We start from the raw sequence: 57,671 nt of genomic DNA on the forward strand, positions 1-57,671 counted from the left end.
AAATAAGGATTCCGGCATGAAGATGGCTAAATATGGTGATTTATGGGAAAACTCCATTCTAAATCCTCTAGCCCTGCCACACCGAAGGACCCAAGCATCTGACTCGGCAGCCTGCTCTACAATAGAGCTTTGGACGCACTTTGAGTCAAAAGGCCTAAAACCCCCTGACCTGGCATCCCGATTAATCCGCTGTTACATATAGCCTATAGACATAAAAGGTAGAGAAAATGTCGATGTCCGACCGCGATGGCTTTATTTGGTCCGATGGGAAGCTAATTCCTTGGCGTGAGGCCAATATTCACGTTCTAACCCATAGCCTACATTACGGCATGGGCGTATTTGAAGGTATTCGTGCCTATAAAACCCCCCAAGGTACCGCGATTTTCCGCCTCCCAGAGCACGTTAAACGTCTCTTTAATGGCACCAAGATCTTCCAAATGAACATGCCTTATAGCCAGGAAGAGATCACTAAAGGCATTATTGACGTAGTGAACAGCAATAAGCTGGAATCCTGCTATATCCGCCCCATCATCTTTATTGGCTCCCAAAAACTGGGCATCTCCCCTAAAGGCAATAGTATTCATACTGCCATCGCCGCATGGGAATGGGGTGCTTATTTAGGCGAAGATGGCCTCAATAAAGGCATTCGCGTTAAAACCTCTTCCTTTACCCGCCACTTCGTGAATTCTTCACTTGTGCGCGCCAAAGCATCTGGCTATTACATCAACTCCATTCTGGCTAATCAAGAAGTCACCGCCAATGGATACGACGAAGCGTTATTGCTTGATACCGAGGGTTATGTTTCTGAAGGCTCTGGCGAGAATATTTTTATGATCAGTAATGGCATTATTTACACGCCTGACTTAGCCTCCTGTCTTGACGGCATCACCCGTGGCTCGATCATTCAGATTGTGAAAGACATGGGACTTGAGTTGCGTGAAAAACGTATCACTCGCGATGAGATCTACTCTGCTGATGAAGCCTTCTTTACTGGCACCGCCGCAGAAGTGACACCAATTCGTGAACTTGATGACCGGACGATTGGTGACGGTAAGCGCGGCCCTATCACTGAAAAAATTCAGAAGATCTATTTCGATGCGGTCTATGGCAGAAGCGACAATTACAAATCCTGGCTTACTTACGTTAAATAAGTTAAATCAAATTTAGCTAATAGGAAGTAGAACATGACTCAAGCTCAAGCAATGATGGTGGATGGTAAAGATCTACCATTACATTGCCCTACCAATAAAACGCCTGCATGGAACTCTCATCCACGGGTATTTTTGGATATCACTAAAACCGGGGAAGCAAAGTGTCCGTATTGCGGCGCTGAGTACAAACTCATTCCTGGCACAGAGCCACACGGGCACTAAGCCTTATCAGCACCTCCGACTAACTCGGGGTGCTGAGTCGGGATACATCACATGCAAGGTATTCTGATCATCGCTCCCAACTGGATTGGGGATGCTGTCATGACACAGCCTTTATTGACAAGGCTTAAGGCGCAATATCCAGAATCAAAAATAGATGTACTTGCTAGCACCTGGGTTGCGCCTATTTATCGGGCCTGTCATGCAGTGAACGAAGTCATTGAAGCAAAGTTTGAGCATCAGCAATTACAGTGGAGATTGCGCAAGCAGCTAGCAAAAGATCTTCAATCTAAAAACTATCAAGCCTGCTTTGTTTTACCCAATAGCTTTAAATCTGCTCTCATTCCCTGGCTGGCGAACATTCCATTCCGTATTGGGTATCGCGGTGAACTTCGTTATGGCTTAATTAATTTATCACTGGATAACCCAAGCAAAATCAATCGCCCACCGATGGTAGAGCACTACCTCGCCCTTAGTCAGCTCTTACAAGATGACGAAGAAAATTCATCATCCACATTAAGACCAACACTTAATATTTCATCTCTTGCAAAGCGGTCCGTAGAGCAAAAATTGGCGGGGGCCAACATCAACCCCAAGTCTCTTTTTGTATTCTGCCCAGGTGCTGAATACGGTCCCACAAAGCGCTGGCCTACCAAGCATTTCGCTCAGCTTGCAAAAAATATTCTTGAAGAAGATGCAAACGCCCAAATTATTCTTTTGGGTGGTAAAGGTGATCAAGAAATTGCACAAAACATTCAAGCAGAAACCGGCCTTCACTCGAACATACATAACTGGTGTGGCAGCACTTCGTTGGATGAAGCGATTGCTCTGATTGGCATAGCTAAGGCAGTAGTGAGTAATGACTCTGGATTAATGCATATTGCAGCGGCGCTGAAAACTCCTCAGGTAGCCATTTTTGGGTCGAGCGACCCCGCGCACACTCCGCCCTTATCTGATAAGGCTAAAGTGCTTTGGCTTAATCTTCCCTGCAGCCCTTGTCACCAAAAGATCTGTCCATTAGGTCACTTACGGTGCCTCAATAACATCCTGCCGCAGCAAGTTTTGGCTACACTGAATACCTTGCAATAAATTCTCAGGAAACATGAGCCATGACCAAACTAGCCAGACTCTTTCACAATGCAGATGAGGTGGTTGAGGCTTGGCGTGATGCTCTGCGTCATCGAGACGTTAAAGGTGCATTAGACATTTGGTTGGATGATGACTCCATCACTTGCGTACTTCCTGAGGGACATCGTCTCAGTGGTCACGCAGAAATTCGTGAAGGTTTAGAAAGACTGTTATCTAAACAAGCCTTATTTTTAGAGCCAATTGCTTGTATTAGCCACTCTATTCTTGGAGCGGCGGTGTATGACACTACAGAAGCCGTTCACCTAAGAGCAGATCAAGTCGAGGCTGAATTTTTTCTCAACATCACTTTAGTACTGTTACAAGATAGTCAAGGTTGGCGTATTGCTCACCTGCATGCTAGTCGTTCAACGGATGACACGTTTGATGCACCCTCTACTCCACACGGCTTGCATTAATTAATATGGACGAGCAAGTACTGCGCTCGCTCATTAAATGGCCCAATGTGCCAGATTGTTTTGGCTGGTTAGACTTAGATCGCCGTGGTCAATGGCGGATGATTGACGAATTTTCACAACAAAATAAATTACCAGGTCAGGTCATTCAACATACTGCTTTAAATGAATTCATCTCCCGCAATTACGCGAGCGACCAATTAGGAAGATTCTTTTTCCAGAATGGTCCGCAACGGGTTTTCATTAGCCTAGTAGCAACGCCTTGGATTGTCCGGATCATCCCTAGCGAACAAGGCCAGCAACTCATAACCCAATGTCAAACGCAAATGAAACCAAGCGCTGCGCTTAGTGATGAGAATGGCAGTATCTATATTCTTGGATCGATTAAGCAAGCAATTTATCAAGACCTTAAGACCCAACAGTTTGAAGTCGAAGAACACGCTAGCATTGCCCTTTTGCATGATCATGATTTAGATCAATTTTCCGAGCTAGCCCAGCTTCGCGAAGAGGCCTGTAGTTTCGGTGGATCTTGGAATTGGCATGGCGAACAATTACCTCTAGACCCAATATATTCCGAAGAGCTAGCTAAGCGATTTGGTTTCGTGAAACAACCAAAGCCTTAACTCCAAAAACCTAAACCTACCCAGGAAGTTGTTTACCCTGCTCTTTGAGCTCATCTTGGTATTGCCTTTGCATTTCACGAAGACGCGCATCAATGCTCGAACCTTGGTAAAAATCTGAGCCACCGGCACTGCGAGCAATTTTGAGTTGCTCAATTGCAGATGGCCAAGCACCCTCAAGCGCATATTTCTCACCCAAAGCATAGTGACGCATAGGCACATTATTTGCCTGATCATACGCATTTGATAGCATGCTCCACCAAACAATTTCATTTGGCTGGGATCTGGTGCGAGACTTTAGCCAAGCAATCGCATCATTAGTGCGACCCGTCTTGAGCTCGGCATTCACCATGGCTGCTCCAGCAGCGTAAGACTGAGGATAAGCACGCAATGCAGCCTGTGCAATCTGTAAAGCTTCTTCTTTTTTACCCTTAGCCAAAGCAAGCTCTGAGGCGGTAATCTCAAGGGATAGACTTTGACGCTGAATCGGCGAGCCCGGTGCACTAGCCTTTTGCGCTAAATTGCGAGCCTGTTGTAAATCGACTTCTGCCTGATCCCATTTACCCTGACGCTGAGCGATGAGTGAAAGCCCATAAAAGCCTTCCATCTGTTTACTAATTGGTTGCTGCTTACTGAGACTATCAAAAGTATTTTTTAAGTCGTAGAGCCCACTCGAGCTACCAGCCTGCTCCATTCGAGCGCGCGCCTTAATAAAATAAAACTCAACAGCAGTTGGTACATTACGAGAAGGAACAGTACGTGCGCGATCCTGCATATCAGCGATACGATCAGTAGTTAAAGGGTGAGTGCGCACATATGCTGGTACGCCCTTATCCATAATGCCAGTCGCTTTTTGCAAACGCTGAAAAAAACCGGGGGCACCATTCACATCATATCCACTGGCATCCAAAATCTGAAAGCCAATACGATCCGCCTCACGCTCTGCATCTCTTGAATAAGACAGTTGATTATTGATTGCTGCGGCTTGACCACCCTGCATTAAGCCAGCAGCGGCCTGAGGATTGCGTGACATCGCCAATGCACCTAATACCATGCCAGCAATCGCAATCATGGTATTTGTTGTCTGCTTATCCATTTGTCTGGCTAGGTGGCGCTGCAAGACGTGACCTGTTTCATGACCCATGACTGAAGCAACTTCAGAGTCCGACTCTGCACTGACTATCAAACCAGTATGAAAACCAATAAAGCCGCCCGGTAAGGCAAACGCATTAATGCTGCTATCTTTAACCGCAAATACTTCAAAGTTATAGGCGCCGCTACCTTGTTCGTTCGCACCACCAAGTTGTAATTTTTTAGCGGCCTGTAATAAGCGGCGCTCCATTTGATTGAGGTAGTCATATATAGGCAAATCATTTGAATAATCTGCGTCAGGCCTAATTTGGCGCATGATCAACTCACCGTATCTTCGCTCGTCTACCCGACTTAAAGCATCACCGCCTGGATCACCCATGTCAGGCAAAATAATCGTTGGCTGACTTTGAAGAGTATTGCGTGTTGGAGCATTAGCAGGACGGGCATCTGGAGACTGCATCGCCCGACCAATATTTTGGATGGCGGCAGAATTTCCCTCTACAGAAACATCTCCAGTAGCAGGTGCGGCATACAGAGGAGTAGTCCCAGTACAAGCCAGCCCCAGAACGAGGTGCATCGCTAAAAGACGCTGCCAAACCGAAATATTTTTAACAGACTTTATATCTTGCATCCCTATATGGTAAAACTTATCCCATGAACAAACTAACTCATTTTGATGCCAGTGGCCAAGCCCACATGGTAAATGTTGGCAATAAGCCCAATACTCATCGCATAGCAATTGCTACCGGGACTATTACGATGCTTCCGGAGACCTTTAAAATGGTTGAGGCTGGCACCCATAAAAAGGGTGATGTTTTAGGAATTGCTCGTATTGCAGGTATTCAAGCTTCCAAAAGAACTTCGGATCTGATTCCTCTGTGTCATCCACTGGCACTCACTCACGTTAACCTCGAATTTCAACCAGATCAAAAAACGAGCAGCATCGCTTGCCAAGTTAGGGCCGAAACTACGGGGCCAACGGGCGTAGAAATGGAAGCCCTCACCGCAGTCCAAGTTGCCCTTCTCACAATCTATGACATGTGCAAAGCAGTAGACCGTGGCATGGTGATGAGTGATGTCAAGCTGTTGGAAAAAAGTGGCGGTAAATCTGGGGAATGGAAGGCTGAATAATAACAGCTCATTAAAAAGCCACCCGAAGGTGGCTTACCCATCAATAGTTACAGAAGAAATCTTTATTTACTAATTCTGCACTCAGAAGGTAGTAACTGAGAAATTAGATTGGTCTCAGTCGATCTGCATGACCAACCTCCAGCCCAAGTTGAGCCCTCAGGTTTTGACAAATCAATTGGCTTAGGCGAGTTTACATCTGGCTCGTTGGTGGGAACAAGGTGCAATGTATTTTTACCTTCAGGCGCCACACTAATTTGGTAATCAATCGCAATTGCCCCTGATGGGGTAACTTCAATCAATTTAACGCTTCGTGTTGGCGTAAAGGTGAAAGATCCGCTTGTAGCTTCATCCATAGGCACGGTTCCACGACTAGCAAATGCTTCTGTTACGGCAAGCTTGGCGCTGGAGGAGAGATTCATGCCTTCAATAACTCGGCTACGAGCAATATAGTCTTGATACTGGGGGACTGCTACCGCAACTAAAATACCGATGATCGCCACTACCACCATGACTTCTATCAGCGTAAAGCCAGACTCTTGATGAGTCTCTTGTTGTCCCTGCTTGTCCTGATTTTTACTTTGCATATCTTCTAGCTCCTGAGGTGAAATACCTCATCATCCAGTCTATACCTCTTGAACTCAATGAGGCTAAGAAGTAAAAAGGCCGGCTTTCAAGGCCGGCTTTTCTGATTACCTGGAAAGAAATTTACGCTTCTTTGTGAGCATTCTTTTTCTTTAAATAGGTTCCAACCAAAATAACAATTGCGACACCAATCACCTCAAAGGCGAGCTTTGCATCACCTAATGCCTCTTGGATACTATCTTTAATAGCTGGATCATCAACCAACATACCACCAGCTAGAAGGCCTAATAAACCAGCACCCAAAGTAATAATGATTGGGAAACGCTCCATCACCTTTAACAACATAGCGCTGCCAAAAATGATTAATGGGATAGACATTCCAAGTCCAATAATCAGAAGCAATAAACGAGTTTCTTCTGGACCCTTTTGTGCGGCCGCGGCTACAGCTAAAACGTTATCCAAACTCATGACTAAGTCTGCAATCAAGATTGTACGTATGGCCGCCCAAATACTTGTCTTAGCCTCCATATGCTCTTCCCCGCCGCTATCAGACAATAACTGAATGCCGATATACAGCAGCAATAAACCGCCGACGATTTTTAGATAAGGCAACGTTAGTAAGGCCACTGCAGTAATGGTTAGTACTACACGCAAAATAATCGCTGCTGCGCTACCCCAAAAAATGGCTTTCTTTTGCTGGGCTGGCGGCAGGTTACGTGATGCTAAAGCAATCACTACTGCGTTATCACCCGATAACAAAATATTCGCAACAATAATTGATAAGAGTGCCGCCCAAAAAGTAGCGTCAGAAAATGCCGAAAAATCCATGATGTCTCCTACGTTTTTATGTTTTAACTTCTTTTTAATTACTGATTACTACGAAAAAGGATACTGAATATTCAGCATCCTTTTCTGACCGCTCATTACAACATAGCTTTTAATAATGCAGCCATTTCCGATGGGTTCTTTGTCACCTTGAAACCACACTCTTCCATCACAGCAAGCTTAGCATCAGCTGTATCTGCACCCCCAGAAATTAACGCGCCTGCATGACCCATCCGCTTACCTGGAGGGGCAGTAACGCCTGCAATAAAGCCAACTATTGGTTTCTTCATATTGTCTTTACACCAGCGAGCTGCCTCAGCCTCATCAGGCCCACCGATTTCACCAATCATAATGACAGCGTCTGTTTCTGGATCTTCATTAAACATGCGCATCACATCAATGTGCTTCAAACCATTAATCGGGTCGCCACCAATACCTACTGCAGTAGATTGGCCCAAGCCAATTGCAGTCAATTGACCAACCGCTTCGTATGTCAAAGTTCCAGAGCGGCTCACAACACCAATACGACCTTTCTTGTGAATATGGCCTGGCATGATACCGATCTTGATTTCATCAGGAGTAATAATTCCTGGGCAGTTAGGGCCAAGTAACAAAGTTTTCTTGCCGCCCTTAGCTTCTTTAGCTTTCATCTTGTTACGCACTTCCAGCATGTCGCGTACTGGAATACCTTCTGTAATACAGATCACGAAATCGAGGTCAGCTTCAACTGCTTCCCAGATTGCAGCGGCTGCGCCTGGAGGTGGAACATAAATGACAGAAGTAGTTGCACCAGTTTGGGCCGCAGCCTCTTTAACAGTCGCATAAATTGGAATATTAAAAATAGACTCGCCAGCCTTTTTAGGATTTACGCCAGCAACGAAACAGTTTTTACCGTTTGCGTATTCCTGACATTTTTCAGTATGGAACTGACCGGTCTTACCAGTAATACCCTGTGTAATGACTTTGGTGTTTTTATTGATCAAAATAGACATATTGAAATTCCTGGATTATTTGTTTTTGGCAACAGCGGCAACTACCTTAGTAGCGGCTTCAGCCATTGAGTCGGCGCTAATGATTGGCAAACCAGAGTCCACAAGAATTTTCTTGCCCAACTCTTCATTAGTGCCCTTCATGCGCACTACCAAAGGAACTGTGAGGTTTACTGCCTTACAAGCAGTAACAACGCCGTCAGCGATCACATCGCAACGCATAATCCCGCCGAAGATGTTGACCAAAATGGCTTCAACACTCTTGTTCTTGAGCATGATCTTGAATGCTTCGGTCACTTTTTCTGCAGTAGCACCCCCGCCAACGTCTAAGAAGTTTGCAGGCTCGCCACCGAATAACTTAATCGTATCCATGGTTGCCATTGCTAAACCAGCGCCGTTTACGAGACAGCCAATATTGCCATCTAAGGAGATGTAAGCCAGATCAAATTTAGAAGCTTCAATCTCAGCAGCATCTTCTTCATCGATATCGCGGTAAGCAACGATTTCTGGATGACGGAATAATGCGTTTGGATCAAAGTTGAACTTAGCGTCCAAAGCCTTGATCTTGCCATTACCTTCAAGAATCAATGGGTTAATTTCAACCAATGAAGCATCGGTATCCCAATAGGTTTTGTACAAGTTTTTGAATACATCACGAGCCATCGGAATAGAGGCTTCAGGAACACCAATACCTTTTGCAACGATATCGCAGTCAGGATCCGTCATTCCAATCAATGGATCTACAAACACTTTGATAATTTTTTCTGGATGAGACGCAGCGACTTCCTCAATATCCATGCCGCCTTCGCTAGAAGCCATGATCACATTTTTTTGTGTCGCGCGGTCTGTAACGATACTGAAGTAATACTCTTTTTTGATATCTGCACCGTCTTCAATTAAAAGACGATTGACTTTTTGACCTTCTGGGCCTGTCTGGTGAGTCTTGAGTTGCATACCCAAAATTTCGGATGCGTACTTCTTTACGTCATCCATACTTCTCGCCAACTTCACACCACCGCCTTTGCCACGACCACCAGCATGAATTTGAGCCTTCACAACCCATACTGGACCGCCGAGCTTTTCAGCAGCCTTCATAGCTTCATCTACACTAAATGCAGGAATGCCATTTGGAACAGGCACATTAAATTGGCGCAGAAGTTCTTTGCCCTGGTACTCGTGAATTTTCATAATTACTCCGAAACGGTATCTTTTGTAGCAAGCGATGAGGATTAGTAAAACCGATATTGCCTTGATCCCATACTTACTCGAGAAATAGCTAAATTAGCCAAATTTGAATAAATGCGAACGGCTTGACCGACTTCATAAGTCTATCATGTTGCAATGCCGCAAATGGCAATTTTTGATCCGTAATTGCCCTAATCAGGACTTTGACCGCCAATTATTCTGGCCACCACATCTGAACTAAAACCCTTAGACGCCAAAAACCGATATTGCCTTGCGCGTTCTTTTTGATCCTGGGCTTTTTCCCCGTATTTTCTTGCCCAAAGTTCATATGCCCGCTGAAATTCAGTCTCCTTTAAAGCCCCAAGGAGCTTGGCTGATTGCTCCGAACCCACCCCCGCCCTCTCTAGCTCATCAGCAATTTTTCGAGTCCCATATCGCTCACTACGCCTTCGCACCAAGGCTTCCGCAAATCGCTCGTCGGATAACCAACCACGAGTCTCAAAATCATCCAAAACAGCCTCAATACTAAGAGTGGTAACTTGCGAGGTTTGCTTCAGTTGCTCAGCGCCCAACCTTGCCCATCTAGCCTCTGATTCGGCCAACTTGGCGGCTAAAGTTTTGCGACTATATTCTCGGAGCGATAAAAGACGCAAAGCCCGAGCTTTGAGACTCGGGCTTTGTTTAGGTTTTTTACTAGCTAATTCTGACATCGAATGATTCAACGCAGTTATTCGACTTCCTCTTCCTCACTTAAGACATCGGTCACTACTGCAGAACCAGATTTGACGCCTAGTTTCTCGCGAATTTTTGCTTCGATATCTTTAGCAATCGCTGGATTCTCTTTCAGGAAATCGCGCACATTGTCTTTACCCTGACCAATACGATCGCCGTTGTAGCTATACCAAGAGCCAGACTTTTCAACGATATCGGCTTCAACACCCATATCAATGATTTCACCCTCTCTTGAAATACCGGCACCGTACATGATGTCAAAAATGGCCTCGCGGAATGGAGGAGAAACTTTGTTCTTCACAACCTTCACACGGGTTTCATTACCAACGACTTCGTCACCCTTCTTAATGCTACCAATACGGCGAATATCTAAGCGCATAGAAGCGTAGAACTTCAGTGCATTACCACCAGTAGTAGTCTCTGGCGAACCAAACATCACACCAATCTTCATGCGAATTTGGTTAATAAAGATCACGGTGGTGTTAGTGCGCTTGATAGCGCCAGTCAATTTACGCAATGCTTGACTCATCAAGCGAGCTTGCAAGCCGGGCAATGAGTCGCCCATATCGCCTTCAATCTCAGCTTTGGGAACCAAAGCTGCAACGGAGTCAATGACGATCAAATCGATTGAGCCGGAGCGCACTAGAGCATCTGCGATTTCTAAAGCTTGCTCACCAGTGTCTGGTTGAGAAATCAATAAATTATTCACATCCACACCTAAGCGGGATGCGTACTGAACATCTAAAGCATGTTCAGCGTCGATAAATGCGCAAGTACCACCAAGCTTTTGCATTTCTGCAATCGCATGCAAAGTTAAGGTTGTTTTACCGGATGATTCTGGACCGTAGATTTCAATCACACGACCACGTGCTAGACCGCCAACTCCCAAGGCAATATCCAAGCCAAGTGAGCCACTCGATACCACTTGAATATCTTGGCTAATTTCAGCATCGCCCAATCTCATGATCGAGCCCTTGCCAAATTGTTTCTCAATTTGCGCTAAGGCTGCTGTTAACGCCTTTTGCTTATCTCCACTCATCCCCTCAAATTCTGAGGAAGCTGATTTTCTTTTGTCATCTAAGGCCATTTTTTATTCCTTTTTCACTGTGTATTGGGCTTTTTCCCGAAGTTTCATCTACTGTTTAACAACTTAGGATTTACTGTATATAAAAACAGTAGTATTTGCAAGCGACTTTTCAAGGGAATTTACAGATTTTTTACTAGTCCCTGCTCGATTGGGGTGCGGTCCCAATAGAAAAAGAGAGGCATTGCAATCGCCCATACGACGCCAACTAGGATAAAACCCGTGATTTGACCTCCGGGACCCCATCCTCCAGCCCCTAATCGAATGCCAGCCTCATAGGAAAGGGGGCCAGAAATAGCGCCCAATACGGCTGCCCAGATGGGTCTACCCCGCAACCAAGATAAGGAACCGTTTACGGTAGTGGCCACTAACACCCAAAGAGTCCACATCCATAAAGGGGATAGAAAGGGAGAAGGCCAATCATCTCGGAAATCCAAGTAGCCTAAATACATGATGAGGGAGTCAGTACAAATTCCAAAGAAGAGGGCTTTTAATAGGAGGCTCAATTCGGCTCTAGGGGATGGAGAGCGCCATGCATGAAACGCTATATAGGCCAAAGTACCAATTACCGGCCATAGCACCTGCTGATTAGCTGCACCCAATACACAAGCAAACCAACCAGCTTGAAAAAAGACAAAGTTCCAAAATTTAGCCATATATGAATTCTAGCCAGCCTAAGAAAAAAGCCACTGCCGGTGGGCAATGGCCTGTAGATTTGGTGGCGAATCAGGGATTTGAACCCCGGACCTGCGGATTATGATTCCGTCGCTCTAACCAGCTGAGCTAATTCGCCGAACTGATGATTATAAAACAATAGAAGGGGTGCTGTCTAAATGAAGCTGACTGTGCTGATAACGCTGATTAGTTTCGCCGCTACCTTACGCAAACCTCATCTAACCTCTATTTAAAAGCGATCGGGACCTAAAAGTAGCGGGGGGGGAGAAATCACTTATAGTTATAAAAAATATAAAGGGGTTGTTGTGAAACTATTGGTAACACTAATCTTTGTTAGCGCACTAATTGCTTGCTCGCAAAAACCTGACAACCTCACGCTAAGCTGTTACGGCGCCGTTATTAAGACGGAAGCAAAAAAAGAAATTGTTACACCTCAGGTGACGCGAACCTACAAGATTAAAGATTACAAAATCGATGATTATGAGTGTACCCAGCAATCCAACATCATTAGCTGCAATTTGATCAAAGAGTCCAACGGGGCAAGGCAGCGTAAACGTATTATTTACAATACAATTACGCTCTCATTTGCCGAAATTGATGCCACTTGGTCTATTGGTGAAAAGATAAACCCTAACGAACGCACTATTGCTCGAGCAGAATTTATTGGTAGATGCGAAAAGCCGATCCTGAATTAAAAGAATGACGTAGCTTAGTTACAAGCAAAGTATTCAGTAAACTTCGCTTGCGCTGCTCTTTGTGCCATCAATTCGAATCGGCTACGAATACTATTTCTCACGAAATACTCAATCACCAGGGATGGAATGATGGAGTGCGGCTCCACAATCGCTTCATACCTAAAAAGCGTCTTATCCTTTCCCTCGCTAAGCCTCCAAGACCCTCGATATTGTTTGTTATCACCGCTTAGCTGCTCAAAAGTAATCAGTTTATTTGGGGTCTCTGTGTATTCCATGAGTGATTTCATTTCAACCGGAAAAAAGAGTATCTGCTCTCTAATTAACCTTTGAACACGTACTTTATTACGAGTCCGTGATATCACTTTCGATTCAACAATCCCAGGAATACTCTTGGCCCCCTCATAGTCAGTAATAAAAGCATAGGCAGCACAGATATCGATTGGCACTGCATAACTAGCCTGAATTTTGAAGTATCCATCTTCTGAAATGACACTTACTTGCACATCATATGGATTCGCATTTTCTTGTGCGTGACTATGCAGTGCGCTGATAAATAAGAATAGGCAAACAATCCATTTCATCATTTAATTTTCATACTAAATTGTAAAGGCAGGATTTTGACCTGACATATTCTCTCTTGACTTAGATATTGAGGGTGCCTAGATGCTCCGCTGTTCATATGACAAGTTTATGAATCTAGTCAATAGCTGTCATATTCGATCCTCAAAAATAAGAGTGCATTATGAGGCTTAAAGTGCAATGAGTTTGCTCTAAAGAATCGATCTTGGCACCCTTTTTCTAAGAAATAGCTCATTTACTCTAATCTGCAGCTACCCTTCTAAGAAATCGTAATATAGATGCATGAAAAGAGATTTCCAAAAACGGCTTGTCTTAGTGTTCTTGAGTGTTTTGATGCCTCTTGGCGCTTCTGCAGCCCAAATCTTCATTACTAACTATCCATCAGAAGCCAATGCTAAGGTCTTTGTTACAAAGTACCCGTCTGAAGCGAACTGCATCGTCTACGAAACCCAATACTCCAGCGACAAGGAACCAGGGGTATGGTTTTATACAAAATATAAAAGTGATGCGCGAGCCACTATCTACTACACCCAATACAAATCCGATGCCGACCTTATTGTGTATTTCACAAAATACAAAAGTGATGCACGCTGCCGTTACTAACAAAGAAACTTAAAGCATGAAACTCATTTCAATTTCAGTAGGAAAAGTTTTGCCTTTGTTTGGCAATCACCACCCCGATTACAAATTAGTCGCTTCGGCAATTCATAAAAAGAGTATTAGTAATTTACAAAATCCCATTTCAGTTGAAATTACTACTCTTGGAGTGCAGAGTGATGAGCAGGCTGACTTGAATGTTCATGGTGGCATTGAAAAAGCGATCTACGTCTATCCAGCCGAACACTACGCTTTTTGGAACGAGCTACTCAGCCGTGAAACTAAAAAAGAAGTTGCTCTCCAACATGGAGCTATCGGAGAAAACTTCACCATCGAAGGTTTGCTCGAGAGCGAGGTCTACGTTGGCGATGCATTACTGATTGGCGATCTAGAATTTTCTGTAGTCAAACTGCGTGAACCCTGCTTTAAGTTCAATGCAGCAGTGGGCTATAAAGGTGCTAGTAAAGCGATGCTCCAGTCGGGCTTTAGTGGCTGGTATCTCAGAGTCATCAAGACTGGCATCTTGGCTGCCGGAGCACAGATTACTCTTGTTCCTGGAGCAAGAGATATTTCAATTGCTCAGCAAAATCAAAAGTTACTAAACAATCGCAATCAAAAAGATTTGTGGGAATAAAAAAGCCCGATCATTTTGTGATCGGGCTTTTAGATACTACAAACTAAAGATGCTTTACATCTAATTAGTCACGTGCATAGATATCTACATCTTTGGTTTCTTTAACAAACAGTACACCGATTACCAATGTCATCGTAGCGATAATGATTGGATACCAGAGACCGTAGTAAATATTACCGTTCTGCGCAACCAAGGCGAAGGAGATCGTTGGCAACAAGCCACCGAACCAACCGTTACCAATATGGTATGGCAAGGACATCGAGGTGTAGCGAATCCGAGTTGGGAACATCTCAACGAGCATCGCTGCGATTGGGCCATAAACCATGGTTACCAAAATCACCAAAAATACTAACAAGGCCAATACCGCAACATGGTTAACCTCAGCTGGGTTAGCTTTAGCAGGGTAGCCGGCAGCATTCAATGCATCACGAATTTCTTTCTTGAACTCTGCATCTTTGGCTTTTGCATCTGCTGGAGCCATAGCCTTGGAGGAGTAGCCAGTGATTTCAGTATCGCCAATCTTCACAATCGCTGTACTACCAGCAGCACCGGCAACGGTGGAATAGCTAGCAGAGTTTGAAGCCATCACTTGTTTTGCGATATCGCAAGAGCTTGTGAACTTCGCAGTGCCGGTTGGGTTGAACTGGAAGGTACATTCAGTTGGATCAACCGTAATAGAAGCTGGTGCAGTTGCCATTGCCTTCTCTAACTGTGGGTTGGAGAAGTGAGTCAAGGCATTAAATACTGAAACTGGCGTATTTGGAATGTAAGTAATGATCGCCAATAACAAGCCGCCCATGATAATCACTTTACGGCCAATCTTGTCAGACAAGGCGCCAAATACTACGAAGAATGGTGTGCCGATAACCAATGAAGCAGCAATCAACAAGTTCGCAGTTTTAGCATCTACCTTCATCACTTGGGTGAGGTAGAACAAAGCATAGAACTGGCCTGTGTACCAAACCACTGCTTGACCTGCAACTAGACCAAACAATGCCAAGATCACGATCTTCAAGTTCTTCCATTGACCAAATGATTCTGTCAAAGGTGCTTTAGACAACTTACCTTCATCTTTCATCTTCTTGAAAGCTGGTGATTCATTCATGGACAAACGAATCCATACAGAAATTGCCAACAAAGCGATAGAAGCAATGAAAGGAACGCGCCAGCCCCAAACCTCAAAGTCTGGACCAGTGAATTCACGTGTAAACAAAATCACAAGCAAGGAGAGGAACAAACCCAGAGTAGCGGTTGTCTGAATCCAAGCTGTATATGCACCGCGCTTACCATGAGGGGCATGCTCTGCAACATAAGTAGCAGCACCACCGTACTCACCACCTAAGGCCAAACCTTGCAGCATACGCAATGCAATCAAGATGACTGGGGCAGCAACACCGATAGATGCATAGTTAGGCAGAATACCCACGATGAAGGTTGCGCCACCCATAAGCATAATAGTGACCAAGAAGGTGTACTTACGGCCAATCAAATCGCCTAAGCGGCCAAACACCAATGCGCCAAATGGACGCACGATGAAACCAGCGGCAAAAGCTAACAAGGCAAAAATGAAGGCAGAGCCAGCATCTAATCCTGAGAAGAACTGCTTGGCAATAACGGCAGCCAAAGAACCGTAAAGGTAAAAGTCATACCACTCAAAAACCGTACCTAAAGAGGAAGCAAAAATAACTTTGCGCTCTGCAGCGGTCATTGGGGCTGCTTTAGTTGATGTTGACATCAGTAGCTCCTAACTATTTATAGAAATAAAAAAACAACTCGTCGATTATCCTTAAAAAAATTCAAAGAAATCCAACACTTAGGGTAATTACTCATGAAATTCAGTCGGGGTATTCCCGAAAACTGCATATTTAATGCAATACACTTAATCCATGATGACATCATGGATTTGCACTATTTCATAGCAAGTTGCCCAATCAAGGTGCATATTCGAAAAACCAAGTGCAACACCCAGAATTTGTCTATTTGCACTTCGATTTAATAGTCTCTGAAGTTATTAAAAAGGCATAGCTCAATATGCCGCCAAAAATATTACATAAGGAGCATTTCAAATGAAAAGACGTGACTTTCTAGGTAAAACCGCAATCGGCGCTGCTGCTGGAGTATTGGCTGCACCCGCCATTGCACAATCTATGCCAGAAGTGAAGTGGCGCTGCGCCTCTAGCTTTCCTAAAAGCCTAGACACCATTTACGGTGGTGGTGAATTTATCTCCAAGCGAGTAGCCGCACTGACCGATGGCAAGTTCCAAATTCGTATTTTTGGTGCAGGTGAAATCGTCCCAGCCTTCGGTACGGTTGATGCAGTACAACAGGGTACTGTGGAATGTACTCATACTGCCGGCTACTACTTTGTAGGCAAAAATAAAACGTTCGCTTTTGATACGACCGTTCCGTTTGGTATGAATCAGCGCCAGCAAAATGCTTGGATGTATTGGGGCGGTGGCTTGAAACTCCAACGCGAGTTCTTGCGTGACTACAACATTATTTCTTTCCCAGCAGGTAACACCGGCACTCAAATGGGTGGCTGGTTTAAAAAACCAGTGAAGACTGTTGCTGACCTAAAAGGTCTGAAGATGCGTATTGCCGGTCTTGGTGGCGAAGTGATGTCCCGCTTAGGCGCAATTCCACAACAGATTGCCGGTGGCGATATTTATCCAGCGCTTGAAAAGGGTGTGATTGATGCGGCTGAGTGGGTTGGTCCTTACGACGATGAAAAACTAGGCTTTTACAAAATTGCTCCTTACTACTACTACCCAGGATGGTGGGAAGCTTGTTCGATGTACTCCATGTATGTCAACATCAAAGAATGGGAAAAGTTACCTAAGCAATATCAAGAAGCTTTGGCCTCAGCATGTGCGGAGTGCAACATTGACATGATGGCCGAGTACGACTACAAAAACCCAATCGCTTTGCAAAGCTTAATTAAGAATGGTGTGAAGCTGCAATCTTATTCAACAGACATTATGAAAGCGGCATCCAATGCGGCATTCGAAATGTATGAAGAAGAAGCAGCCAAGAATCCATCATTCAAGAAGATTTACGAACCTTGGAAAAAATTCCGCAACGATCAAATGCTGTGGAATAAAGTTGCTGAGCAAACACTGATGAGCTTCATGTTGACTAATCCAGTCAAATAAGGACTTATTGAGAATCTGATATGCCAAAACAATTTTTAGTTTTTGCAAGTTTCGTTGATCGTTTAAATGACCGTTTTGGTGTATTAGCGAGTTGGATGGTATTGATAGCTGTACTGGTCAGCACAGGAAATGCGCTGATTCGGTATGGCTTCAATGTCAGCTCCAATGGCTGGCTTGAAGCGCAGTGGTATTTATTCGCTGGTATGGTGATGTTTGGTGCTGCAACAACTTTTCGTCTCAATGAACACGTGCGAGTAGACGTGCTTTATGCAATGTACCCCAACAAATTTCGACTCTGGTTAGACTTTTGGGGTGGCATTGTTTTCTTCTTACCGGTAACAATCATCATTGGTTACTACTCTTGGGAATTTTTTATTACCTCGGTAATTCAAAATGAAACCTCGAGCAATCCTGGTGGTCTGATTCGTTGGCCAGTGCGTGGCGTGATTACTTTGGGCTTTTTCTTATTAACACTCCAAGGTATCTCAGAAATTATCAAACGCTACGCTGCCATTATTGGCATGATTCAAATCGATCCTAAGTACGAAAGACCGCTCCAATGATTAGCCATGAATTGATGGCCCCCATCATGTTTGGGGGCTTGATTGTATTTTTGTTGCTTGGATATCCAGCCGCTTTCTCTCTTGGCGCGGTTGGCTTATTCTTTTCTTTTATCGGCATCGAAATGGGCATGTTTCAGCCCACTTTCTTGCAAGCGCTACCAGACCGAGTCTTTGGCATTCTCTCGAATGACTTGTTACTCTCTATTCCCTTCTTCACCTTCATGGGTGCAATTCTGGAGAAGTGCGGGTTAGCAGAAGACATGCTCGAAGGTTTGGGTCAATTGTTTGGCCCAATCCGTGGTGGTCTAGCGTATGCCGTCATCATTGTTGGTGCGATTCTGGGTGCGATTACTGGGACTGTTGCTGCATCAGTAATTGCGATGGGCTTAATCTCTCTGCCAATCATGCTGCGCTACGGTTATAACCCACGTGTTGCAACGGGTGTGATTGCAGCCTCTGGAACCATTACTCAACTCATCCCACCATCACTCGTATTGATTGTGCTGGCTGACCAGTTAGGCAAGTCGGTTGGCGATATGTATGCTGGCGCCATTGGACCTTCCATCATTCAAGTAGTGCTGTTCTGTTTGTTTATTTTCTTTTTATCTATTTTTAGACCGCAAGATGTGCCAGCACTTCCACCTGAAGCGCGTCCAAAAATTGACTGGAAATTATTCAAGCGAATCTTGTGGGGCATTGTTCCCTCAATCGCACTCATCTTCTTAGTATTGGGAACCATCTTGATGGGTCTGGCTACGCCTACTGAAGGTGGAGCCATGGGGTCTGTAGGAGCTTTAGTTCTCGCTGCCATGAATAAGCGCCTAGAGAAACCGCTAGTCTGGGAGGCAATGACTTCCACGATGCGCATCAATGCCATGGTGATCTTCATTCTGATTGGCTCTACGGTATTTGGCTTAGCATTCCGCGGCGTTGATGGGGACCTCTGGATTGAGAATCTCTTATCAGGTCTACCAGGCGGTCAAGTAGGCTTCTTGATTGTGGTGAACTTGTTTGTCTTCTTCTTAGCCTTCTTCCTAGACTATTTTGAAATCGCCTTCATCATCATTCCATTATTAGCTCCAGTTGCGGAAAAGCTTGGCATTGACCTGATTTGGTTTGGCGTACTTCTCGGCGCCAATATGCAGACCTCATTCATGCATCCTCCATTTGGCTTCGCGCTGTTTTACCTGCGAGGGGTAGCACCAAAATCACTCAAGAGCTCTGATATTTACTATGGGGCCCTGCCTTGGGTTGGTTTGCAACTGATTCTGGTGGCCATCATCATCTTTATCCCAGAAACAGTGACCTACTTTGTTGATAAGCCAGCCGCTGTCTTTGATGCCAATGGCCCCTCCGTTGATCCATTGGCTGGCGTTGAACAAAATGAGATCACAGTAGACTCTAGTTCAGAGATCGAGCGACAATTGCGAGAAAATAAATAATATAAAAGCAGTAGAAAAAATAGAGGGGTTTTGCAATGCAAGCAAAGTGGGGCATTCAGGGGATGGCGGTAGCGCCGCACTCCCTCGCTTCTGAATCAGCTTTAGCAGTTCTTCGTGAAGGTGGCAATGCATTAGAGGCAATGGTAGCTGCAGCAGCAACCATTGCTGTTGTCTACCCACATATGAATTCCATTGGTGGCGACTCTTTTTGGGTGATCCATTCACCAGGCAAAGCCATGGGCGGTATTGATGCCTGCGGTGCGGCAGCTGGCTTAGCAAGCAAGCAGTGGTATGCCGAGCGTGGCATTACCAAAGCGATTCCTTTTCGTGGACCAGTAGCAGCAAACACCGTTGCCGGCACTATCTCTGGTTGGGGTGCTGCGCACAAACTCTCAAAACAAGGTCTTGGCGGAAAGATCCCTTTATCGCGTCTGCTAGCGGATGCGATTCATTACGCTGAAGCTGGCGTACCAGTAACTTATAGCCAATCAAGCCTGACTGCTAAAAAGCGTGAAGAGCTCAATCCCATTCCAGGATTTGCTAAAACATTTTTAGTGAATGGCAAAGCGCCAGCTGTGGGCAGCATCTTTAAACAAGCGCGCCTAGCTAAAACCTTACGGCAAATTGCCGCCAAAGGAACAGATGATTTTTACCGTGGCGATCTTGCAGATTTATTAGGCAAAGAACTCACGGATATTGGTAGCCCCCTGCGTTTAAGAGATCTACATCGTCATCGTGCCAAACTCATTGATCCGCTGGAACTTAAACACAGCCTGGGTAATGTCTACAACATGGTGCCACCTACCCAAGGCGTTGTGTCACTCATGATCATCGGCATCTTGGATCAACTCAATCTCAAGCGCTTCAAGGTCGATAGCACTGAATATGTTCATCATTGCGTTGAAGCGACTAAGCAAGCATTTAAGATTCGAGATCAGTTTGTCACCGACCCCGCTTACATGACAAAAAATGCGCAGTCTTTTTTATCGCCAGCATTTCTGAAAAGGTTAGCTAAAAATATAGATCCAAACAAAGCTTTACCCTGGGGTCAAGGCAAGGGACCAGCCGACACAATCTGGATGGGCGTGATTGATGGTGACGGTAACTGCGTCTCTTTCATTCAAAGTATTTATCACGAGTTTGGCGCTGGCATTGTATTGCCTCAATCAGGAGTGAATTGGCAAAACCGAGGTTGCAGTTTCTCTTTAGATCCCAAGACACTCAATCATCTCGAACCCTATCGCAAACCTTTTCACACACTCAATCCTGCGATGGCTCTATTTAAAGATGGCCGCTCGATGGTCTATGGAACGATGGGTGGAGATGGTCAACCGCAAACTCAATGTGCCGTATTTACTCGTACAGCAACGTATGGACTGGATCCACAAGATGCGATTAGTCGTCCACGCTGGCTACTAGGGAGAACTTGGGGCCAAACTAGCGACAGCCTGAAATTAGAATCTCGCTTTAGCCCATGGGTTGCAAAAGAATTACATGCGATGGGTCATGAAATTGAGATGCTCGATGCTTTTGATGAAACCGTAGGTCACGCAGGTTGCATCATTCGCGAACCATCTGGCACTCTCCGCGGGGGCTGGGATCCTCGCAGCGACGGTGCCGTTAGCGCGTTTTAGTAATCCATATTTTGGGTACGCGCAGATCCCAATAAATAGCGGCTGCGCGTAAACCAAAGATTCCTAACATACAAAGCACGGAACCCTCAATCGCATACTGAGGCATGAAGTTCAATACCAGCACATAGGCACAACAACCCAGTGTTACCGGAATCGCATAGAGCTCATGAGACATGATCAGTGTTTTTCTACCGGCCAATACGTCGCGTATTAAGCCACCGCCTATTGCCGTAATCACCCCCAAGATAACAGGCGCAACAGGCAAGCCAAAATCCATACCCCAGGCCTTGTCTGCCCCCTGAATCGCAAATAGGGCGGCACCAAAACCATCGATATACAACATCCAGCGATATATCTGTGGTTGGGTAAAAAAAGACTCAGCAAAAAATGTCAATACGCTCGCACCCAATGCAAGCCAAACATAAATCTGTCCTTCAGACCAAAAGATAGGGGCTTCCAAGATAATGTCTCGAATAGTCCCCCCGCCTATTGCAGTGATCAAACCAAGTACTAAAACACCAAAAAGATCGACTCCACGATCGGCAATAGCCAATACGCCAGTGACCGCAAAGGCCATGGTTGCAATGATGCCAATCCAAAAATGAATTTCGTACATAAGAAATAGTCTAAAGCAATTGAAAGACCCTTCTCGCCAATTTACTTCATGAATATACTGTTAGCCATGAATATAACGAAAGCATCTCCATGAAACCCCAGCTCTATAGCTATTGGCGTAGCTCTGCTGCCTTCCGTGTTCGTATCGCATTGAATATCAAAGGTGTGGACTATGAAGTGCTGCCAGTACACCTAAACAAAAATGGTGGCGAGCAACTATCTGAGGCGTATACCAGCAAAAATCCCAATCGCCTTGTGCCCTTATTTGACGATGGAAAAAATAGCATCCATCAATCACTTGCCATCATTGAGTACCTTGATGAGATTGCGCCTCAACCGGCTTTGCTACCAAGCTCACCGATCGATCGCGCTTGGGTACGTTCCTTGGCCATGGATATCGCTATTGATATTCATCCCATTAGTAATTTACGAGTACTACGCTACTTAATTAAACAAGTTGGCGCCAGTAATGAAGCAAAGGATGCCTGGTATCAACATTGGATCAAGTTAGGGCTTGCCAGCGTTGAAAAACAATTATGTAACGATCCACGCCTTGGGCGTTTTGCTTTTGGTGATCAACCAGGCCTGATTGATATTTGTTTAGTGCCGCAAATATTTAATGCCTTAAGCACCAAGATAGATATGAGCCCATACCCTACTCTCATGAAAATCTTCCATGAGTGCATGAATTTACCTGCGTTTATAGATGCTTCATGGGAGAAACAAATTGATGCAGAAGGGCCAAACCCCTCTATTTGATTGGTGATTCCATCATCTTGACTAAGGCATGAACAGATTCGTTATACGGCGTCGTAATTCCATGCCGCTTACCTAGCTCGACAATATAGCCATTTAAGAAATCAATCTCTGTCATTTTTCCTCTAGCCAGATCCTGGGCAGTTGAGGAAACCTGAGTAGCCATAGTGCTAGCAATAGAAGCATTTGCCGCGAGTGCCTCTGACATCGTGATATTAACATCTTCAAGCTCAGCAATTGCAAGAAACTCTTTGGTAATTTCTTCAATCAGTTTCACAATGCCAGGGGACTTCACCATCTCCCCATACGCAATCTGACCAATCCCAGAAATCGCATTGAAAGAACAGTTCACCAAAAACTTGAGCCACATATCTCTTTTAATCTGCGGCGCAATCGAACACGGAACCTTTGCCCCTTCAAATAACTTACAAATCTCTAGAAGCCCTTGATCGCCTTGAGGAACGGTGTTTGATGGATCACCAATCAGCAACTCACCTCTACCATGATGTTTCATAGTTCTTTGATCAATCATCCCTGCAGCAACATAGACCACCGCCGCATAAACCGGATTCACAATGATTTTGGTAGCAATATCAATATTGGCTACCCCATTTTGCAAACTGAGGATTACTGCCTTACTTGGCAAAATAGATTTAATTTCTGCAAGCGTGCGTTCTGTATCGAGCGACTTCACACTGAGTAAAACTAAATCGGCATCACTCAGAATAGCAAGATCAGAGCTTGCTTTGACCGCAATCGTTTCATGAAATGCTTTGCAATCCATCTGCAAGCCAGATTCATTGAGGGCCGTGGCACGCTCAGGCCTGGCTATAAAAGTAACATCATGATGTGCACGGGCTAACATGCCACCAAAGTAACACCCTACTGCACCCGCACCTAAGACGTATATTTTTTGATTACTTTGTGTTTTATAAATCAAGGACCAGTGTTCCGATTTTGATATGAGAGATACAGGGAGTTAAGTACTCCTGATGCTCGGCATCACTCAAAATACAATCTCCGTGCTCTACATCACCACTGATATATCTTGTCTTACATGTACCACATAAACCTGATTGGCAAGAAGTCGGTATCTCAATGCCTGATCTTGCCAAAGCATCGATAATGGACTCGTCTCGCGTGACATTTATTTTTTGGCCAGTACTCTGAACCTCAATCACTAGCCCTTCAGAGTCCGTGCTGGAAATTTTATTCACTTTTTTGTCTCACTCCACATCAAGAATGGGCTGCGATTGCAGCCCATCTCTTCTGACCTATAGATTAATGCTTAAACTGTGCTTTGGCAGTTTGCTCAAGCTCTTCCATTTTTTGCTTCACAAAGTCAGAGCGCTCTTTACCCTTGTACTGCTCGCTTTCGGTGAGAATGGCAATCACGCTCTTTGCAACAAAGCGTCTTTGCGCTACTTCTTCTTCAGTCGTGGCGCCAATTGGCAACTCAAATACATTACCTGAACAATAGCTATTGGGTGCGCCATTCAATTCCTTTAACCACTCAGCAAAGGCTTCTGCGCTTGCCGCTGGATTAGAGCCACGAACGGCATCACGCAACATCTTCCTAAATAAATAAGGGCCTGCATCAAACTTTGTTGGATTCTCAAGCGCATGAATAGCGATTGGTCTCTGACTAATGATGGCCTCGTAATCACCAGGTGCATATTGAGCCATCTTGTAATTAGATCGCGCCCTATGGTCTGCTGGAATATCCACAATATCGTTAATCGTGTGATTGCCAAAACGCTCAGCTCTTCGCAAGGCAACCTGACCATCTAAGAAGTCGATTGACTCATACCCGACCAGCTCTTTTTGTCCGATACCGCGAGTATCAATACCAGGGCCCATCACGCGCCAGCCAATCATCTTGCTATTAAAGTCGTCGACTGGAACTGTCCAACGGATGATATGGAAACGACTAAATAATTTTTTATTGGAGCCATCTTCAGAGGTATAGGCATGCAAGCTCAGATTTGGCAATACCTGGTGCTGAACGCGAATAAATAATTTTTCGTTATTAACACGACGCGCACCTGAACAAGCTAAGCCTCGGCCACCATGAATTGGCACAAACTGCATATCAGGGTGTACTTCCATCGTTGGGGAGCCCACTTCATCAAAAGTTGTACCTTGAAAATGGCCACCTACTACGTTTTTTGCAGCATGCAATTCTGCTGTATGGAAGTTATCGGCAGCATTGTCTTGTACTTGTAACCAATTACAGTGCTGGAAGTTGCTATAGGGCACCAGTTCATCGCCGGGGGCTACCGTGAAATCAGACTCCCACTCTGGAAATGGTGGCTCTTTATCGGGAGGTCCCATATAAGCAAATACCAAACCATTTCTTTCAAATGCTTTGTAAGCACCTTGCTGAATCGAGCAGGCATATTTTTCTGCTTCAGCTTCCTCGCCCTTAGGGAAGGGTGCATTCAAACAAGTGCCATCCACATCAAATACCATACCGTGATAGCAGCACTTAATACCGTGTTCTTGAATTTGCCCATATTCAAGTGAAGCGCCACGATGCACGCAATGGGCATGCAATACACCCACGCTTCCGCTACCATCACGAAACGCCACTAACTCTTCACCTAAGATGGTTAAAAATTTTGGAGTGTCAGTCAATTCAATTGACATGCATACCGGATGCCAAAAACCACGCATATACTCACCCATCGGTGTGCCGGGACCAACTTCTGTAAGCTCGGGATCATGCCCTGGAACTTTATTGGTGTAGTAGCCACCATAAGGAACTAATTTCTTAGGCGTTGCAGATCCTGCGGATGCGCCGACCTTTTTCTCCGCTTGTTCCTGTTTACTTGTCATTACTGAGACTCCTGTTGTAACTAGCTATATCTAAAACTGTTCAATTAATCAAACATATCTGGCTGGTTTTCTTTTAGATAACCCCAGATTGGCTGGAAATGCAACCAACCAATATATTCGCTGCCCACGTGTTCACGGCTATAGCGTGCAGTTTCTGGCGATAGCAACACAGGCTTAACACCTGTAGCCTCAACCATCATCTGCTGCTTACAACAACGCTCTAAAGCGATAAACCAGAACGCTGCAGCTTCAATACTATGACGACTTACTGTTAACAAGCCATGATTACGGTGAATAATCGCTTTCACTTTTTTCAAAGAACCTGCTACGTTGTAGCCAGAATTATCCTCAACTGCTACTTGACCAGCCTGTTCCGCTAAAACCATATGGTCTTCAAAGAATGCTGCGGCATCTTGAGAGATTGGATCCAATGGTTTACCTAGTGCCGCAAAGGCTGTGCCATAGACTGTATGTGCATGACACATAGCCACGATATCGGGATGTTTTTCATGAACTGCTGCGTGCAATACAAATCCAGCACGATTCAATGCATGCTTACCCTCCAAAATATTGCCTTCATGGTCTGCCAAGATTAAGTTAGACACTTTTACTTGATCAAAATGCACTGCCATTGGATTCGTCCAGTACAGATTTGGATGTTCCGGATCACGCACAGTTAAATGTCCTGCAAATCCATAATCAAACTTTTCTAAGGCGAATGCTCGGCAAGCAGCAACCAATCGCTCCTTGAGATGCTGACGTTCCTCAGCAAAACTATTGAATTTTGCTTGGTAGGGAAAAATCTGGGATTTGTCTTCAGGTTGATAAATAGACTCTCTGTCGCCCAAGTCCAATTTACGTTCTTTCTCCATTACCTCAGCCATGTGAATTCCTTTTTCTGTAATTGAAGCGAATTTGGTGTTTTGAGAACACTCAAACTATAACCAAGCCGTAATCATCGGCTTTCCCGAGGGTTTTGACAAACGATAACCATTCATGAATAGATGAATGAAAATCATGTATATTCTATTTACATGAGAAAAATACCAAATTATGTACTTTTGCGAGCTTTTGAAGCGGCTGCACGCCTCGAAAGCTTTACTTTGGCTGCTCATGAGCTACATCTCACACAGTCAGCCATTAGCCATCAAATTAAAGAGCTTGAAGACTATTTTGGTAAGCCGCTATTTTTGCGAAAGAACCGTAAAGTTGAGCCAACAGCTGAAGGGCGGCGTTTATTAGATTCACTCTCCAGAGTATTTGATGTCATTGAAGCAGCATGCAATGAAGTAACCCTTGCTCCAAACTCACAAGTTCTTGCCTTGCACTGCTCACCCAGTTTTGCAGCCAAATGGCTCAGTCCAAGACTGCCAGAGTTCATTAAAGATAATCCTGATATCACCATTCGACTCACTTCCGGAGCTGAGCCCATTGACCTATTGCGCAATCAAGAAATTGATATTGCCATCTCTTATCAATCGACTCATGAAGGCCCAGGAATTACTTCCCTATCTTTAGGCGAAGAAAACATTGTGCCACTATGCTCTCCTGAATTAATTGACCCAAGAATTCCAGTAGAAGAATTAATGAGTAAATTAACCTTGATTGAGTCTTCACTTAATCACCATACCTGGGAGCAATGGTTTGAGATTAATCATCTCAAAAACCCATCGACACGGAAGATGTCATTTGATCGTGCAGCCCTTTCTGTATCGGCTGCAGTAGATGGCATCGGTGCCGTGCTTGAGAGTGTGCGCTTTGCCGAAAGAGAACTATCGCGTGGAGAGCTTATGGAACTGGGCAAAGGTATCTTTTTACCGACTACCGATAGAACCCATTTTTTATCCTATCGGTCAAATACTAAAAACAGTCAAAAAATTAAAGTCTTCAAAGACTGGATATGCATTAAGGCTGGTGTTGCTACAAGCTAAAGTAATGGCTCATTTATTAGCTAAACATTTTTTCCATTTCACGACGAAATTGAATGGCTTGCTTAGTGGCATCGTAATCTACATCACTCCAGCACACTGGCTTTCCTGCTGGAATATCCTTATTCAATACCATGTTGTGAGCCAAACCAATAGGTAGAGCTCCGAGCTTTAATGAATCTGAGGCAGTCATCAGTTTTCCGTAGACAGTGAAGCCACCCTCTCCATCCAACTTCTCGCCCGCTTTGAGCGTACGCTTAGCGGTAGCCACTACATCACCCTTCCAATCGCCAGTCGCTCCAGTAGCCTCTCCACGTACCGCAATATTGGCTACTGAAATACCCAACTCCAGACCGATCAAGTGATAAGGCTTATACATCGCTGCATATTGACCGGTGTTATCTGTTTTTAGGCCGTATTGTGAGAAGCAATCAATCACATATTGACTGGGCGCTTCAAACACTGCAAAAACACCCCAACGTAAATCCCTAAATACCGGACGCCCATCTCTCTCAACTGAAGATACCACCTCAACAGTTCCTTTTTGAGTCAGGATCCCACCTTCGGAAATCGGTCGAAAAATATGTGGCAAGTCGTCCACTCCACAAGGTGGAAACTCTAATCCATTGCTTGGCGGATTTAAGTCGCAAGCGTTTGATACTGCAGCCATTTCCAGCGCGGATTTCGTGCCATCCAAAAAGGAATTGAACATTTGCGCATTGAAGTCACCGCCAGCAACTTGCTCCTCAGAAAATCCATAGTGACCCCAAACGGTATCGGGTGTGGACTGATGATAGATAGGTAAATATTTAGTGCCCTTACCTGCACACACCACTTCTAAGCCAATCGTTCTTGCCCAATCCACCAGCTCCGCAATAAGAGCAGGCTGATCTCCAGAAGCCATCGAGTAAATCACGCCCGCCTCTGCTGCTTTGCGTGCCAGTAATGGTCCTGCCAAAACATCTGCTTCTACATTGACCATAATGATGTGCTTGCGATGATCAAAACAAAGCAGGGCATGTCGAATACCAGCAGCAGGGCTGCCTGTAGAGTCGATCACAATATCAACGTGCTCACTAGCGATCATTCTTTCTGCATCATCAGTCACAAAAGTGGCGCCCGACTTAGCAGCATCTTGCAGTGATGTAGCGCTATAGCGAGGTGCATCCCAGCCTACCCTAGCCAGCGATTCTTTGGCGCGCGCAGGAGAAAGGTCAGCCACCGCAACCAAATGAATGCCTGGAGTACGCGGTACTTGTGAGAGATACATGGAGCCAAATTTACCAGCGCCAATGATGCCTACACGCACGGGGTTATTGTTAGCAGCGCGTGCTTTGAGCTTTTGAATCAGGGACATCTAAAAATCTCCAGTAAATTCAGTAATCAAAAATAGTGAAGTCATCATAAGGCATCAAGAGTAAATATTATTTTTTCAATGATGCTTGCGCTACCTTATAAATGCTATTTGCATTGACGCCGAAATACTCACGTAAGGCAGCTCTTGTATCACTTCTACCGAAACCATCCGTACCGAGCGTGATGTAACTTCTATCTTCTGGAATATAGGCACGTATGCTTTCTGGTAAAGCATGGACATAGTCAGTTGCCGCAATAATCGGGCCATAACCTTGTGTTAGAACCTGGCTAATAAATGCCTGCTCAACATCAGCCTCACCTGAAAGTCTTGCTTGCTCTTTTGCCTTACCATCCCTTGCTAACTCACTCCAACTAGTCACGCTAAATACATCAACATGGATACCAGAATGAACAAGCATCTCTGCCGCTTTTAATACCTCGGTCATGATGGCACCGGAACCCAGCAAACTCACATAAGAATTACCATCACCCTTGGTGGCCTTCATTGTCTTGAACTTATAGCACCCACGAATAACGCCCTCAGTTACGTTCTCAGGCAAATCGGGTTGGGCGTAGTTTTCATTCATAAGGGTGATGTAATAAAACAAATCTTTTTGATCAACTAGCATGTCCCGCATACCTTGATCCACAATCACCGCCAACTCACCAGCAAAGGCAGGATCATAAGCCTTGCAATTCGGAATGGTTGCAGCAACGAGTTGGCTACTACCATCTTGGTGCTGCAGGCCTTCGCCACCTAATGTTGTTCTACCAGAGGTTGCGCCCAACAAAAATCCCCTAGCACGTTGATCAGCAGCCGCCCAGATCGCATCGCCAATTCTCTGAAAGCCAAACATCGAGTAATAAATATAAAAAGGCAACATTGCAATTCCGTGGACGCTATAGCTAGTTGCTGCAGCAGTCCAGCTTGCAATGGCTCCAGCCTCACTAATACCCTCTTCCAAAATTTGTCCATCCAATGCCTCGCGATAGCTAAGCACGGAACCAATATCTTCTGGTTCATAGCGTTGGCCAACACTGGAGTAAATACCAACCTGCTTAAATAGATTGGCCATACCAAATGTGCGCGCTTCATCTGCAACAATGGGTACCACTCTAGGTCCCAACTGTTTATCTTTTAGCAAATTTCCAAGCATGCGCACAAAAGCCATCGTTGTGGACATCTCTTTATCTTCAGCCTTGATGGCAAAAGCTGCATATGAAGTGATATCAGGCACATTGAGCTTGTCGCATTCTGAATAGCGCTTAGGTAGATGTCCGCCAAGCTGATTGCGCTGATCTTTTAGATATTTGAGCTCCTCGCTATTCTCATCAGGCCTAAAGAAAGTGAGGCTAGTAGCCTGTTCATCGGTCAATGGTAAGTTAAAGCGATTACGATATTCGATCAAAGCCTCATCATCTAACTTTTTCTGGCTATGGGTAGTCATTTTTCCTTGGCCAGCATTGCCCATGCCATACCCTTTTTTGGTATGGGCCAAGATCACGGTAGGTTGACCTACATGGTTGGCAGCGGCTTGATAAGCTGCATGGATTTTGACTAAATCATGACCGCCTCTTTTCAGTCGATCGATTTGCTCATCCGTCATTCCCTGAGCAAGGCGTGCTAATTCTTCATTTTGTCCAAAGAAATTTTTGCGATTAAAGCTGCCATCCTTTGCTGCAAATGTTTGCATTTGTCCATCGACAGTTTGTGCAAAAGCCTTGACTAGCGCTCCGGTAGTATCTCTTGCAAAAAGCCCATCCCAATCACTACCCCAAACTAATTTGATAACGTTCCAACCAGAACCTCTAAACAGTTTTTCGAGCTCATCAATAATTCTGCCGTTGCCACGTACTGGGCCATCCAAACGTTGTAGATTGCAATTGACCACCCAAACTAAGTTATCCAGCTTCTCTCTGGAGGCCAATGTCAGAGCACTCATACTTTCTGGCTCATCCATCTCGCCATCACCAAATACACCCCAGACTTTTCTAGTTGAGCAATCTAGTAATTTACGATCACTGAGGTAGCGCATAAAACGCGCATGATAAATCGAGCTAATCGGACCAATCCCCATTGAGCCTGTTGGAAACTGCCAAAAATCTGGCATTAACCAAGGATGTGGATAGCTTGATAAACCTCTTGCTCCTGATTCAGGCGCAGTAATCTCGCGTCTGTAATGGGCAAGATCATTTTCAGTAAGTCGTCCCTCTAAATAGGCGCGGGCATATACCCCTGGAGCGCTATGTGGCTGAAAGAAAACCAAGTCTCCACGCTCAGTAGCATCACCGCCCTCAGTCCTTGCGCGGAAAAAATGATTAAACCCAACCTCAAACAAATCTGCTGCACTAGCATAGCTTGCAATGTGACCACCCAATTCACCATAGGCTTCATTTGCTTTCGCGACCATTGCCAGCGCATTCCACCGCATGAGTGAAGCCAGCTTTTCTTCAATCGCAAGATCTCCTGGAAAAGGAGGCTGCTGATCCACTGGGATCGAGTTGATATAAGGTGTGACTAAATCAGGCACCCAATTAATTTGATTTTTGTTAGCCAGCTTTACTAAATTATCCAGAATGAATTTAGCCCGCGCACTATCGCCTGAAGCGAGCAAATCCATAAAGGCCTCATTCCACTCCGCGGTTTCTGCTGGATCAGTGTCGATGTGCTCTAGATTTAAATATTTTTTGATATCGGGAGCGTTCATGAAAAATTCCTCTGTAACTTTTTATGTTCTAAATTCATAACATCACCTTACGAAAATCACCCAATAATTTGGTGAGATGGGTAGTGAAGTGCGTAGCTAAGGCGCCGTCAATGACGCGATGATCAGCGGTCATGGATAGTGGGCAAATCAAACGTGAAACAAATTGTGAACCATTCCACACAGGCTTCGTGGCCGACTTATTCACCGCTAAAATAGCTACTTCGGGTGCATTCACAATGGGAGCGCAGTAGGTGCCACCAATACCGCCCAATGAAGAGATCGTAAAAGATGCGCCCTGCATCTGATCCGGCTTCAGCTTTCCTTCTCGAGCCAGCAGGGCTAATCCAGCAGTCTCTTTGGCGATCTCGCGAATACCTTTCTGATCGGCATTACGAATCACGGGTACGACGAGACCGCCTGCGGTATCTACTGCAAAGCCGATATGGAAATACTTTTTCAAAATAAGATCTTCGCCATCGAGCGAAGAATTCAATGTGGGGTACTGCTTGAGAGCAGCAACTACGGCTTTGATTAAGAATGCCAACAAAGTAATTTTTACTTCATCTTTTTGATTCTCTTTATTTAATGCGGCACGAAACTCTTCCAAATCAGTAATGTCAGCATCATCGTGATAGGTTACTGCCGGAATCATGACCCAATTACGCGCTAGATTGGCAGCTGAAACTTTCTGAATGCGACTGCGAGCTTGGCGTTCTATTTCTCCAAACTTTGTAAAGTCCACTTTAGGCCAAGGCAGAAGATTAAAACCTGCAATGCCATGACTCACTTGAGAAGGAACACGCTCTCTTGCCAACATGGAGTGCTTGATAAATTGCTGAACATCTTCTTTGGTAACTCGACCTCTTTGGCCACTACCGTGAACTTGCCCAATATCGACACCAAATTCACGTGCAAATTTTCTGGTGGATGGGCCAGCCCAAAACTCGGGCCCAGCAGCGGCTTGATCCCTTTCAATTTGTAGCAAATTCTCAACTCCAGGAAACCCAATCTCAATACCCACAACCCCTCCAACCATTCACGGGTGTTTCAATGACTTTATTGTGTTGGATTACAGGCAAAATAGGATGCTAATAATGAGATATAAATCCTAATTTTCAGCATAATATGCTGATATCAGTAATTTTTGAGGAATTTTATGAAGCTAGACCCCATAGATATCAGAATTTTGAACGAACTCCAGAATGATAGCTCCCATAGCAATGTGGAGCTATCTAAGCGGGTTCACCTATCCCCGTCACCGTGCCTCATGCGCGTCAAAGCATTGAAAGATAAAGGTGTCATCAGAAACTATGTTGCGCTGGCAGACCCCAAGGTTTTAGGGCTTGGCTTAAATGTCTTTATTTCTATTAGCCTGAAAGAGCAGTCTAAAGAAGCGTTGGCTGCATTTGAACAACGCATTTCTGAACACGATGAGGTTATGGAGTGCTATCTGATGACTGGTGATAGTGACTATCTTATCCGGGTGGCAGTAGCTGATATGGGTGCATTGGAAAAATTTATCCTGGAGCAATTAACGCCTATCCCTGGGATTGAAAAAATCCGCTCTAGCTTTGCCTTAAAACAAGTACGCTATAAAACTGCCTTACCATTACCAAAGTAAAAGCAGGGCAATATAGAATTTATCTGAGACACTATTAAGAAAGAAAGTAATGCCACACAAAAATAAAGTAGCACTCATCACTGGAGCAGGAGTAGGCATTGGAAGGGCAGCAGCTAAAGCGCTTCTTAAAGGAGGCTATCAGGTCGTTCTCACTGGGCGCAATCTAGAGAAACTAGAAAAGGCAATTATCGATATTGGCGGAACAAACGAAAACTGTCTTGCGATCACTTGCGATGTTGGACAGCCTGACCAAGTCAAGAAATTATTCGCCGCTCTAAAAGAACGCTTTGGACGCATTGACGTGCTTTTTAATAATGCAGGTATTGGCGCCCCAGCAATTCCGATGGAAGACTTGACATATGAGCAGTGGATGAATGTGGTGAATTCAAATCTCTGCGGCGCATTCTTGTGTTCTCAAGAAGCAATTCGCATGATGAAAGCGCAATCGCCTCAAGGTGGCAGAATTATTAATAATGGCTCAATCTCCGCACATGCACCAAGACCAATGTCAGCGCCCTATACAGCCACTAAACATGCGATTAGCGGCTTAACAAAAACAATTTCGCTTGATGGCCGCCCATTTAATATTGCTTGCGGTCAAATTGATATTGGTAATGCAGCAACCGAAATGACTGAGCGTATGGCTGCCGGAATCATGCAGGCCGATCAATCAATTAAAGTTGAGCCGCGGATGGATGTTGACCATGTTGGAGAAGCTGTTCTACACATGGCCCAACTTCCACTAGAGAGCAATATTCTCTCAATGACAATCATGGCTACCAACATGCCTTTTGTTGGCAGAGGTTAATTAAATTACCGTGGCTCAAATGATCATTAGCAGGGATAAGTCATGAAAAACTCGCATCGTCGTAAGGTACTTTCCCTGGTAATTGCTGCCACACTCTTACCCAGTTTTCATGCCATCTCTGCCCCAGATAATGATTATCCAAATCGCTCGATAAAACTGGTTATCCCCTTCCCTGCGGGAGGTAGCACTGATGCAATGGCGCGTAATCTCGGCCCAGCCCTCGGAAAAGTACTCGGGCAATCGATTGTGATCGAGAATAAATCTGGCGCCTCCGGTACAGTTGGCGCAGATTTTGTTGCAAAAGCTGCACCTGATGGATACACGCTACTGATGGGAACCTTACATCTCACGATTGCCCAATCCGTTTTCCCAAAACTCAATTACCGCATTGATAAGGATTTGATTCCGATTGGAACGGTAGGAATGATTCCCAATGTTGTAGTGGTAAATGCATCCATTCCAGCAAATAACATCAAAGAATTAGTTGCCCTAAGCAAAGTAAATTCCGATAAATATGATTACGCTTCAGTTGGACCGGGGTCTGCACATCACCTTATTGGAGAGATGTTCAAAATTAAAACGGGCGCCAGCTTAACTCATATACCGTATCGCGGTAGTGCTCCTGCTGTAGTTGATTTGCTTGGCGGTCAAATATCGGTCATGTTTGATACGATTCCATCCGCTTTGCCTCATATCAAGGATGGAAAAACAAAAGCATTGGCCGTGACAACTGCAAAACGTTCTAGCACCCTACCAAATGTGCCCACCTTAATTGAGTCTGGAATAGCAATTGACGTGGGCACTTGGAATGGATTAATGGCGCCCGCAGGCACCGATCAAGCAATTATCGATAAACTCAATCGAGCAATTGTGACGGTGCTAAGTGACCCAGAGATGCGCAAACAATTGCAAGCACTTGGCATTGAACCAATGCCAAGCACCCCAGCCGAACTGAAGGTACGCATCAGCAAAGAAATTGTTGACTACAGTAATTTGGTTAAAGAACTAAAGCTCAGCGTTGAATAGTTCAAAACTTAAGCAATTTTTTTGAGCGTCTTAATATAACGCTGTGCATTTTTTACATAGCGTCCAGCGATTTCGCCGATACTTGTAATTTGCTCTGGCGTGAGGGCTTTCACTGCTTTAGCAGGAGAGCCAATAATCATCGAACCATCTGGAAATTCTTTACCTTCAGTAACTAAGGCACCAGCACCAACCAAACAATGCTTACCAATCTTGGCGCCATTCAAAATTACTGCGCCAATCCCAATTAGGCTGCCATCACCAATACTGCAGCCATGGAGCATCACTTGGTGACCCACAGTCACATTCTTGCCAATCAAGAGAGGATAGCCGGGATCTGTATGAAGTACTGATGCATCTTGCACATTACTGCCTTCACCAACTTGAATCAGATCGTTATCGCCGCGGATCACAACTTTGGGCCAAATATTAGCGCTTTGATGAAGCTCAACCCTACCAATCACTTCCGCGCTCTCAGCAACCCAAGCACCTCCCGCTAATTGAGGGGCATTTCCGTCTAGTTCATATATAGCCATGACTCATTATAGGTATGAATCAGGCTATATATGAAAGACTAAAGCTATCACTTACTGCAAAAGAATTACCAGTTCGGCTCACGATCCGGAGTAGAAGAAATACGATGCACACTTAAGTCAGCCCCCTCAAATTCTTCTTCCTGTGACATCCGAATTCCAAGGACAGCTTTTAAGGTTCCATAGACTAAGATGCCACCGATCACAGCGATGCCAACCCCTAAGACACTGCCAATCAGCTGACCCGTAAAAGTTACTCCGCCAATTCCACCCAATGCCTTGGCACCAAAGATGCCAGCAGCCAGACCACCCCACAAGCCACATAATCCATGCAAAGGCCAGACGCCGAGTACGTCATCAATCTTCCAGCGGTTTTGTACCAAGGTAAACATATAGACAAACAAGGCGCCTGCAACTAGGCCAACCACTAAAGCACCAACCGGATGCATTAAGTCGGATCCGGCACATACTGCTACCAAACCTGCAAGAGGTCCGTTATAGGTAAAACCAGGATCGTTGCGTCCAACTACCCATGCAGCAAGGGTGCCACCGACCATTGCCATCAAAGAGTTCATAGCAACTAAACCACTGATTTTGTCGATTGTTTGCGCACTCATCACATTAAAACCAAACCAACCTACCGCCAAAATCCAAGCACCCAATGCCAAGAAAGGAATACTAGATGGTGGATGTGCGGAGATTTGGCCCTCTTTGGTATAGCGACCACGGCGCGCACCCAAGAGAACCACTGCCGGTAAAGCGATCCAACCACCAACTGCGTGGACTACGACAGAACCAGCAAAGTCGTGGAACTCCTCACCGGTCAAGCCTTTGATCCAAGCCTGAATACCGTAGTGCTGATTCCAAGCAATACCCTCAAAGAAGGGATACACAAAACCCACCAATACAAATGTTGCGATTAGCTGTGGATTAAATTTAGCGCGCTCAGCAATACCGCCTGAAATAATTGCTGGAATTGCAGCAGCAAAAGTTAATAAGAAGAAAAACTTTACCAACTCATAACCATTTTTCTCAGCTAGTAATTCAGCGCCGGAGAAAAAGCTCACACCGTATGCAATGCTGTAGCCAATAAAAAAGTAAGCGATGGTCGAAACAGCAAAGTCGACCAAAATTTTTACTAAAGCGTTCACTTGATTCTTCTTACGAACCGTTCCGAGTTCTAAGAAGGCAAAGCCAGCATGCATGGCAAGAACCATGATCGCGCCGAGCAAAATAAACAAAGCATCAGTACCTGATTTCAAAATTTCCATGTGATTTTTCCCTTCTATTTTTTGCATCATTATGGGGAACAAAAAAATCTAAATAGGTGCAAATTGCACTTATTTAGTGCATAAATTAGGTATATTTATGGTTTATGATGGTTTTACATACACCCAAGGGAGAACCCATGAAGAAAGTCCTCGTTTTTTTAGCTGCTTTTGCAGCATTTTCTGGCCTAGTACAAGCTCAATCAAACGCCAACGTAAAGTTACTGAGTACCCAAGAACTTATAAACGTTTGCAAATTACCTGCTAGCCCAGAATCCCGCAGCTTCTGTATTGGCTACTCCACCGCAATTTATGACACTTACCTGGCTACACGTCATCCACAACGCGCACAACCTTTTATTTGCTTGAAGCAACCTGCTCCATCACGCGATGAAGTGATTGCTGATTTCGTCAAATTTGGACAAGAGCATCAACAAACTGCTGATAAACCAGCAGCAGGCGTGTTCTTGGGCTTTTTAGCTGCACGCTTTCCATGCGCCAAAAAATAATCCGAGCACTCTTCAATTAAAAATTAATTTAAAGGATCTGTTGATATGAAAAAAATTATCGCGATTACTGTAGCAACTCTCGCAATTGCCGGTTGTTCAAATATGAGCAACACTGAACAACGCACCCTATCCGGCGCAAGTATTGGTGCAGCTGCTGGTGCAGTTGGCACCGCTATTTTCCACGGCAACCCGATCTGGGGTGCAGTTGGTGGTGCAGCTGTTGGCGCTGCATCTGGTTATGTTTATGACGCTTATAAGAAAGAACAAGCATCTGAATATAACTCTGGATACAACGCTGGTAAAAATAATAAGCCGGCTAATGCGCCTAACTAACTTCGTTATCTAGCTGTCGCCTTAGCAACTTCAAGGCACACACTGCCCAGCTTGTATTAATTTACCAGCTGGGTTTTTATTTGGATATCGCCAGCCAAGGCCTTATGAATTGGGCATTTATTAGCAATCTCTATTAATCGTTCTTTTTCTTCTGCACTCAAATTGCCTTGCAACTGGATGTCGCGAATCAATATTTCAACATCATCTACTCGCTCAATATCGACTGTCACAATCGCATTCTCTAAATTCATCGACTTTCGCGTTGAATACATTTTGAGTGTCATGCTCGTGCAGGCAGCCAAAGCGGCACCTAAATACTCATGGGGGGTAGGGCCAGTTTCATTGCCACCATGAGTCACGTAAGCATCAGATAAAAAATGCAAGTCGCCGGTAGTCAATTTTTGTTGCAACGGGCCATCGCCAAACTGGGATACTACTTTTCTCATCATCTCTCCAAATTGATTAACTGAATATTGATTTTTTAAAAAATGATTTAACTTGCATGGGGTTTACTGATCTGCTCGACAGTAGGTAACCCAGCTTTCTTCCAAGAACTAAATCCGCCCTCCAGATGGCACACATTAGGTACGCCCATTTTTTGCAAAGTCTCGGTCGCTAAGGCTGAGCGCCAGGCTGAAGCACAATATAAAACTAGTCGTTTACCTTCGCCAAAAATAGGCTTGTAATAAGGGCTATCGGGGTCAACCCAAAATTCCAACATCCCCCGCGGAGCATGCAAAGCATTGGGAATCATGCCCTCTCGCTCGAGCTCTCTTACATCACGAATATCCACAAATACCGTATCGGAATCCGACAATAATTCTTGCGCCTGATCCAAAGGAACTGTTTCAATTTGCGCCATAGCGCTATTAATCAGAGCCTGATATCCAATCTTTAATTTCACCAAAATCTCCTAAAGTGCCAATGTTTTGTATTGCTTGGTCACCTGCTAACATTCTCCTATGAACTTTACTCTCACAGAACTTGGTGCAAGTATTATTTTTGCAATCGCAGTCTTACACACCTTTTGTACTAGTTATTTTGAATCTCTCGCTAAAACCATCCCGAAACATGCTGGTCTTTGGCATCTCCTGGGCGAGGTAGAAATTGTCTTCGGCTTTTGGGCTGCCGTTCTCATTATCTACATCTCTTTTATCGATCATTTAGGCGCTGCAAAAACCTATTTAGATCAACGTAACTTTACAGAGCCGTTGTTTGTCTTTGCCATCATGATTGTGGCTGGCAGTAAACCCATTTTGTATTTTTCGACACAACTCTTGCATACCATTGCCAAAGGTATGCAAGTCTTACTACGCACTCGTAGCGCTCCAACCCTTTATTTTCTGACTCTAGGGATCACGCCGCTCTTGGGCTCTCTCATTACTGAGCCGGCAGCGATGACCTTGGCAGCATTTTTGCTGCGCGATTTGGTATACCGCCACCAGTGCTCGAAGGCCTTGCTGTTTGGGACCCTAGGGGTACTGTTTGTGAACATTTCGATTGGTGGAACACTGACTAACTTTGCTGCGCCACCAGTACTCATGGTTGCCTCAACCTGGGGTTGGAGTTCGGCATTCATGTTCACTCATTTTGGTTTTGAATCTTGTGTGGCGATTTTTATCAACGCTCTTGGCGCAACACTCTTATTTCAGAAGCAACTAATTGAACCAAACGAGTCTCATAAATCTATCAAGATTCCAGTTGTCGTCATTACGATGCACCTACTCTTTTTACTAGGCGTAGTCGTATTTGCACACGATCCTATTATTTTTATGTGGCTCTTATTATTTTTTATTGGCTTCACTACAGCCTATCCAAAACATCAAAGCCCACTCATTATCAAAGAAGCACTCCTGGTTGGATTTTTCTTGGCGGGATTGGTTGTCTTAGGGGCTCTTCAAGGATGGTGGTTACAACCCATTCTGGAAATGATGAGCCCTACAGCAGTGTTTTATGGAAGCCTAGCCTTAACTGCGATTACCGATAACGCGGCATTAACTTACTTAGGTTCACTAGTGACAGGTACCTCACTCGAATTCAAATTAGCCTTAGTAGGGGGCGCTGTTGCTGGTGGCGGTCTCACAGTCATTGCCAATGCCCCAAATCCAGCGGGTATTGCGATATTGCGCAGTTACTTTCCGGGGGGCGCCGTTTCAGCACTTTATTTACTGCTTGCTGCGTTACCACCCACATTAGTCGCTATTGCAGCATTTCGCCTCTTATAGGTAAAGCAAAGCACTTCCACAGTAAAATCTGAGCTTCGCCCCCAGTTATAAACCTGAGAACGGCATATGAAAAAGCTCTATATCAAAACCTTTGGCTGTCAAATGAACGAGTACGACTCGGGCAAGATGGCCGATCTCCTTCATGCTGATGAAGGCATGGCCATGACAGACTCTCCTGAAGATGCAGATGTCGTGCTCTTAAATACCTGTTCGATTCGAGAAAAAGCGGAAGACAAAGTCTTTTCTGATCTCGGTCGCCTACGCGAGCTTAAAAAAACAAAGCCTGAATTGCTCATCGGAGTTGGCGGTTGCGTAGCTAGCCAAGAAGGTCAACAAATTGTGAGTCGCGCACCCTATGTTGATGTGGTGTTTGGTCCGCAAACTTTACATCGATTAACTGACCTGATTGCGCAACGTCGTAAAACCGGTATTTCTCAGGTGGATATTTCTTTTCCAGAGATAGAAAAGTTTGATCATCTCCCTGCCTCGCGACAGACTCGGGGCTCTGCGTACGTCTCTATTATGGAAGGCTGCTCAAAGTATTGCAGCTATTGTGTCGTTCCCTATACCCGTGGAGAAGAAGTTTCTAGACCATTCGATGATGTACTTGCCGAAGTCGCTGGACTTGCGAGCAAGGGCGTTAAAGAGATTGTCTTGCTTGGCCAAAACGTCAATGCTTATCTTGGCAGAATGGGTCAGACAGAAGAGATTGCTGACTTTGCCCTTTTAGTTGAATACATTGCAGAGATTCCTGGGGTTGAACGTATTCGCTTTACTACCAGCCACCCAAAAGAATTTACACAGCGCTTGATTGATGTTTACGCCAAGGTACCAAAGCTCGTGAGCCACTTACACCTACCAGTGCAACATGCTTCAGACACGATCTTATCCGCAATGAAGCGTGGCTATACAGCCTTGGAATACAAAAGCATTATTCGAAAAATGCGTGCTGTTCGCCCTGACCTCACTTTATCTAGCGATTTCATCGTGGGGTTTCCAGGGGAAACGGATGCAGACTTTGAGAAGCTTTTAAAGATGGTTGGAGAACTCGAATTTGATAACAGCTTTTGCTTCATCTTTAGCCCAAGGCCTGGCACCCCAGCAGCGAACTTAAGTGATGACACTCCTTATGAGGTCAAGCTCAAACGTTTACAAACACTGCTTGCTGTGATCGAAGGCCAAGCTCATCAGATTAGTCAAAAAATGTTGGGCAATACTGAAAAAGTATTAATCGAAGGATTGGCGAAGGACGGGGTCAATTTACAAGGCCGCGCAGAAAATAATCGGGTAATTCACTTTACCGCCCCCAAGCAAGAGATAGAGTCTTTGATTGGTCAAATGGTGGATATTCAAATTACTGAAGTCCTCAACTACACCTTAAGAGGTGAACTGGTAGAAGCTCATGCAAACTAATACCAAATTAAAAACTTCCAAACTCGATATAGAGATTCAGTATGCAAGCCCAGCAATTGAATCTGCCTTGGTGAAAGTAGCATCATCTACACTCATTAAAAAATGGGTCAAGGTCACCACGAATAGCGTGGGACTACTAACACTACGGTTTGTGAATGCTGCGGAAGGTAAAAAACTGAATACTGCATATCGTCAAAAAGATTACGCAACCAATGTACTGACTTTTCCCTATGAGCGCTCTAAAAATAGTGTTGCAGCGGATATTATTTTTTGCCTGCCAGTGATCCAGCAAGAGGCCAAAGCACAAGAAAAAACATTGAAAGCGCACTTAGCGCATTTAGTAGTTCATGGCTGCCTTCATGCTCAGGGATTTGATCATGAGGCTGAAAAGGACGCTAAAAAGATGGAGGCTATCGAAATCAGCCTTCTTAAAAAATTGGGGTTTCCGAACCCTTATTTAGCGACCTAATTTTTACTCCGACATCTTTCTAAGCTATTCTTGCAATATGCCCGACCCCAAATCCCTATTAGATCGCCTAGCTGATTTTTTATCCCCTCAGCCAACTAGCCCCAGCGAACGCCGTCAAGAACTCATTGAAACGCTGCGCGAAGCACAAACCGAAGGCTTAATTGATGCCGATGCCCTCTCCATGATTGAGGGTGTATTTCAGGTGGGTCAATTGTGTGCGCGAGATATCTTGGTCCCGCGCGCCCAAATCGACTGGATCGATATCAGTCAACCCTTACCTGAAATTGTAAGGATCGCAATTGAAGCAGCTCACTCTCGTTTTCCTGTTTTTGAAGGATCCCGTGACAATGTCATTGGCATCTTGTTAGCCAAAGATTTATTACGTCATTCCACTGAAAAAGATTTTCAGGTGCGTGATTGGTTGCGCCCCGCAGTATTTATTCCCGAATCTAAGCGTTTGAGTGTTCTATTGCGCGACTTCAAAGACAATCGAAATCACTTAGCTGTTGTAGTAGATGAATACAGCGGTATTGCAGGCATCATCACGATCGAAGATGTACTGGAGCAAATTGTTGGTGATATTGAAGATGAGCACGATATCGACGAAGAGGCCGACAATATTATCTCCTTAGATAATGGCGATATTCGCGTTAAAGGTATTACCGAACTTGAGCAACTGAATGAAGCCCTTGGCACGCACTTTGCTGAAGAAGATATCGAAACTGTTGCAGGCCTGGTGATTCAGCACTTAGGGCGCGTTCCCAAGATAGGCGAACTGATTGAGATGAACGACATTGAATTCGAAGTTCAGCGCGCCGATCCACGGCAAATTCATATCCTGCTAGCGCGACAAAAAGCTAAAAAAGCAGACTAAGGACTGGCTTGGTTGATCAGCAATCTTCTAAGCGCAAGCATGCAGTGGCACTGCTGATACTGTTCGTATTGGGCGGATTACTTGCTGGATCTGCAGAACTACCCTATGGCGGCTGGATTCAAATCCCCCTCCTCAGCGTGATTTGGTGGCAATTAAGAGCGCAAGAATCTGAATCGCTGAAGAAATTTTTTGTGCATGGCCTTGCTTTTGGTCTCGGCTACTTCGTAGTGGGTTTGTGGTGGCTTTACATTAGCCTGCATGATGTCGGCGGCATGAACTCGCTGCTTTCTTGTATGGCTGTGTTTTTGCTTGCGGCCTATGTAGCCCTCTATTTTTCTGCTGCCAGCCTATCGATTCGTATTTTCAAAGACTCCAGTGTGCTGGGATTTTTCTTAGCATCGAGCTGGGTGATCAGCGAGTATCTGCGCGGTGAAATATTTACTGGCTTTCCTTGGATGGGGCTAGCTGAGAGTCAAGTCAATGGCCCATTTGCTTCGATTGCGCCTTATTTAGGCGGGCTGGGATGTACTTTTTTAACTGTATATACCTCCTGGCAATTACTACGATTCAAAAAAGCTTTTTTCATGAGCACAGCATCAATGGCTTTGCTTACCTTGATCACCAGCCTGTCTAGTCTATGGAGTTTTACACAGCCGACTGGCGAACCCATTACGGTTCAGTTGATACAGGGAAACTTTGCGCAAAGTTTGATTTTTCGACCAGAGGGCGTGCTGAAGCAGATTCAGTTTTATGAAAACTCTATATACCAATCACGCGCGCAACTGATTGTTGCTCCTGAGACTGCATTTCCGTGGCCAGAAAATAATCTGCCAGCCCATCTCATTGAAAACTTACAGAACTTTTCTAATCAAACGGGCAGTAATTTACTTTTTGGAGTGATTGGAAGAAATCTAATCCCCAACGATGGTAGAGAATATTCGAATCGCGCTTTGGGGCTTTCACCCGAATCAAAATCTTATCGCTATGACAAAGATCACCTAGTCCCCTTTGGTGAATTTATTCCCCCTGGCTTTCGCTGGTTTGTAAATGCCTTTAGTGTTCCCTTAAGTGATTTCGCTAGAGGCGGAAATGATCAAGCTCATTTCACTATTACTCGCAAAGACCAAGCTGCACTGCATGCCGCAATCACAATTTGCTACGAGGATGTCTTTGGTGGCGAGCTTGTAAGTCGTATCCGCAATAATTCTGAGCCCACAAATCTCTTAATCAACTTAACCAACCTTGCATGGTTTGGTAAATCTCAAGCACCTGCCCAACAATTAAGACTATCGCAATTACGCTCTCTCGAAACGGGGTTACCTGCTCTACGAGCGACAAACACCGGCATCAGCTCCGTCTTAGGTCCTGATGGCAAAGTACTGCAATCACTTCCAGAATTTACCCAAGCAAGCTTAAGCACCCAAGTTCAAGCCTATGCTGGAAAAACACCTTTTGTTGTTTGGGGAAATTTCCCAATTTTGAGCATTTCGTGCCTCCTCTTGATCTGGGCCTTTATTCGCCATAGACGTTTTTAGTCTTTTTTAACTCTGCGGCGCCCTAGCCATGTAAAATCAATGGCTTAGCCAGGTTAAACATGCTTACTTTTCAGCAAATCATTCTCAAACTTCAAGATTATTGGGACCAACAAGGTTGTGCCCTATTACAACCCATTGACCTTGAGGTGGGCGCAGGCACATCCCATACCGCTACTTTCCTCAGAGCCATTGGTCCAGAACCCTGGAAAGCTGCCTATGTTCAGCCATCCCGCAGACCTAAGGACGGTCGTTATGGCGAGAACCCAAATCGCTTGCAACACTACTATCAATATCAAGTTGTTCTTAAGCCAGCCCCAGAAAATATTCTTGAGCTCTACTTGGGATCCCTATCTGCCCTTGGTCTTGATCTAAAAGAAAATGACATTCGCTTTGTAGAGGATGATTGGGAGAACCCAACGCTAGGTGCGTGGGGTTTGGGCTGGGAAGTTTGGCTCAATGGCATGGAAGTAACGCAATTCACCTATTTTCAGCAAGTAGGCGGCTTAGATTGCAAGCCCGTCTTAGGCGAAATCACTTATGGAATCGAGCGCCTGGCAATGTACATTCAAAATTGCTCAAACGTGTACGACCTTGTTTGGGCTGAAGGCATCTCTTATGGCGATGTTTATCACCAGAATGAAGTAGAGCAATCTTGCTACAACTTTGAGCACTCCAATACCGATCTGCTGTTTGCAAACTTCAGTAATTATGAAAGTGAAGCAAAACGCTTGATGGAAGTGCCCTTAGCATTACCTGCTTATGAGATGGTGCTGAAAGCAGCGCATACCTTCAACCTCTTGGATGCAAGGGGTGCCATCTCTGTTACGGAACGTGCTGCCTATATCGGTCGGATTCGAAATCTATCCCGCGCAGTTGCGCAAGCCTATTTTGAATCCCGAGAAAAACTTGGCTTTCCAATGTGTCAACACCAGTCTAAAGTATGAGCACATCACATTCAAACTCTCAATCAGCTAACTTATTAATTGAGGTCTTTACAGAAGAGTTGCCACCAAAATCCTTACGTCGTTTGGGCGAGGCTTTCAGTGACGGTATTTTTGCTCACCTAAAATCCGCCAATCTAACAACGGACGACTCCGCTGTTACAAGCTTTGCTACTCCGCGTCGTTTAGCAGTTCAGATTAGCCATGTGCTTAGTCAGGCAGAAGACTATCCAATAAGAGAGAAGCTGCTTCCCACCAGCATTGCTTATGACCCTGAGGGTAAAGCAACCCCTCCGCTACTTAAAAAATTAGCGGCACTTGGATATACAGATATTGATCTAGCCACTTTAGAAAAATCAGGTGAAGGTAAGAATGAGGCTCTTTACCTTAACGTAATAGCCAAGGGTGCAGCACTTGAAAAAACGGCACAAACTGCGCTTGAGCAAACACTCAGTAAATTACCGATTGCCAAAATGATGCGCTATCAAGTGCAACAAAAAAATGGCGAATTAGCAGATGTTCAATTTGCTCGCCCAGCCCATAGCATGATTGCCTTGCATGGCAACACTGTTCTCAAAATACATGGTCTAGGTATTGAGGCTAACAATCAAACTGAGGGTCACCGTTTCTTAGCTCCAGGCACTCTTAGTATTAGTGTTGCAGATCAATATGAAAAAGATCTTGAAAGTAAAGCTAAGGTTATCCCAAGCTTCAATAAACGCCGCAGCCAAATTGAAGCTGCTCTTTTGAAAGCTGCTGGTGAAGATCTAGTCTTAATGCCTGATAGTCTGCTAAATGAAGTCACCGCCCTCGTTGAATGGCCAGCTGTTTATGAATGCCGGTTTGACCAAGAGTTCTTAGAGGTTCCTCAGGAATGCTTGATCCTCACCATGCAGACCAATCAAAAATACTTTGCCCTGACAGATAAGCAAGGTAAATTGCGCAATCGCTTTTTGATTGTCTCCAACATTGAAACGACTACACCAGAGGCTATCATCTCTGGTAATGAACGCGTTGTTCGTCCTCGCCTTTCTGATGCACGCTTTTTCTTCCAGCAAGATCAAAAACGCTCATTAGCTTCTCGGGTTGCTGATTTAGGCAAGGTGGTTTATCACAATCAGCTAGGCAATCAACTCGATCGCACTAAGCGCGTTCAAGGTATTGCTACTGGTATCGCCAAAAAAATAAGCGCCGATGAGAAGCTAGCTAGTCGCGCAGCTGAAATCGCCAAGACAGACTTACTCACCGATATGGTTGGTGAGTTCCCGGAACTCCAAGGCATCATGGGTCGTTACTATGCAACGCATGACGGCGAAAATACTGAGGTGGCAGCTGCTTGTAGCGAGCACTATATGCCACGCTTTGCAGGCGATGCACTTCCCCTGACACAGACTGGCACGATTCTTGCGATTGCAGATAAATTAGAAACTCTAGTTGGTATTTGGGGTGTAGGTTTAGCACCCACTGGTGATAAAGACCCATATGCATTGCGTCGTCATGCACTAGGTATTTGCCGCTTACTCCTAGAGAAGAACCTTGCCTTAAGCCTACCGGATATCATTGAGCTCGCACGCTCACAGTTTTCTCAGAAAGATGTACAAGAAAAAGCTAAGGCAGCTGATATTTATGAATTCATCATCGATCGCCTACGCGCATACTTGCGCGACCAATCAGTTGCTGGGAAACCATTTACTAGCGCAGAAATTGATGCTGTTCTAAGTCAATCACCAGCTCAGATTAATGATCTGATTGAGCGCTTAAGTGCACTTCGTGAATTTAATGCTCTACCGCAGGCGGCGCAATTAGCTGCTGCCAATAAACGTATCAGCAATATTCTCAAAAAAACCACCACAGATATTCCTGTAAACTGCTCAAATAAGCTCTTGCAAATTCCAGCTGAGATTACTCTGCATCAAGCATTAGAGGCCATAACACCAGCCCTGAATGCAGCCTATGAAAAGCGCCAATTTGTAGAACTCTTAAAAGCACTTGTCGCTTTAAGTAAGCCGATTGATCAGTTCTTTGCAGATGTGATGGTGATGGATCCCAATCCCGAGCTGCGCGATAATCGCTTGGCGCTCCTGCAACAACTTCACCAGAAAATGAATCTCGTTGCCGATCTCGGCAAACTAGCATGAGCACTAGCTCTTCGAAACTCATTATTCTTGATCGCGACGGTGTGATTAATGAAGATCGTGACGACTACGTTAAATCTGTAAATGAGTGGGTACCACTTCCCGGCAGCCTCGAGGCTATTGCCCTACTCAATCAAGCAGGCTATCAAATTGCAGTTGCGACCAACCAATCTGGATTAGCAAGAGGTTATTTTGCGATTACCGATTTGCATGCGATGCATAGCAAAATGGAAAAACTGCTGCAACCTTTGGGCGGAAGCATCGACAGCATTTTCTTTTGCCCACACACCGATGCCCATGGATGCGATTGCCGCAAACCAGCGCCTGGCCTCATGAAAGAGATTGCCCTGCGCTATAAAAGAACGAGTAGCAATCAACCTTTATTGGGCGTTCCTATTGTGGGCGATTCCTTGCGAGATCTTCAGGCAGGAATTGCATTGGGCGCATCACCCCATTTAGTCCTCACAGGCAAGGGGCAAAAGACGCTTGCAACAGGTGGTTTGCCTGAAGGCACTCAAATTCATGCTGATTTGATGGCTTTTGCAACTACACTGCTAGAAAACCAAGTCTAGGATATTGATGGTCTTTGTTCGCTCAACCCTATTTGCCCTGTTTTTACTGATCTTCACCCCAATTTGGTCAGTGCTTTGCATGTTGGCATTTCCTTTCTTGAGCCCTGAAAATCGCTATCGCTTTATTGGACTCTGGAACAAGGTTGTGATTTGGTTACTTTGGCATCTCTGTGACATTCATTATGAAATTCGCGGCATGGAACATATGCATGCAGTACTAGATCAGCCAGTAGTGATCCTTAGCAAGCACCAATCTGCTTACGAGACTATTGCTTATATTGCCTTGCTTCCCAAACAGCTTTGTTTTGTATTCAAGCGAGAATTGCTTTGGATCCCATTTTTTGGCTGGGCCTTAGCTTTACTCAAGATGATTCATATCAATCGTGCCAATAAACAAACGGCGGCTCTATCTGTCGCAAGCCAAGGACGTAAACGCCTTAGCGAAGGTAAATGGATCATGCTATTTCCAGAGGGCACTCGAACGCCAAGAGGCTCAACCAAGCCCTATCGCAAAGGTGGGGCTCGGCTAGCTAGCGCAACTGGAGCATTGGTTATTCCTATTGCTCACAATGCCGGTAGCTGCTGGCCCAAGAATAGCTTTCTAAAAAAACCCGGTACTGTGATTTTTTCAATTGGTCCGGCAATTACTTCCGAAGGCAAGTCTGGGGAGCAGTTACAACAAGAAGTTGAAGGTTGGATTGAAACTGAAATGCGCGTCATTGATCCGAGCGCTTATAAATGATCCACTTGTACCAACTTCATTTAAGCGGCTAAGAGCTTAGCCCACTCTATATAGCGATTAACTGAAATATCTTGAGCCCTAGCTTTGAGCTCTCCCTCACTTAATTTCAAGCGATCAGCAAAAGCTTGAAGATTTGTACGCAACATTTTTCTTCTCTGCGCAAAAGCTGCAGCCACTACTTGCTCTAGCGCATTCCATTGAGATAGAGTCAAGTCGAAATTTTTTCTAGGAATCATCCGCACCACTGCAGAATTGACTTTAGGCGCTGGGTCAAATGCCTCGGGCGGGACTTCCAATACTAATTCCATGTGGTAGCGAGCCTGCAGCATCACAGAAAGCCTACTAAAGTCAGAACTACCGGCCTGAGCAACCATTCTCTCGACGACTTCTGCTTGCAGCATAAAAACCTGCTCGTCGATATGCGCTGCCGCTGACACCAAATGAAAAAGTAGTGGTGAAGAAATGTTATAGGGCAAATTACCCACTACCTTGCATAGGTCTTTTTTTCCTAAATGATTCTGAGACCATTCAATAAAATTAAATTTGAGCGCATCACCTTCTATGACCCTTAAACCCTTGAGATTTTCTTGATTCCAATAGGCTACTAAGTCTCGATCTATCTCTAATAAATCCAGTTGGTCGAGATTACTCAGTAAAGGTCTAGTTAAAGCGCCTAAGCCAGGGCCAATCTCAATCACATGCATATCTGGGCTGGGATGAATTAAAGCTACTATGGAATAAATAATGCCTTGATCTTGTAAGAAATTCTGGCCAAATCGTTTACGTGCACGATGCATGAATCAACTTTTTTCTTTTTGGTTAATCGCCAACTGATAAGCCAACCGCAGGGCTTCCAACATAGAGCCTGACTCTGCAATACCTTTGCCGGCAATATCCAAAGCGGTGCCATGATCCACTGAAGTGCGAATGATTGGTAGGCCTAATGTGACATTCACGCCACCGCCAAAGGTAACGAATTTAAATGGCGCCAAACCTTGATCGTGGTACATCGCAATAAAAGCATCAACACTTCCTAAGGATGCTGGATCAAACATGGTGTCACCTGGATAGGGGCCAGAAACATCGATACCAAGCCTTTTAGCAGCCTCAATTGCAGGGCTGATGACGTCGATTTCCTCGCGACCCAAATAACCTGACTCACCAGCATGTGGGTTCAATCCTGCAACACGTATTACCGGACTCGAAATACCAAACTTTGTCCGTAAATCATGCTGGACTATCTGCATTGTTTCAAGCACAAGCTCTTGGGTTAATGCGGCAGAGACCGCTTGTAATGGTAGGTGGATGGTAGCAAGCGCCACTCGCAAGTCTCTAGGCTCCTTCAAATTGAAGAAGCTCTTAGGAAGAGTGGCACAAAGCATCATCACCACATGCTGCGCCTTACACCGCTCTGCTAAATATTCGGTATGGCCTGTAAATGGCGTGCCTGCCAAATTAATCGCACTCTTTTGAATGGGTGCAGTAACCATGGCATTGAAACGCCCACTTAAGCATCCATCAATAGCCTCATTCAAAGTATTGATCACGTATTGAGCATTCCGTGGGTTTACGACACCCTGAACAACTGGCTCTGAAAGAGGAATACTCTGAATTTTTAAACGCGCAGATAAATCAATGGGGCCTTGAGAAACTAACTTTAGCAAGTCAGCATCACCCAATAAGGTAATCACTGCACTCGGCTGTTCAGTCAAAAACTGCTGCGCAGCCGCTACCGAAATCTCGGGTCCAATACCAGCTGGCTCGCCGGTAGTGATAGCTAAATTAACGTGGGTCGCTACTTGCAGCATCATCTGCATTCAAGATTTTTACAGTTGCTGTATCTCTTAATTCGCGCAACCAATCCTGATAGGCTTGCTCAAATTTTCTTTCCCGAATCGCAGCTCGGGCAAATTGACGTTGCTTTTCAACAGTCAGCTGGGCTTCACGTCGCTCGATGACTTGGATTAAATGCCAACCAAACTCAGTCTTTACTGGGTTACTCACTTCACCAATTTGCAAACGATTCATCGCTTGCTCAAACTCCGGAACCAAGTCTCCCGGCCCCATCCAACCTAGATCTCCACCATTTGGGGCAGAACCATCTTCTGAAAACTTTTTTGCTAACTCGCCAAAATCTGCAGTCTTTGCACGAACTTGATCGCGATATCCAGCAAGACGTCGCTCTGCATCTTGATCAGATAAACCAGCACGATTACGTAATAGGATGTGTCGCGACAATGTTTGCGTAATAGGAATATTTTGCGGCGAGCTAGTTGAAGCCTCCTGTGGGGCTGCTTGCTGCTGTGGATTTGCGCTGACAACTGCAGCCCGACGATCCAATACTTTTAGCACATGGTATCCCGCAGGACTTTTAACCACTGCATTGGCGACTTGGCCGCCACCAGTATTTCGAATCGCCTCATAAAATAGTTGAGGCAACCTATCGGGAGTTCGGTAACCTAAATCCTGAAACTTAATTTTAGGATTGTCTTTAGCCGCCATGGCGCCTAATTGCAAAAAATCTATGTCTCCTTTGGCATCGCGCAATAACTGCTCAGCCTTCTTTTTTGCCTCAGCCTGAGCGCCAACGCCCGCTGAAGCATCAACTGGAATAAAAATCTGTGCCACATCAATTTCTTCTGCTTCGCTTTTAGCAGCAGGGGTTGAGCGGGGCACTCCACCACCAACAGCACGGGTTCTCTCACCAATGAAATTATCAATTTCAGCATCAGAGATTTTAATCTTCCCCTCTACTTCACGTTCACGATATCGGCTAACGATAATATCGTCACGTAACATCTGTTTATATTTCTCAAATGAGGTACCGGATGCAACTACCTTCTCTTTAAATTCTGCATAACTAAGTTTATTTTTTGCAGCAATATCACCAATAATTTTATCGAGCTCTTTGTTAGTGACAACGACACCCTCTTGCTCGGCATTTTGCAGCTGAATTTTTTCAATAATGAGGCGCTCAAGAATAATTTTACGTATTGATCCATCATCAGGCAACTTGGCGCCCTGCTTTTTAAGGGCTGTAATACGATCATCAATTTCCTTGCGAGTGACATAACCAGTATTGACGACGGCAGCTACGCCATCAATATTTCGGATTTTGCTATCCGCCAATATATTTGCTTTTGATGCGTCTTGAGCACTAGCAATCCCTCCAATAAGAGATATCCCAAAAAAAATCACCGGGTAAATAAAAGGTTTCAACCTAATTCTGCAAAGCGTCATTGATAATTCTCATATATGGATGGTGGGATGGGCTTTGAAGTTGGCATGTATCCAGGAACATTTAACTTCATAATATCAACTGGATTACTTCCGGCGCTAGCAAAGCCCCTAAATTCGATCTGAAAGAGGATTTGAGTGGTTGTGATGGTCGATGTATTCAAGGCTTGAGAATAAACTCCACGGAAGGTCCAGCAATCTCGAGTCCACTCCAAACCCACCAAAGTATTTAAGGTTCTGGTTGTCAAGGCATCATAACCCCACCGACCCAACACAGAAACTTCGCGTGTAACTGGCCATTGACCAGAAATATTGTATTGATCGGTAGTGGTAGCAGATGGTGTAGCAATTTGATTATTTTGAGACGATGCTTGAATTGGCGGTGACCAAACATTGCGGTAGCCAAAATTAAGACTTCTGCCAGGAGTTGGTCGCCAACTTCCTCCAACCGTAGTCTGAACAAAGCGATTTAATTGTGTGTTGTATTGACCAAACATATCCGCGCTGAAGTTACCAAGCAGACGCACCGAAGCTGAACCCAGAGTATCAGAATAAGTGGTTGGATTAGCAATGTTGCCATTCAAGCCAACTTTTTGCCCTGTGAACTGCTGCTTTTGTGCCACAGTGACAATAGCACGCTCAGCACCAGAGTTTTCCTCAATCATGCGACTGGTAAGGCCTACTGTTGCTGCATTACTATCGGCAACCCGGTCGTTACCAACAAAAGTGTTTGCAGTAAAGATCTGGGAAACACCAAAACCCGCATCAGCAGTATCAAATACCGGCGTATTTACCTGATTTTGATATGGAGTAAATGCATAAAATACCCTTGGCTCCATAGTCAACAACATATCCCTACCAAAAAAGGCTTGGAGCTCTGTCGCCTCTCTCTCCAGTGATAGTCCAGAGTCGAGACTAAAAGTGGGGATCGTAAATCCCTGAGCATTTGGAACGCTGCCAGTGACATATGGCTTTGCGTTATAAGTATTAGACTGAAGACTGAAGGTGGGCGTAATGAAATAACCCGGCGTAATCTGCGGAAGCGATATTGCCCCCCTCATAACAGTGCGATCTGCTTGAGTATAGGCGCCTGGAGGCGGTGCGTTAAAGTTATCGCCCAAGGCATAAGCAAACCGAGTGTAATCCGAAGAAAAAGTGGTCTTTGGACCAGAGGATAAAGCAAGATATTTTCCACTTATATCAGATACTGTTGGACTTAATTGACTGTTATAGGTAGCAGCAATATTTGGCAATACGTTATAGGGTGCCCGCACTAAATTGTTAGGGTCTGGCTGAAGGGTTTGAAATGTAGCAGCTTTAGCACTAATAGCCCAATTACTTAAAGCGCCCGTTAACTGTTTCGCGGTGCCAACTTCTTGACGGAGCTGACTAGTGACCTGTCCCGCAATACTTTGAGAAAAATCGGTTGGATATAGACTATCAGAAACACGAGCCATATTAGCGTAACCACTCCATGATCCCGGAGTTGGAGCGCCCCCCGGTTCAACCCCGCCATTAAACAACTGCTTTTGCTGCCAATCATATTTCCAGCGATTGGTGCCCGTTTTTTTATCGTATGGTAAGTATTCTCCGTATGCAATACCAGAGTATTCTTTTTCAATAAACCTATAGTTTGCACCTAACATTAAACCTCGATGGTTCATCTCTCGAGGTAATAAAAGCAGGTCACGATTTGGCGCAATATTGACATAGTAAGGCTGAGTAATATCTAGTCCGTTATTAGAGTTATATCCAGCAACTGGTGTCAGCAAGCCAGATCGACGTTGGCTACCAATTGGTGCAGTAAAAAATGGCATATATGCAATTGGCACATCAAAGAAATGCATTATCCCGTTTGTTCCAATCATTTCTTTTTGTTCGTTATCAATTTCCAAGCTACTTGCCGTGAAATACCAATCCATATTTTCTGGAGTACACGTAGAGTAAGTAGCTTTATCAAAAACAAAAATGTCTGCATTTTCAATTGTTAATTTTTTTGCAACGCCGTTTCCACGAGTATCTCTAAGCTCATATACAGGAGACTCCATGAAGCCCTCGCGGGCATCAACCCTAAATTGTCCCTTAGGCCCCTTAAAGATGGCATTACCTTTAGATAACTCTGCATTACCGAGCAAGTCTGCAATATCAGTATCTGGGTTGTATGTGATTTCATCGGCTTTTAGAACAGCGCCATTGCGACGCATTTGCGCGCGTCCTTTCAGATGCATGTCGCGCTCAACCACACCATCAATCACATCACTAGAAGTAAAGGTAAGTGCTTCCCCATCGGCAATTGGCTTGCCTACTCGCAATTGATCATCTAGCTTGAGAACAGTCACATTTCCACGATCTGGTAAGAGCGTGAAATTTTGTGTCGCTTGTGAAACCGGGGGCAGCGCAGCAGGAGCTTGTGCTCTTGTCGGAAGCGCAACTTGAAGCAATATCACCCCCAACATTACGCGCAGGGTGATGGCTAAAAAAAGAGGGGCGCAAAGGCCGGCGCGACGGCGATAATGACTCATGGATCCAGACCCGCCTTATTATACGAATCGACCATGACTGACGTTCGCTTAAATACCCTTCGCAACTGGCTAAAAGCCCTCCAGCCTAGCTGGCAATTAGATCTTGATACCTTAGCACCGGCCTCGGCGGATGCCAGCTTTCGGCGCTATTTTCGGGTTAAGTCGAAAAACTCAAACTTTGCCAGCCTAATCATTATGGATGCCCCTCCCCAGCACGAGCCCTTGGATGCCTTTATCAAGCTTGATTTTTTGCTCTCCGAGGCAGGTCTAAATGTGCCTAAAATTTTGGAACAAAACACTGCTGAAGGCTTTCTTCTCCTAGGCGATCTTGGTAATAAAACATACCTGAGCGAACTAAGCGATAAAACAGCAAACCACCTTTATCAAGGTGCAACAGAAGCATTAGTGAAAATGCAGTTAGCAAGTAAGCCAGACTTTCTACCAAACTATGACCAAGCACTCTTACAACGTGAATTAGATTTATTTCCAGAGTGGTATTTGAATAAACATCTTGGCATTAAATTAACAGGGCCACAACAAGGACAACTCGAGAAAATATTCGAGCTCATCCTTGAGAATAATTTATCGCAAGCAAAGGTCTATGTACATCGCGATTATCATTCTCGCAACCTTATGGTGACCGAAGAAAATAATCCTGGCGTGTTAGATTTTCAAGATGCGGTGTATGGACCCATTACTTATGATGCCGCTTCTTTATGGCGTGATGCCTACATTGCTTGGCCAGAAGAACGAGTCATCGATTGGGTGATTAAATTTTGGGAAGAGGGTCGTAAAGCTGGCCTACCAATGCCGGATGACTTCGGGCAGTTCTATCACGACTTTGAATGGATGGGTTTGCAACGTCATCTCAAAGTTCTTGGAATCTTTGCCAGACTCTTTCATCGTGATGGCAAAGATGGCTATCTCAAAGATATTCCTTTGGTATTGGAATATGTGATTGCCACCGCAAATCGTTATATTGAGCTAAAACCATTGGCACGGATTTTAGAATCTACGCGCACCCTTAAAGAATAAGTTGCAAATCATGTCTAAGAGCAATCTTCTTCCTTGCTTTTTATTAGCCGCTGGTAGAGGCGAGCGTATGCGCCCTTTAACAGATAATTTACCCAAGCCTTTGCTCACCATTCAAAATAAATCATTGCTTGCGTGGCATCTAGAAGCACTAGCAAATGCGGGGATTGAAAAGGTGGTAATAAATCACGCGTGGTTAGGTGAAAAGATTGAAGCCTCCTTAGGCGATGGGCATCAATTTGGCCTTAATATCCAATACTCACCGGAAGGCACTGCTTTAGAAACCGCGGGCGGCATAGTCAAGGCGCTACCCATCCTGCAAGCTGAAGATTATTTTTTGGTGATCAATGGGGATGTATTTAGTCCGAACTTACCAGTGAGCAAAATTTTGGGGATAGCTTCTAAGTTAAGAAATGGCTCCAACAAAATCTTAGCTCACCTCCTCCTAGTGCCAAACCCCAGTCACCATCCTGATGGTGACTTTTATCTTAAAGAGGCAAAGGTAAACCCTCAGGATCCTGGGGGAGCTGAAAAGTTGACCTTTTCAGGGATTGGCATCTACCACAAAGATCTCTTTAAGGATCTAGAAATAGGTATCTCAGCTAAGCTGGCGCCCCTCCTCAAAGCTGCCATGGCGCAAAATCAAGTGTCTGGTGAAAAATATGTCGGTCCGTGGCACGATGTAGGTACGCCACAACGCTTACAAGAGCTCAACGCAGCATATGAATAAAACGAATATTTATCAGCTTCGCAGAAATGCTTTAGCAAAACACATTTTTAGTAAAACTGGCGGTGGCATTGCTGTTATTGCAACTGCGCCAGAGCTCGCACGTAATCGCGATAGCGACTTTCCCTATCGTCATGACAGTGATTTTTACTATCTCACAGGATTTGAAGAGCCCGGCGCAACCTTAGTAATGAAAGTTGCTAGCAGTGGGAAAAATTATCAACTCGAGTCACATTTATTTTGTAGGCCCAAAGATCTCGAACGAGAAATTTGGGATGGCATTCGTTTAGGACCAGAAGCTGCACCAGAAATACTGGGCATCGAGTTTGCGCATAGTAACCAAGAGCTTGATCAAAAGCTTGGTGAGTTATTAGCAGATCATGATGCTGTTTATGTGCGATTAGCCGAAAGTGCGGAGGCAGATCGACGTATACGCCACTGGATGAAACAAGTAAGAGGGCAAGCTCGCAGTGGCATAAACCCGCCATCAGAATTTCATGATATTGAGACACTGATTCATGAAATGCGCTTATTTAAAGATATTCATGAAATCGAGATCATGCGGCGTGCTGCTGCGATCTCTGCAAGAGCACATATCCGTGCGATGCAAGCCTGTAAACCTGGTATGCGGGAGTATCAACTCGAAGCTGAATTACTTCATGAATTCCGCAACAGTGGCTCACAAAGTGTTGCCTACAACAGTATTGTTGCTGGTGGCGCCAACGCTTGCATCCTTCACTATCGTGCGGGCTCTACTGAATTACTAAGCGGTGAACTTTGTCTCATTGATGCTGGTTGCGAGTTAGATGGCTATGCATCGGATATCACGCGCACATTTCCAGTCAATGGAAAATTTACCGGCCCACAACGTGCGCTCTATGACATTACCCTTGCGGCACAAGAAGCAGCCATTGCAGTAACAAAACCGGGGAATACTTTCATGCAACCCCATGAAGCAGCACTCAAAGTGCTTACCCAAGGCTTACTCGATGAAAAACTTCTCAAACTTACAGAATTAGGTTCTTTGGAAAACGCCATTGAAACTGCCGCCTACCGCCGCTTCTATATGCATCGCACTTCCCATTGGCTGGGTATGGATGTTCATGACGTAGGTTCTTATCGCGAGTCAATGCCTAGCTCGCAAGAAGAAAAACCTTGGCGCATTCTAAAAAGTGGCATGGTCATCACCATCGAACCTGGCTTATATGTCAGACCTGCGGACGATATCGATCAAGCGTTTTGGAATATTGGTATCCGCATTGAAGATGATGCTGTCATCACTGAATCAGGTTGTGAATTGATTTCTCGTGGCGTACCAGTAAAAGCCGATGAAATCGAAGCGCTCATGAAAAATAACTAAAGAATGAGTCCCAAAGACTACGACATCTTGATTCATGGGGGCGGGCCTGTTGGGCTTGCCTGCGCTGCATGGATTTTACAAAAGTTTCCCGAAGCAAAACTGACGCTACTAGACCGTAATCCTGCCGATGACGCAGAGCTTGTGGCTGCCGATAGTAGAGGTATTGCCCTTTCACATGGTAGCAAGCTCCTACTAGATACGATCCACGCATGGCCATCAGATTGCGCTGATATCCATCGTGTACATGTATCGCAAGCAGGTCGCTTTGGTCGCGCACTCATGACACGCGAAGAGCTTCGTCAGGATGCACTTGGTCACATTATTCGTTATCGTGACATTCACATTACGCTTCGCCAAGCCTTAAGAAACATTCAGGTAAAGAGCCCGAATTTTATTTGGCAACATATTGATAACAATGTTGAGCATGACCATATTAATGCTCAGTGCGTAGTCCACGCCGAAGGTGGAC

Annotated in this window: 59 protein-coding genes, 1 tRNA gene and 1 pseudogene (2 of these 61 running past the window's edge); 33 read left to right on the forward strand and 28 right to left on the reverse strand. The window is 44.9% G+C overall.

From position 1 onward, the window contains the following. A protein-coding gene (locus tag C2756_RS09515; protein WP_215297500.1) for a phosphoglycerate kinase crosses the window boundary here: on the reverse strand, positions 1-18 show its beginning. It extends 1,194 nt beyond the left edge of the window; 18 of the gene's 1,212 nt are visible here — the first part of the coding sequence; its start codon is at positions 16-18; its stop codon lies beyond the left edge, outside the window. 209 nt (positions 19-227) lie between these two features. On the opposite strand from C2756_RS09515, the gene C2756_RS09520 reads away from it, so the two are divergent. From C2756_RS09520 to C2756_RS09540, 5 genes are read left to right on the forward strand one after another with little or no spacing between them, the layout of a single operon-like run. Then, positions 228-1,151: a branched-chain amino acid transaminase gene (locus tag C2756_RS09520; RefSeq protein ID WP_215318929.1), complete on the forward strand. Its 924-nt coding sequence runs from the start codon at positions 228-230 to the stop codon at positions 1,149-1,151. A gap of 33 nt (positions 1,152-1,184) precedes the next feature. After that, positions 1,185-1,373, forward strand: coding sequence for a zinc-finger domain-containing protein (locus C2756_RS09525; protein ID WP_215295793.1), 189 nt, complete (start codon positions 1,185-1,187; stop codon positions 1,371-1,373). 51 nt (positions 1,374-1,424) lie between these two features. Continuing rightward, complete coding sequence (gene waaF, locus C2756_RS09530; RefSeq protein WP_215318930.1) at positions 1,425-2,459, forward strand: lipopolysaccharide heptosyltransferase II; 1,035 nt, start codon at positions 1,425-1,427, stop codon at positions 2,457-2,459. 20 nt (positions 2,460-2,479) lie between these two features. Further along, complete coding sequence (locus tag C2756_RS09535) at positions 2,480-2,914, forward strand: nuclear transport factor 2 family protein (RefSeq protein ID WP_215295795.1); 435 nt, start codon at positions 2,480-2,482, stop codon at positions 2,912-2,914. Between the two features lie 5 nt (positions 2,915-2,919). After that, positions 2,920-3,534 (forward strand): DUF2946 family protein, encoded by a 615-nt coding sequence (locus tag C2756_RS09540; RefSeq protein WP_215318931.1) that lies wholly within the window; start codon positions 2,920-2,922, stop codon positions 3,532-3,534. A gap of 16 nt (positions 3,535-3,550) precedes the next feature. On the opposite strand, the gene C2756_RS09545 is transcribed toward C2756_RS09540, so the two are convergent. After that, on the reverse strand, positions 3,551-5,254 hold the full coding sequence (locus tag C2756_RS09545) for a M48 family metalloprotease (protein WP_215318933.1): 1,704 nt from the start codon (positions 5,252-5,254) through the stop codon (positions 3,551-3,553). A gap of 23 nt (positions 5,255-5,277) precedes the next feature. Between C2756_RS09545 and moaC the strand changes: the two genes are divergently transcribed. Beyond that, on the forward strand, positions 5,278-5,754 hold the full coding sequence (gene moaC, locus C2756_RS09550; RefSeq protein WP_215318935.1) for a cyclic pyranopterin monophosphate synthase MoaC: 477 nt from the start codon (positions 5,278-5,280) through the stop codon (positions 5,752-5,754). Positions 5,755-5,816: 62 nt separating this feature from the next. Here the strand turns inward: moaC and C2756_RS09555 are convergent, their stop codons facing one another. From C2756_RS09555 to C2756_RS09590, 8 genes are all read right to left on the reverse strand, one after another. Continuing rightward, positions 5,817-6,338: a pilin gene (locus tag C2756_RS09555; RefSeq protein ID WP_215318937.1), complete on the reverse strand. Its 522-nt coding sequence runs from the start codon at positions 6,336-6,338 to the stop codon at positions 5,817-5,819. 121 nt (positions 6,339-6,459) lie between these two features. Next, a complete protein-coding gene (locus tag C2756_RS09560) occupies positions 6,460-7,164 on the reverse strand; it encodes a TerC family protein (RefSeq protein ID WP_215318939.1) in 705 nt (234 codons plus the stop codon). 95 nt (positions 7,165-7,259) lie between these two features. Next, positions 7,260-8,153, reverse strand: coding sequence for a succinate--CoA ligase subunit alpha (gene sucD / locus C2756_RS09565; protein ID WP_215295801.1), 894 nt, complete (start codon positions 8,151-8,153; stop codon positions 7,260-7,262). Positions 8,154-8,168: 15 nt separating this feature from the next. Further along, complete coding sequence (gene sucC, locus C2756_RS09570; protein WP_215318941.1) at positions 8,169-9,338, reverse strand: ADP-forming succinate--CoA ligase subunit beta; 1,170 nt, start codon at positions 9,336-9,338, stop codon at positions 8,169-8,171. A gap of 188 nt (positions 9,339-9,526) precedes the next feature. After that, positions 9,527-10,045 carry a recombination regulator RecX gene (recX, locus tag C2756_RS09575; protein ID WP_215318943.1) on the reverse strand — a complete coding sequence of 173 codons (519 nt, stop codon included), beginning with the start codon at positions 10,043-10,045 and terminating at the stop codon, positions 9,527-9,529. 17 nt (positions 10,046-10,062) lie between these two features. Continuing rightward, positions 10,063-11,154, reverse strand: a complete 1,092-nt coding sequence (gene recA / locus C2756_RS09580; protein WP_215295804.1) for a recombinase RecA — start codon at positions 11,152-11,154, stop codon at positions 10,063-10,065. 119 nt (positions 11,155-11,273) lie between these two features. Then, the gene (locus C2756_RS09585) at positions 11,274-11,807 is read right to left on the reverse strand and encodes a DUF2878 domain-containing protein (protein ID WP_215295805.1); all 534 of its coding nucleotides are present in this window, start codon (positions 11,805-11,807) and stop codon (positions 11,274-11,276) included. 60 nt (positions 11,808-11,867) lie between these two features. Further along, positions 11,868-11,944, reverse strand: a tRNA-Met gene (locus tag C2756_RS09590). 187 nt (positions 11,945-12,131) lie between these two features. Between C2756_RS09590 and C2756_RS09595 the strand changes: the two genes are divergently transcribed. Further along, entirely contained in the window at positions 12,132-12,521 is a 390-nt protein-coding gene (locus C2756_RS09595; protein ID WP_215318945.1) for a hypothetical protein, read from the forward strand. A gap of 14 nt (positions 12,522-12,535) precedes the next feature. Here C2756_RS09595 and C2756_RS09600 read toward each other — a convergent pair whose 3' ends face one another. Continuing rightward, a complete protein-coding gene (locus tag C2756_RS09600; protein WP_251372044.1) occupies positions 12,536-13,105 on the reverse strand; it encodes an SRPBCC family protein in 570 nt (189 codons plus the stop codon). Positions 13,106-13,382: 277 nt separating this feature from the next. Between C2756_RS09600 and C2756_RS09605 the strand changes: the two genes are divergently transcribed. Together C2756_RS09605 and C2756_RS09610 are read left to right on the forward strand one after the other, a co-directional pair. Further along, on the forward strand, positions 13,383-13,703 hold the full coding sequence (locus C2756_RS09605) for a DUF6150 family protein (RefSeq protein ID WP_215318946.1): 321 nt from the start codon (positions 13,383-13,385) through the stop codon (positions 13,701-13,703). A gap of 16 nt (positions 13,704-13,719) precedes the next feature. Continuing rightward, entirely contained in the window at positions 13,720-14,331 is a 612-nt protein-coding gene (locus C2756_RS09610) for an MOSC domain-containing protein (protein ID WP_215318948.1), read from the forward strand. Between the two features lie 64 nt (positions 14,332-14,395). Here C2756_RS09610 and C2756_RS09615 read toward each other — a convergent pair whose 3' ends face one another. Then, on the reverse strand, positions 14,396-16,066 hold the full coding sequence (locus tag C2756_RS09615; RefSeq protein ID WP_215318950.1) for an MFS transporter: 1,671 nt from the start codon (positions 16,064-16,066) through the stop codon (positions 14,396-14,398). 331 nt (positions 16,067-16,397) lie between these two features. Between C2756_RS09615 and C2756_RS09620 the strand changes: the two genes are divergently transcribed. The 4 genes from C2756_RS09620 to C2756_RS09635 are packed head-to-tail and all read left to right on the forward strand — an operon-like array spanning position 16,398 to position 21,122. Then, positions 16,398-17,483, forward strand: a complete 1,086-nt coding sequence (locus C2756_RS09620; RefSeq protein WP_215295829.1) for a TRAP transporter substrate-binding protein — start codon at positions 16,398-16,400, stop codon at positions 17,481-17,483. 20 nt (positions 17,484-17,503) lie between these two features. Beyond that, on the forward strand, positions 17,504-18,046 hold the full coding sequence (locus C2756_RS09625) for a TRAP transporter small permease subunit (protein ID WP_215295830.1): 543 nt from the start codon (positions 17,504-17,506) through the stop codon (positions 18,044-18,046). Continuing rightward, positions 18,043-19,488 (forward strand): TRAP transporter large permease subunit, encoded by a 1,446-nt coding sequence (locus C2756_RS09630; RefSeq protein ID WP_215295831.1) that lies wholly within the window; start codon positions 18,043-18,045, stop codon positions 19,486-19,488. The genes C2756_RS09625 and C2756_RS09630 overlap by 4 nt, the downstream gene beginning before the upstream one ends. A gap of 35 nt (positions 19,489-19,523) precedes the next feature. Further along, a complete protein-coding gene (locus C2756_RS09635; RefSeq protein ID WP_215318952.1) occupies positions 19,524-21,122 on the forward strand; it encodes a gamma-glutamyltransferase family protein in 1,599 nt (532 codons plus the stop codon). Here C2756_RS09635 and C2756_RS09640 read toward each other — a convergent pair. Beyond that, positions 21,109-21,738, reverse strand: coding sequence for a trimeric intracellular cation channel family protein (locus C2756_RS09640; RefSeq protein WP_215318954.1), 630 nt, complete (start codon positions 21,736-21,738; stop codon positions 21,109-21,111). The two genes, C2756_RS09635 and C2756_RS09640, sit on opposite strands and share 14 nt — an antisense overlap. A gap of 89 nt (positions 21,739-21,827) precedes the next feature. On the opposite strand from C2756_RS09640, the gene maiA reads away from it, so the two are divergent. Then, complete coding sequence (maiA, locus tag C2756_RS09645; protein WP_215318956.1) at positions 21,828-22,496, forward strand: maleylacetoacetate isomerase; 669 nt, start codon at positions 21,828-21,830, stop codon at positions 22,494-22,496. Here maiA and C2756_RS09650 read toward each other — a convergent pair. The 4 genes from C2756_RS09650 to C2756_RS09665 all read right to left on the reverse strand — a co-directional run bounded on the left by C2756_RS09650 (position 22,489) and on the right by C2756_RS09665 (position 26,215). Then, positions 22,489-23,433 (reverse strand): ketopantoate reductase family protein, encoded by a 945-nt coding sequence (locus C2756_RS09650; RefSeq protein WP_215318962.1) that lies wholly within the window; start codon positions 23,431-23,433, stop codon positions 22,489-22,491. The two genes, maiA and C2756_RS09650, sit on opposite strands and share 8 nt — an antisense overlap. Continuing rightward, positions 23,423-23,710, reverse strand: coding sequence for a 2Fe-2S iron-sulfur cluster-binding protein (locus C2756_RS09655; protein ID WP_215295836.1), 288 nt, complete (start codon positions 23,708-23,710; stop codon positions 23,423-23,425). Before C2756_RS09655 ends, C2756_RS09650 begins: the two co-directional genes overlap by 11 nt. A gap of 64 nt (positions 23,711-23,774) precedes the next feature. Next, the gene (locus C2756_RS09660) at positions 23,775-25,331 is read right to left on the reverse strand and encodes a Rieske 2Fe-2S domain-containing protein (protein ID WP_215318964.1); all 1,557 of its coding nucleotides are present in this window, start codon (positions 25,329-25,331) and stop codon (positions 23,775-23,777) included. Positions 25,332-25,375: 44 nt separating this feature from the next. Beyond that, a complete protein-coding gene (locus C2756_RS09665; RefSeq protein WP_215295838.1) occupies positions 25,376-26,215 on the reverse strand; it encodes a class II aldolase/adducin family protein in 840 nt (279 codons plus the stop codon). Positions 26,216-26,365: 150 nt separating this feature from the next. Here C2756_RS09665 and C2756_RS09670 point away from each other — a divergent pair, with 150 nt between their 5' ends. Continuing rightward, on the forward strand, positions 26,366-27,262 hold the full coding sequence (locus tag C2756_RS09670) for a LysR substrate-binding domain-containing protein (protein WP_251372045.1): 897 nt from the start codon (positions 26,366-26,368) through the stop codon (positions 27,260-27,262). Between the two features lie 16 nt (positions 27,263-27,278). On the opposite strand, the gene C2756_RS09675 is transcribed toward C2756_RS09670, so the two are convergent. The 3 genes and pseudogenes from C2756_RS09675 to C2756_RS09685 all read right to left on the reverse strand — a co-directional run. Then, positions 27,279-28,616, reverse strand: coding sequence for an NAD(P)H-dependent oxidoreductase (locus C2756_RS09675; protein ID WP_215318968.1), 1,338 nt, complete (start codon positions 28,614-28,616; stop codon positions 27,279-27,281). A gap of 67 nt (positions 28,617-28,683) precedes the next feature. Next, positions 28,684-31,323 carry an alpha-ketoglutarate dehydrogenase gene (gene mdeB, locus C2756_RS09680; protein WP_215318970.1) on the reverse strand — a complete coding sequence of 880 codons (2,640 nt, stop codon included), beginning with the start codon at positions 31,321-31,323 and terminating at the stop codon, positions 28,684-28,686. 34 nt (positions 31,324-31,357) lie between these two features. Beyond that, positions 31,358-32,260: pseudogene (locus C2756_RS09685) on the reverse strand (2-oxo acid dehydrogenase subunit E2); the annotation flags it as partial. 219 nt (positions 32,261-32,479) lie between these two features. Between C2756_RS09685 and C2756_RS09690 the strand changes: the two are divergent. From C2756_RS09690 to C2756_RS09700, 3 genes are read left to right on the forward strand one after another with little or no spacing between them, the layout of a single operon-like run. Continuing rightward, positions 32,480-32,944 carry an Lrp/AsnC family transcriptional regulator gene (locus tag C2756_RS09690; RefSeq protein ID WP_215318974.1) on the forward strand — a complete coding sequence of 155 codons (465 nt, stop codon included), beginning with the start codon at positions 32,480-32,482 and terminating at the stop codon, positions 32,942-32,944. 49 nt (positions 32,945-32,993) lie between these two features. Further along, positions 32,994-33,752, forward strand: coding sequence for an SDR family oxidoreductase (locus tag C2756_RS09695; RefSeq protein WP_215318976.1), 759 nt, complete (start codon positions 32,994-32,996; stop codon positions 33,750-33,752). Positions 33,753-33,794: 42 nt separating this feature from the next. Beyond that, the gene (locus tag C2756_RS09700; protein WP_215318978.1) at positions 33,795-34,778 is read left to right on the forward strand and encodes a tripartite tricarboxylate transporter substrate binding protein; all 984 of its coding nucleotides are present in this window, start codon (positions 33,795-33,797) and stop codon (positions 34,776-34,778) included. 8 nt (positions 34,779-34,786) lie between these two features. On the opposite strand, the gene C2756_RS09705 is transcribed toward C2756_RS09700, so the two are convergent. Beyond that, on the reverse strand, positions 34,787-35,311 hold the full coding sequence (locus C2756_RS09705; protein ID WP_215318979.1) for a gamma carbonic anhydrase family protein: 525 nt from the start codon (positions 35,309-35,311) through the stop codon (positions 34,787-34,789). 65 nt (positions 35,312-35,376) lie between these two features. Then, positions 35,377-36,579, reverse strand: coding sequence for an ammonium transporter (locus tag C2756_RS09710; protein WP_215295846.1), 1,203 nt, complete (start codon positions 36,577-36,579; stop codon positions 35,377-35,379). 137 nt (positions 36,580-36,716) lie between these two features. Between C2756_RS09710 and C2756_RS09715 the strand changes: the two genes are divergently transcribed. Next, positions 36,717-37,085: a Rap1a/Tai family immunity protein gene (locus C2756_RS09715; protein ID WP_215295847.1), complete on the forward strand. Its 369-nt coding sequence runs from the start codon at positions 36,717-36,719 to the stop codon at positions 37,083-37,085. Positions 37,086-37,130: 45 nt separating this feature from the next. Continuing rightward, positions 37,131-37,418 (forward strand): membrane lipoprotein lipid attachment site-containing protein, encoded by a 288-nt coding sequence (locus C2756_RS09720; protein WP_216126861.1) that lies wholly within the window; start codon positions 37,131-37,133, stop codon positions 37,416-37,418. Positions 37,419-37,474: 56 nt separating this feature from the next. Here the strand turns inward: C2756_RS09720 and C2756_RS09725 are convergent, their stop codons facing one another. Beyond that, a complete protein-coding gene (locus C2756_RS09725) occupies positions 37,475-37,864 on the reverse strand; it encodes an OsmC family protein (protein WP_215297505.1) in 390 nt (129 codons plus the stop codon). Positions 37,865-37,911: 47 nt separating this feature from the next. Further along, entirely contained in the window at positions 37,912-38,322 is a 411-nt protein-coding gene (locus C2756_RS09730; RefSeq protein WP_215318981.1) for a rhodanese-like domain-containing protein, read from the reverse strand. Positions 38,323-38,380: 58 nt separating this feature from the next. Between C2756_RS09730 and C2756_RS09735 the strand changes: the two genes are divergently transcribed. The 9 genes from C2756_RS09735 (at position 38,381) to C2756_RS09775 (ending at position 48,324) form a co-directional block, all read left to right on the forward strand. Continuing rightward, positions 38,381-39,643: a putative Na+/H+ antiporter gene (locus C2756_RS09735; RefSeq protein ID WP_215318991.1), complete on the forward strand. Its 1,263-nt coding sequence runs from the start codon at positions 38,381-38,383 to the stop codon at positions 39,641-39,643. A gap of 66 nt (positions 39,644-39,709) precedes the next feature. After that, complete coding sequence (miaB, locus tag C2756_RS09740; RefSeq protein ID WP_215318992.1) at positions 39,710-41,056, forward strand: tRNA (N6-isopentenyl adenosine(37)-C2)-methylthiotransferase MiaB; 1,347 nt, start codon at positions 39,710-39,712, stop codon at positions 41,054-41,056. Further along, the gene (ybeY, locus tag C2756_RS09745) at positions 41,046-41,525 is read left to right on the forward strand and encodes an rRNA maturation RNase YbeY (protein ID WP_215319004.1); all 480 of its coding nucleotides are present in this window, start codon (positions 41,046-41,048) and stop codon (positions 41,523-41,525) included. Before miaB ends, ybeY begins: the two co-directional genes overlap by 11 nt. Before the next feature lie 37 nt (positions 41,526-41,562). Then, a complete protein-coding gene (locus tag C2756_RS09750; protein WP_215319010.1) occupies positions 41,563-42,399 on the forward strand; it encodes an HlyC/CorC family transporter in 837 nt (278 codons plus the stop codon). A gap of 8 nt (positions 42,400-42,407) precedes the next feature. Next, a complete protein-coding gene (gene lnt, locus C2756_RS09755; RefSeq protein WP_215319012.1) occupies positions 42,408-43,934 on the forward strand; it encodes an apolipoprotein N-acyltransferase in 1,527 nt (508 codons plus the stop codon). A 59-nt stretch (positions 43,935-43,993) separates the two neighbouring features. Next, entirely contained in the window at positions 43,994-44,878 is an 885-nt protein-coding gene (gene glyQ, locus C2756_RS09760) for a glycine--tRNA ligase subunit alpha (RefSeq protein WP_215295854.1), read from the forward strand. After that, positions 44,875-47,013, forward strand: coding sequence for a glycine--tRNA ligase subunit beta (gene glyS / locus C2756_RS09765; protein ID WP_215319014.1), 2,139 nt, complete (start codon positions 44,875-44,877; stop codon positions 47,011-47,013). The genes glyQ and glyS overlap by 4 nt, the downstream gene beginning before the upstream one ends. Then, positions 47,010-47,582 (forward strand): D-glycero-beta-D-manno-heptose 1,7-bisphosphate 7-phosphatase, encoded by a 573-nt coding sequence (gene gmhB, locus C2756_RS09770; protein WP_215319016.1) that lies wholly within the window; start codon positions 47,010-47,012, stop codon positions 47,580-47,582. Before glyS ends, gmhB begins: the two co-directional genes overlap by 4 nt. 7 nt (positions 47,583-47,589) lie before the next feature. After that, on the forward strand, positions 47,590-48,324 hold the full coding sequence (locus C2756_RS09775; RefSeq protein ID WP_215319017.1) for a 1-acyl-sn-glycerol-3-phosphate acyltransferase: 735 nt from the start codon (positions 47,590-47,592) through the stop codon (positions 48,322-48,324). Positions 48,325-48,344: 20 nt separating this feature from the next. Here the strand turns inward: C2756_RS09775 and rsmA are convergent, their stop codons facing one another. The 4 genes from rsmA to C2756_RS09795 form a co-directional block, all read right to left on the reverse strand. Then, on the reverse strand, positions 48,345-49,121 hold the full coding sequence (rsmA, locus tag C2756_RS09780; RefSeq protein ID WP_215319020.1) for a 16S rRNA (adenine(1518)-N(6)/adenine(1519)-N(6))-dimethyltransferase RsmA: 777 nt from the start codon (positions 49,119-49,121) through the stop codon (positions 48,345-48,347). Positions 49,122-49,124: 3 nt separating this feature from the next. After that, positions 49,125-50,141 carry a 4-hydroxythreonine-4-phosphate dehydrogenase PdxA gene (gene pdxA / locus C2756_RS09785; protein ID WP_371817084.1) on the reverse strand — a complete coding sequence of 339 codons (1,017 nt, stop codon included), beginning with the start codon at positions 50,139-50,141 and terminating at the stop codon, positions 49,125-49,127. Continuing rightward, positions 50,107-51,453 carry a peptidylprolyl isomerase gene (locus tag C2756_RS09790; RefSeq protein ID WP_251372046.1) on the reverse strand — a complete coding sequence of 449 codons (1,347 nt, stop codon included), beginning with the start codon at positions 51,451-51,453 and terminating at the stop codon, positions 50,107-50,109. The genes pdxA and C2756_RS09790 overlap by 35 nt, the downstream gene beginning before the upstream one ends. 107 nt (positions 51,454-51,560) lie before the next feature. Next, positions 51,561-54,083 carry an LPS-assembly protein LptD gene (locus C2756_RS09795; protein ID WP_215319028.1) on the reverse strand — a complete coding sequence of 841 codons (2,523 nt, stop codon included), beginning with the start codon at positions 54,081-54,083 and terminating at the stop codon, positions 51,561-51,563. Between the two features lie 33 nt (positions 54,084-54,116). Between C2756_RS09795 and C2756_RS09800 the strand changes: the two genes are divergently transcribed. The 4 genes in view from C2756_RS09800 to C2756_RS09815 are tightly spaced (at most 10 nt apart) and all read left to right on the forward strand, a layout consistent with a single transcriptional unit that may run on beyond the window. After that, a complete protein-coding gene (locus C2756_RS09800) occupies positions 54,117-55,118 on the forward strand; it encodes an aminoglycoside phosphotransferase family protein (protein WP_215319030.1) in 1,002 nt (333 codons plus the stop codon). A 10-nt stretch (positions 55,119-55,128) separates the two neighbouring features. Next, positions 55,129-55,845, forward strand: a complete 717-nt coding sequence (gene murU, locus C2756_RS09805) for an N-acetylmuramate alpha-1-phosphate uridylyltransferase MurU (protein ID WP_215319032.1) — start codon at positions 55,129-55,131, stop codon at positions 55,843-55,845. Continuing rightward, a complete protein-coding gene (pepP, locus tag C2756_RS09810; RefSeq protein ID WP_215319034.1) occupies positions 55,838-57,202 on the forward strand; it encodes a Xaa-Pro aminopeptidase in 1,365 nt (454 codons plus the stop codon). The genes murU and pepP overlap by 8 nt, the downstream gene beginning before the upstream one ends. A gap of 3 nt (positions 57,203-57,205) precedes the next feature. Continuing rightward, a protein-coding gene (locus tag C2756_RS09815; RefSeq protein ID WP_215319036.1) for an FAD-dependent monooxygenase crosses the window boundary here: on the forward strand, positions 57,206-57,671 show its 5' end (the start). The gene runs 692 nt beyond the window's last position; 466 of the gene's 1,158 nt are visible here — the first part of the coding sequence; its start codon is at positions 57,206-57,208; its stop codon lies beyond the right edge, outside the window.

The sequence above is a fragment of the Polynucleobacter sp. UB-Siik-W21 genome, from assembly GCF_018687415.1.
In the GTDB taxonomy this organism is placed as follows: Bacteria; Pseudomonadota; Gammaproteobacteria; order Burkholderiales; family Burkholderiaceae; genus Polynucleobacter.

Bases quoted from the DNA above. Each gene is read 5' to 3' on its own strand.
- C2756_RS09520 (WP_215318929.1), top strand. From the start codon at position 228: ATGTCGATGTCCGACCGCGATGGCTTTATTTGGTCCGATGGGAAGCTA.
- C2756_RS09525 (WP_215295793.1), top strand. From the start codon at position 1,185: ATGACTCAAGCTCAAGCAATGATGGTGGATGGTAAAGATCTACCATTA.
- waaF (WP_215318930.1), top strand. From the start codon at position 1,425: ATGCAAGGTATTCTGATCATCGCTCCCAACTGGATTGGGGATGCTGTC.
- C2756_RS09535 (WP_215295795.1), top strand. From the start codon at position 2,480: ATGACCAAACTAGCCAGACTCTTTCACAATGCAGATGAGGTGGTTGAG.
- C2756_RS09540 (WP_215318931.1), top strand. From the start codon at position 2,920: ATGGACGAGCAAGTACTGCGCTCGCTCATTAAATGGCCCAATGTGCCA.
- C2756_RS09545 (WP_215318933.1), bottom strand. From the start codon at position 5,254: ATGCAAGATATAAAGTCTGTTAAAAATATTTCGGTTTGGCAGCGTCTT.
- moaC (WP_215318935.1), top strand. From the start codon at position 5,278: ATGAACAAACTAACTCATTTTGATGCCAGTGGCCAAGCCCACATGGTA.
- C2756_RS09555 (WP_215318937.1), bottom strand. From the start codon at position 6,338: ATGCAAAGTAAAAATCAGGACAAGCAGGGACAACAAGAGACTCATCAA.
- C2756_RS09560 (WP_215318939.1), bottom strand. From the start codon at position 7,164: ATGGATTTTTCGGCATTTTCTGACGCTACTTTTTGGGCGGCACTCTTA.
- sucD (WP_215295801.1), bottom strand. From the start codon at position 8,153: ATGTCTATTTTGATCAATAAAAACACCAAAGTCATTACACAGGGTATT.
- sucC (WP_215318941.1), bottom strand. From the start codon at position 9,338: ATGAAAATTCACGAGTACCAGGGCAAAGAACTTCTGCGCCAATTTAAT.
- recX (WP_215318943.1), bottom strand. From the start codon at position 10,045: ATGTCAGAATTAGCTAGTAAAAAACCTAAACAAAGCCCGAGTCTCAAA.
- recA (WP_215295804.1), bottom strand. From the start codon at position 11,154: ATGGCCTTAGATGACAAAAGAAAATCAGCTTCCTCAGAATTTGAGGGG.
- C2756_RS09585 (WP_215295805.1), bottom strand. From the start codon at position 11,807: ATGGCTAAATTTTGGAACTTTGTCTTTTTTCAAGCTGGTTGGTTTGCT.
- C2756_RS09600 (WP_251372044.1), bottom strand. From the start codon at position 13,105: ATGATGAAATGGATTGTTTGCCTATTCTTATTTATCAGCGCACTGCAT.
- C2756_RS09605 (WP_215318946.1), top strand. From the start codon at position 13,383: ATGAAAAGAGATTTCCAAAAACGGCTTGTCTTAGTGTTCTTGAGTGTT.
- C2756_RS09610 (WP_215318948.1), top strand. From the start codon at position 13,720: ATGAAACTCATTTCAATTTCAGTAGGAAAAGTTTTGCCTTTGTTTGGC.
- C2756_RS09615 (WP_215318950.1), bottom strand. From the start codon at position 16,066: ATGTCAACATCAACTAAAGCAGCCCCAATGACCGCTGCAGAGCGCAAA.
- C2756_RS09620 (WP_215295829.1), top strand. From the start codon at position 16,398: ATGAAAAGACGTGACTTTCTAGGTAAAACCGCAATCGGCGCTGCTGCT.
- C2756_RS09625 (WP_215295830.1), top strand. From the start codon at position 17,504: ATGCCAAAACAATTTTTAGTTTTTGCAAGTTTCGTTGATCGTTTAAAT.
- C2756_RS09630 (WP_215295831.1), top strand. From the start codon at position 18,043: ATGATTAGCCATGAATTGATGGCCCCCATCATGTTTGGGGGCTTGATT.
- C2756_RS09635 (WP_215318952.1), top strand. From the start codon at position 19,524: ATGCAAGCAAAGTGGGGCATTCAGGGGATGGCGGTAGCGCCGCACTCC.
- C2756_RS09640 (WP_215318954.1), bottom strand. From the start codon at position 21,738: ATGTACGAAATTCATTTTTGGATTGGCATCATTGCAACCATGGCCTTT.
- maiA (WP_215318956.1), top strand. From the start codon at position 21,828: ATGAAACCCCAGCTCTATAGCTATTGGCGTAGCTCTGCTGCCTTCCGT.
- C2756_RS09660 (WP_215318964.1), bottom strand. From the start codon at position 25,331: ATGACAAGTAAACAGGAACAAGCGGAGAAAAAGGTCGGCGCATCCGCA.
- C2756_RS09665 (WP_215295838.1), bottom strand. From the start codon at position 26,215: ATGGCTGAGGTAATGGAGAAAGAACGTAAATTGGACTTGGGCGACAGA.
- C2756_RS09670 (WP_251372045.1), top strand. From the start codon at position 26,366: ATGAGAAAAATACCAAATTATGTACTTTTGCGAGCTTTTGAAGCGGCT.
- C2756_RS09675 (WP_215318968.1), bottom strand. From the start codon at position 28,616: ATGTCCCTGATTCAAAAGCTCAAAGCACGCGCTGCTAACAATAACCCC.
- mdeB (WP_215318970.1), bottom strand. From the start codon at position 31,323: ATGAACGCTCCCGATATCAAAAAATATTTAAATCTAGAGCACATCGAC.
- C2756_RS09690 (WP_215318974.1), top strand. From the start codon at position 32,480: ATGAAGCTAGACCCCATAGATATCAGAATTTTGAACGAACTCCAGAAT.
- C2756_RS09695 (WP_215318976.1), top strand. From the start codon at position 32,994: ATGCCACACAAAAATAAAGTAGCACTCATCACTGGAGCAGGAGTAGGC.
- C2756_RS09700 (WP_215318978.1), top strand. From the start codon at position 33,795: ATGAAAAACTCGCATCGTCGTAAGGTACTTTCCCTGGTAATTGCTGCC.
- C2756_RS09705 (WP_215318979.1), bottom strand. From the start codon at position 35,311: ATGGCTATATATGAACTAGACGGAAATGCCCCTCAATTAGCGGGAGGT.
- C2756_RS09710 (WP_215295846.1), bottom strand. From the start codon at position 36,579: ATGGAAATTTTGAAATCAGGTACTGATGCTTTGTTTATTTTGCTCGGC.
- C2756_RS09715 (WP_215295847.1), top strand. From the start codon at position 36,717: ATGAAGAAAGTCCTCGTTTTTTTAGCTGCTTTTGCAGCATTTTCTGGC.
- C2756_RS09720 (WP_216126861.1), top strand. From the start codon at position 37,131: ATGAAAAAAATTATCGCGATTACTGTAGCAACTCTCGCAATTGCCGGT.
- C2756_RS09725 (WP_215297505.1), bottom strand. From the start codon at position 37,864: ATGAGAAAAGTAGTATCCCAGTTTGGCGATGGCCCGTTGCAACAAAAA.
- C2756_RS09735 (WP_215318991.1), top strand. From the start codon at position 38,381: ATGAACTTTACTCTCACAGAACTTGGTGCAAGTATTATTTTTGCAATC.
- miaB (WP_215318992.1), top strand. From the start codon at position 39,710: ATGAAAAAGCTCTATATCAAAACCTTTGGCTGTCAAATGAACGAGTAC.
- ybeY (WP_215319004.1), top strand. From the start codon at position 41,046: ATGCAAACTAATACCAAATTAAAAACTTCCAAACTCGATATAGAGATT.
- C2756_RS09750 (WP_215319010.1), top strand. From the start codon at position 41,563: ATGCCCGACCCCAAATCCCTATTAGATCGCCTAGCTGATTTTTTATCC.
- glyQ (WP_215295854.1), top strand. From the start codon at position 43,994: ATGCTTACTTTTCAGCAAATCATTCTCAAACTTCAAGATTATTGGGAC.
- glyS (WP_215319014.1), top strand. From the start codon at position 44,875: ATGAGCACATCACATTCAAACTCTCAATCAGCTAACTTATTAATTGAG.
- gmhB (WP_215319016.1), top strand. From the start codon at position 47,010: ATGAGCACTAGCTCTTCGAAACTCATTATTCTTGATCGCGACGGTGTG.
- C2756_RS09775 (WP_215319017.1), top strand. From the start codon at position 47,590: ATGGTCTTTGTTCGCTCAACCCTATTTGCCCTGTTTTTACTGATCTTC.
- rsmA (WP_215319020.1), bottom strand. From the start codon at position 49,121: ATGCATCGTGCACGTAAACGATTTGGCCAGAATTTCTTACAAGATCAA.
- pdxA (WP_371817084.1), bottom strand. From the start codon at position 50,141: ATGCAGATGATGCTGCAAGTAGCGACCCACGTTAATTTAGCTATCACT.
- C2756_RS09795 (WP_215319028.1), bottom strand. From the start codon at position 54,083: ATGAGTCATTATCGCCGTCGCGCCGGCCTTTGCGCCCCTCTTTTTTTA.
- C2756_RS09800 (WP_215319030.1), top strand. From the start codon at position 54,117: ATGACTGACGTTCGCTTAAATACCCTTCGCAACTGGCTAAAAGCCCTC.
- murU (WP_215319032.1), top strand. From the start codon at position 55,129: ATGTCTAAGAGCAATCTTCTTCCTTGCTTTTTATTAGCCGCTGGTAGA.
- pepP (WP_215319034.1), top strand. From the start codon at position 55,838: ATGAATAAAACGAATATTTATCAGCTTCGCAGAAATGCTTTAGCAAAA.